Source organism: Pseudomonas morbosilactucae (assembly GCF_023241715.1).
GTDB lineage: Bacteria > Pseudomonadota > Gammaproteobacteria > Pseudomonadales > Pseudomonadaceae > Aquipseudomonas > Aquipseudomonas morbosilactucae.
Window position 1 is genome coordinate 1 of sequence record NZ_JALQCW010000076.1, and the last position, 41,436, is coordinate 41,436.

27 protein-coding genes and 3 pseudogenes are annotated in these 41,436 nt (G+C 63.7%); 13 read left to right on the forward strand and 17 right to left on the reverse strand.

The window, feature by feature from the left end; all coding sequences use genetic code 11:
- Positions 1 to 114 precede the first annotated feature (114 nt).
- On the forward strand, positions 115 to 1,458 hold the full coding sequence (gene pssA / locus M1B34_RS25815) for a CDP-diacylglycerol--serine O-phosphatidyltransferase (protein ID WP_268266611.1): 1,344 nt from the start codon (positions 115 to 117) through the stop codon (positions 1,456 to 1,458).
- Positions 1,459 to 1,501: 43 nt separating this feature from the next.
- On the opposite strand, the gene M1B34_RS25820 is transcribed toward pssA, so the two are convergent.
- The 8 genes from M1B34_RS25820 to M1B34_RS25855 all read right to left on the reverse strand — a co-directional run bounded on the left by M1B34_RS25820 (position 1,502) and on the right by M1B34_RS25855 (position 10,478).
- On the reverse strand, positions 1,502 to 2,725 hold the full coding sequence (locus tag M1B34_RS25820) for an MFS transporter (protein ID WP_268266612.1): 1,224 nt from the start codon (positions 2,723 to 2,725) through the stop codon (positions 1,502 to 1,504).
- Positions 2,726 to 2,965: 240 nt separating this feature from the next.
- Positions 2,966 to 3,790, reverse strand: coding sequence for an iron uptake system protein EfeO (gene efeO, locus M1B34_RS25825; RefSeq protein ID WP_268266613.1), 825 nt, complete (start codon positions 3,788 to 3,790; stop codon positions 2,966 to 2,968).
- A gap of 26 nt (positions 3,791 to 3,816) precedes the next feature.
- The gene (gene efeB / locus M1B34_RS25830; protein WP_268266614.1) at positions 3,817 to 5,127 is read right to left on the reverse strand and encodes an iron uptake transporter deferrochelatase/peroxidase subunit; all 1,311 of its coding nucleotides are present in this window, start codon (positions 5,125 to 5,127) and stop codon (positions 3,817 to 3,819) included.
- Positions 5,128 to 5,145: 18 nt separating this feature from the next.
- Positions 5,146 to 6,345: an iron uptake system protein EfeO gene (gene efeO / locus M1B34_RS25835; RefSeq protein WP_268266615.1), complete on the reverse strand. Its 1,200-nt coding sequence runs from the start codon at positions 6,343 to 6,345 to the stop codon at positions 5,146 to 5,148.
- Positions 6,346 to 6,353: 8 nt separating this feature from the next.
- The gene (efeU, locus tag M1B34_RS25840; RefSeq protein ID WP_268266616.1) at positions 6,354 to 7,202 is read right to left on the reverse strand and encodes an iron uptake transporter permease EfeU; all 849 of its coding nucleotides are present in this window, start codon (positions 7,200 to 7,202) and stop codon (positions 6,354 to 6,356) included.
- 430 nt (positions 7,203 to 7,632) lie between these two features.
- Entirely contained in the window at positions 7,633 to 8,538 is a 906-nt protein-coding gene (locus tag M1B34_RS25845; RefSeq protein WP_268266617.1) for an AraC family transcriptional regulator, read from the reverse strand.
- 180 nt (positions 8,539 to 8,718) lie between these two features.
- Complete coding sequence (locus M1B34_RS25850; RefSeq protein WP_123333380.1) at positions 8,719 to 10,017, reverse strand: glycosyltransferase; 1,299 nt, start codon at positions 10,015 to 10,017, stop codon at positions 8,719 to 8,721.
- A gap of 101 nt (positions 10,018 to 10,118) precedes the next feature.
- Complete coding sequence (locus tag M1B34_RS25855; protein ID WP_123333378.1) at positions 10,119 to 10,478, reverse strand: response regulator; 360 nt, start codon at positions 10,476 to 10,478, stop codon at positions 10,119 to 10,121.
- A gap of 262 nt (positions 10,479 to 10,740) precedes the next feature.
- Between M1B34_RS25855 and M1B34_RS25860 the strand changes: the two genes are divergently transcribed.
- The 5 genes and pseudogenes from M1B34_RS25860 to M1B34_RS25880 all read left to right on the forward strand — a co-directional run bounded on the left by M1B34_RS25860 (position 10,741) and on the right by M1B34_RS25880 (position 17,279).
- On the forward strand, positions 10,741 to 14,232 hold the full coding sequence (locus M1B34_RS25860; RefSeq protein WP_268266618.1) for a response regulator: 3,492 nt from the start codon (positions 10,741 to 10,743) through the stop codon (positions 14,230 to 14,232).
- Positions 14,232 to 15,047 carry a CheR family methyltransferase gene (locus tag M1B34_RS25865; RefSeq protein WP_268261383.1) on the forward strand — a complete coding sequence of 272 codons (816 nt, stop codon included), beginning with the start codon at positions 14,232 to 14,234 and terminating at the stop codon, positions 15,045 to 15,047. Before M1B34_RS25860 ends, M1B34_RS25865 begins: the two co-directional genes overlap by 1 nt.
- Positions 15,044 to 15,649 (forward strand): chemotaxis protein CheB, encoded by a 606-nt coding sequence (locus M1B34_RS25870; RefSeq protein WP_268266619.1) that lies wholly within the window; start codon positions 15,044 to 15,046, stop codon positions 15,647 to 15,649. Before M1B34_RS25865 ends, M1B34_RS25870 begins: the two co-directional genes overlap by 4 nt.
- Positions 15,643 to 16,841 (forward strand): annotated as a pseudogene (locus M1B34_RS25875) (hybrid sensor histidine kinase/response regulator). The gene M1B34_RS25870 and the pseudogene M1B34_RS25875 overlap by 7 nt, the downstream one beginning before the upstream one ends.
- A gap of 60 nt (positions 16,842 to 16,901) precedes the next feature.
- Positions 16,902 to 17,279, forward strand: coding sequence for a response regulator (locus M1B34_RS25880; protein ID WP_123333368.1), 378 nt, complete (start codon positions 16,902 to 16,904; stop codon positions 17,277 to 17,279).
- A gap of 12 nt (positions 17,280 to 17,291) precedes the next feature.
- Here M1B34_RS25880 and M1B34_RS25885 read toward each other — a convergent pair.
- The 8 genes and pseudogenes from M1B34_RS25885 to bamA form a co-directional block, all read right to left on the reverse strand.
- Positions 17,292 to 18,961: pseudogene (locus M1B34_RS25885) on the reverse strand (ATP-binding protein).
- Complete coding sequence (locus M1B34_RS25890; RefSeq protein ID WP_123333364.1) at positions 18,958 to 20,475, reverse strand: ATPase domain-containing protein; 1,518 nt, start codon at positions 20,473 to 20,475, stop codon at positions 18,958 to 18,960. The pseudogene M1B34_RS25885 and the gene M1B34_RS25890 overlap by 4 nt, the downstream one beginning before the upstream one ends.
- 141 nt (positions 20,476 to 20,616) lie before the next feature.
- A complete protein-coding gene (locus M1B34_RS25895; RefSeq protein ID WP_268266620.1) occupies positions 20,617 to 21,672 on the reverse strand; it encodes a tetratricopeptide repeat protein in 1,056 nt (351 codons plus the stop codon).
- 74 nt (positions 21,673 to 21,746) lie between these two features.
- The gene (locus M1B34_RS25900) at positions 21,747 to 22,646 is read right to left on the reverse strand and encodes a bestrophin family protein (protein ID WP_268266621.1); all 900 of its coding nucleotides are present in this window, start codon (positions 22,644 to 22,646) and stop codon (positions 21,747 to 21,749) included.
- A gap of 317 nt (positions 22,647 to 22,963) precedes the next feature.
- Positions 22,964 to 24,385 carry an efflux transporter outer membrane subunit gene (locus M1B34_RS25905; RefSeq protein ID WP_268266622.1) on the reverse strand — a complete coding sequence of 474 codons (1,422 nt, stop codon included), beginning with the start codon at positions 24,383 to 24,385 and terminating at the stop codon, positions 22,964 to 22,966.
- On the reverse strand, positions 24,382 to 27,561 hold the full coding sequence (locus tag M1B34_RS25910) for an efflux RND transporter permease subunit (RefSeq protein WP_268266623.1): 3,180 nt from the start codon (positions 27,559 to 27,561) through the stop codon (positions 24,382 to 24,384). Before M1B34_RS25910 ends, M1B34_RS25905 begins: the two co-directional genes overlap by 4 nt.
- A gap of 15 nt (positions 27,562 to 27,576) precedes the next feature.
- A complete protein-coding gene (mexE, locus tag M1B34_RS25915; RefSeq protein ID WP_123333354.1) occupies positions 27,577 to 28,833 on the reverse strand; it encodes a multidrug efflux RND transporter periplasmic adaptor subunit MexE in 1,257 nt (418 codons plus the stop codon).
- A 249-nt stretch (positions 28,834 to 29,082) separates the two neighbouring features.
- Entirely contained in the window at positions 29,083 to 31,449 is a 2,367-nt protein-coding gene (gene bamA / locus M1B34_RS25920) for an outer membrane protein assembly factor BamA (protein WP_268266624.1), read from the reverse strand.
- A gap of 221 nt (positions 31,450 to 31,670) precedes the next feature.
- On the opposite strand from bamA, the gene M1B34_RS25925 reads away from it, so the two are divergent.
- The 7 genes and pseudogenes from M1B34_RS25925 to M1B34_RS25955 all read left to right on the forward strand — a co-directional run bounded on the left by M1B34_RS25925 (position 31,671) and on the right by M1B34_RS25955 (position 39,087).
- On the forward strand, positions 31,671 to 32,354 hold the full coding sequence (locus M1B34_RS25925; protein WP_123333350.1) for a response regulator transcription factor: 684 nt from the start codon (positions 31,671 to 31,673) through the stop codon (positions 32,352 to 32,354).
- A pseudogene (locus M1B34_RS25930) lies at positions 32,351 to 33,624 on the forward strand (HAMP domain-containing sensor histidine kinase). The gene M1B34_RS25925 and the pseudogene M1B34_RS25930 overlap by 4 nt, the downstream one beginning before the upstream one ends.
- A gap of 97 nt (positions 33,625 to 33,721) precedes the next feature.
- Complete coding sequence (locus M1B34_RS25935; RefSeq protein ID WP_123333346.1) at positions 33,722 to 34,177, forward strand: hypothetical protein; 456 nt, start codon at positions 33,722 to 33,724, stop codon at positions 34,175 to 34,177.
- A 168-nt stretch (positions 34,178 to 34,345) separates the two neighbouring features.
- The gene (locus tag M1B34_RS25940; RefSeq protein WP_123333344.1) at positions 34,346 to 34,864 is read left to right on the forward strand and encodes a sigma-70 family RNA polymerase sigma factor; all 519 of its coding nucleotides are present in this window, start codon (positions 34,346 to 34,348) and stop codon (positions 34,862 to 34,864) included.
- The gene (locus M1B34_RS25945; RefSeq protein ID WP_268266625.1) at positions 34,861 to 35,790 is read left to right on the forward strand and encodes a DUF4880 domain-containing protein; all 930 of its coding nucleotides are present in this window, start codon (positions 34,861 to 34,863) and stop codon (positions 35,788 to 35,790) included. Before M1B34_RS25940 ends, M1B34_RS25945 begins: the two co-directional genes overlap by 4 nt.
- Before the next feature lie 64 nt (positions 35,791 to 35,854).
- Complete coding sequence (locus tag M1B34_RS25950; RefSeq protein WP_268266626.1) at positions 35,855 to 38,236, forward strand: TonB-dependent siderophore receptor; 2,382 nt, start codon at positions 35,855 to 35,857, stop codon at positions 38,234 to 38,236.
- 11 nt (positions 38,237 to 38,247) lie between these two features.
- The gene (locus M1B34_RS25955) at positions 38,248 to 39,087 is read left to right on the forward strand and encodes an alpha/beta hydrolase (protein WP_123333338.1); all 840 of its coding nucleotides are present in this window, start codon (positions 38,248 to 38,250) and stop codon (positions 39,085 to 39,087) included.
- Between the two features lie 13 nt (positions 39,088 to 39,100).
- Here M1B34_RS25955 and M1B34_RS25960 read toward each other — a convergent pair whose 3' ends face one another.
- Positions 39,101 to 41,221 (reverse strand): TonB-dependent receptor family protein, encoded by a 2,121-nt coding sequence (locus M1B34_RS25960; protein WP_268266627.1) that lies wholly within the window; start codon positions 41,219 to 41,221, stop codon positions 39,101 to 39,103.
- Positions 41,222 to 41,436 lie beyond the last annotated feature (215 nt).

Genomic DNA, 41,436 nt, shown 5'->3' on the forward strand with positions numbered 1-41,436 from the left:
GCAAGCCTCAGCTTCAAGCCACAAGATACAAAAAGAGGGGGGTGGGTGGGTTATGAAATGTCGGTCCATGGTGTAAGCTCTTGCGCTCTTTGGATTCGACCCACTGCGAGCCCTATGCCGTCGCTTTTCAAACGCTCTCTGTTGCCCAAACTGCGCAGCTTTCCCCTGGCTGCCGACGCCTTGTCCATCCTCTCCGGTGCCGCCGAGTTCCGCCGCTGCCTGCTGGAGAAGATCCCCCAGGCCACGCAGCGCATCTATATTGTCGCCCTGTACCTGCAGCAGGATGAAGCCGGCCAGGAAATCCTCGATGCCCTGCACGCCGCCAAGGCCGCACGCCCCGAGTTGGACATTGTGGTGGTGGTGGACTGGCTGCGGGCCCAGCGGGGCTTGATTGGCGCCGGCAAGCAGCCGGGCAACTCGGCCTGGTACCAGGAGATGACCCGCACCCACGCAAGCGAAGTGCCGGTGTACGGCGTGCCGGTGCAGACCCGGGAGCTGTTCGGGGTATTGCACCTCAAGGGCTTTGTGATCGATGACTGTGTGATCTACAGCGGCGCCAGCCTGAACAACGTGTACCTGCACAAGTTCGATAAGTACCGGTATGACCGCTATCACCTGCTGCACAACCGGGCCCTGGCCGACTCCATGCAGCATCTGATTCAGCACGGCCTGGTGGAGTCCCGGGCGGTGCATCGCCTGGACCTGCCGAACCTGCCCAGCACCCGCAGCCTGCGCAACGACATCGGTGACTTGCGCAGCCGCTTGAAGCACGCGGCCTATGACACCAGCGCCGGTGGCGTGCTCAAGGGCGAGCTGTCGGTCAGCCCGTTGCTTGGCGTGGGCAAGAACAACCCCCTGAGTCGGGTGATCTGCGAGCTGATTGCCAGCGCCCAGCAGCAACTGACCATCTGCACCCCGTACTTCAACCTGCCGCTGCCGGTGACCCGTGAGGTCAACCGTGCCCTGGCCCGTGGGGTGAAGATCGACATCATCGTCGGCGACAAGACCGCCAACGACTTCTACATTCCGCCCAGCGAGCCGTTCAAGGTGATCGCTGCGCTGCCTTACCTGTACGAGATCAGCCTGCGGCGCTTTGCCAAGCGTCATCAGCGGATGATCGACAGCGGCCAGTTGAACCTGCACCTGTGGCGCGACGGCGACAACACCTACCACCTCAAGGGCATGTGGGTCGATCAGCGCTACACCTTGCTCACCGGCAACAACCTCAACCCGCGGGCGTTCCGCCTGGACCTGGAAAACGCTTTGCTGCTCGACGACCCCAAGGGCGAGTTGCTGGAGCCGCGCCAGCGTGAGCTGACGGAGATCTTCGAGCACACCCGGCGCATCGAGCACTTCCAGAACCTGGAGACCCTGGTGGACTACCCGGAGGCCGTGGGCAAGTTCCTGCGGCGGGTCAGTCGGGTGCGCATCGAGCGTTTGCTCTACCGCATTCTCTGAAACAAAAAACGCGCCTCAGGGCGCCGTTTTTTTTGGCATCAGGTCATCCGTTGACCTTTGGCTGGGGGATGTCCTGAGGGATTGGCCAGGCCGCCACCAGCAACAGCAGCACGGCGGCGATCAGGTAGGGCAGGCGCGGTTCGATGGCGTAGATCAGGGTCCCGGCCAGCGGGCCGATCACCGTGCCCAGGCCTTGGGCGGCGCCGATGGAGCCGGCGGTCGCCCCTTGCTCCGAGGCTTCCACGGCGTTGGCCGCCAGGGCCGAGAAGGACGGGAAGATACCGCCCATGCCCGCCGCGGAGACAAAGAACGCCAGCCACAGGCCCCAGGCCTGGTCCGCGAGGATGCTCCCGGCATAACCGCTGGCGGCCACCAGGGCGCCGACGCGGATCATGCGCAGCGGCGGCCATTCCAGCTTGCGCACCACCAGTTGTGCGCAAATCAGTGCCACACCGACCATGGTCAGGGCGATGCCTGCGGTTTGCGCGGCTTCGGCGGGGCCCATGCCCAGGCGGTCCAGGGCATAGAAGCTGACGGTGATCTGGGCGATGGACACGCACAGCATGGCCACAAAGGCCACGGTCATCGGCCGGCGCAGGCGCGGATCGCCCAGGCGCACCGCTTGCGGCGGTTGCCTCAGGTGCAACTCTTGCTGGGGCAGCTTGAACCACAACACAACAAAGGCCAGCAACGGCAGGATGGCCATGGCGTAGAAGGGCAGGCTCAGGCTGTAGCGCGCCAGCAGCGCGGCGATCGCCGGCCCCAGGACCAGGCCGCAGGCGTTGGCGGCGCCCAGGGTGGCCATGGCCCGGGCCCGGTGTTGCGGTTCGACGTTGTCGGCAATCAGGGCAAAACCGCCCACTGGTACTGCCGCATAGAACACGCCTACCAGGCCGCGCCCGAGCATGATGCCGATAAAGGACAGCGCCACACTGGGCAGCCATTGCAGGGACACATCGATAAACACACAGAGTGCCCAGTAGGCCAGGGTGAAGCCGGCGGTGCCGGCCAGCAGCACTCGGCGTCGACCGAGGCGGTCACTGGCCCGGCCCCAGGGGCGGGCCAGCAGGACCCAGATCATCCCCGACACGGTGACCGCTGCGCCGGCCTGCCAGGTCGAGAGGCCGAGCACCCGGGAAATCGGGCCGATCATCGAGACGAAGGCCATCAGGGCCATGGTGCAGGCCATGTAGGCGGCCATCAGCGGGTAGAGTTTGAAGGGCGAGGCGGTCAGCGGCTGAGTGGTGGTGGCCGTTGAGCTGGGCATATGGATCTTCCATGACAGGCGGGATATCCCGACGTTATAGAGGGAACGAAGGGTGGCCCAGGTTTATTAGCGTCGGTGATAGTAGCTCAGTCGGATGAACTCGGGGCGCAGGGAGTGTGAAGGGGTGTATGAGGGCTTGTGTGAGGCGAGCCGGGGCTCGATAGCGGCCCTGCAGCTCCAGCACAACGCGGTCGTTGGGTCAGGAGCTGCGGGGCCGCTAGCCAGGTGTTGCGCGGCGGGTCAGTTCAGGCCGAGCTTGCCGCGCAGTGTGGAGAGGTCTTCAGCCAGGGTGTTGACTGGGCCCACCAGGGCTTTGCGATCGTTGTCCTTGACCTTGTCGTAGGTCTGGAAGCCGCCGTCGGCGGTCTTGTACTTGGCCAGGATGGTGTTCACCGTGGCGAAGTTCTTGTCCACCTTGGCGACAAAGGCTTTGTCCTGCTTCTCGATCTGCGGACGGAACAGGTCGACGATTTTCTTCGCCCCGTCGATGTTGCCCTGGAAGTCATACAGGTCGGTGTGGCTGTAGCGGTCTTCTTCACCGGAGATCTTGGTGGCGGCGACTTCTTCCAGCAGGGCTGCGGCGCCGCCCACGACTTTTTCCGGCGGGAAGGTCAGGCCGGCCACGCGGGCCTGCAGGTCCTTGACGTCCTTGTCCAGGCCATCGGCCAGGGCGCCCAGGCCTTGGGTGGTGTTTTCCGAGAACAGCGAGTACTCAATGCGGTGGAAGCCGGTGAAATCTTCGGCCTTGACGCCTTTTTCATGGTCGTCGACCCGGGAGTCGATGGAGGCGTCGAGGTCACTGAACAGTTCGGCGATCGGCTCGATCGACTCGTAGTAGACCCGGGTCGGCGCGTAGAGCTTCTTGGCGGTGGCCAGGTCGCCTTTCTTCACTGCGTCGGTGAACTGTTGGGTGTGGCTGGCCAGCTCATCGAGCTGCTCGGTCACGTAGATCTTGTAGTCCGAGATCGGCCCCACCAGCTCCAGGGGGGCGGTGGCGGCGAAGGCCGAAAGGGGAGCCTGGAGCAGGCCAAGGGTCAGCAACACAGCGAGAGGCGACTTTTTCATGGGGCTTTTCCGTGGGGGTTATGGTGTCAGGCAGTGGTTCTGGGGTGTGTGGCATCGAGCAGCGAACGGCCAATGAAATCCTGGCCACCGGTGACCCCCGGCAAGGTAAAGAAGTAACCGCCGCCCACCGGCTTGAGGTATTCCTCCAGCGGCTCACCGTTGAGGCGGGTCTGCACGGTGATAAAGCCTTTTTCCAGGTCGGCCTGGTAGCAGATAAACAGCAGGCCCATGTCCAGTTGGCCGTTCTTGTTGACCCCGTTGGAGTAGTTGAACGGCCGACGCAGGATCAGGTTGGCCTGGGTCGCGGCAGTGCGCGGGTTGGCCAGGCGGATGTGGGCGTCGAGCTTGGTCAGCTTGCCGTGGGGGTCCTTGGCGTAGTCCGGCACCTGGTGTTCCTGGCGGCCGTCCATGGGCGCGCCGGTGGTCTTGACCCGGCCGATGATGCTTTCCTGTTCCTGCAGCGGCGTGCGGTCCCAGCGTTCGACGAAGTTGCGGATGATCCGCACCGCCTGGTAGCTGCCATGGGCGGCCCAGGCCGGCTCGTCGCTGCCGGGCTGGACCCAGACGATCTGCTCCATGGCCTGGCGGTCGTTGGAGTCGGGGTTGGCCGAGCCATCGCGAAAGCCCAGGAAGTTGCGTGCGCTCTGGGCCGGTTGCCCGGGTTGGGTCGGCGCCTGGGGCGGTACGCTGCCTTCCTGCTTCCAGCGCACCAGCAGCAGGTCCGGAAGGTTTTTTACGATGTCGCGCAGGGCGTGGATGTTGCTGTCGGCGGTGTTGGCGCAGAACTGCAGGCTCAGGTCGCCGTGGCAGCAATCGGCTTCAAGGGCGTCATTGGGGAACCCCACCATGCGCGTCAGGCGCTTGGGTTTGGCGGATGCCAGGCCGAAGCGCTCGTCGAACAGCGACTCGCCCACTGACACGGTGATGGTCAGGTTGTCCGGGGTCACCACCGGGCCGAGGATGCCCGAATCCACGGGCGGCAGCTTGGGGTCGACCTGAGGCACCGGGCCGCCGGTCATGAGGAAGGCGATGCGCTCGTTGAGGGTGCGGAACAGGCGCTCCAGGTCGTCGCGGTCGCTGGCCAGCACATCGAAGGACACCAGCATGCCCGAGGCCGGGCGCGGGGTGACGATGCCGCTTTGGTGCTGGCCGTGGAAGTCATTGCGTTCCTGGGTCTTGTCGCTGCTGGGTGCCTCCGTGACCTGGGCCTGGGGGGCGGCCAGGGCCGGGCCGCTCAGGGCTGATCCGGCCAGGGCGACGCCGGCGGCGCCCATGCCCAGCAGCACGCGACGACGTTGTGGATTGAAGCTCGGTGAGGATTGATCTGAGTCGTTCATTTAACGTGGGTCTTCTGCTTAAAGGCCGGACAGGCCAAGGGCGGGATCGATTCCATCCAGTGCATCGGCCAGGGCCTTGGCCTGTTGGGCAATCTGTTGGCGCTGCGGGCTGCTGACGCGGTCGTACGACAGGTAGCCATTGGCATCGCGCAGGCTCTGTAGTTGGGTATCCAGGGCGCCGATGGCGGCGTCGACCTGGGGCAAAAGCTCGGCAGCGGACTTGGCCAGCAATGGGCGCAACAGGTCGATGACCTTGCGCGTGGTGTCCAGGTTGGCGGCAAAGCCGTTGAGGTCGATGTGGCTGTAACGCTCTTCTTCACCGCTCCCGGCACGTACCTCGACGATGCTGCGCAGGCTGCGGGACACCACATTGACCAACTGCTCGGGCGGCAACGACTGGGCCAGCAACTGGGTCTTGAGGGTGGTGACATCCGTCAGCAGGCGCTGGGCCAGCGGCGTCAGGCCGTTCAGGTCGCGTTGCTGGAACAGGGCGTACTCCAGGCGATGGAAACCGCTGAAGGCCGGGTCCTGTTCGCGCTGCTCGAAATAGTCGGCGCGGGCGTTGATGGCGTTGTCCAGCTCGGCCAGGCGCTGGGCAGCAGGCGCCACGTGCTGGTAGGCGACGCGAGCCGGCAGGTAAAGCGCCTGGGCCTGCTGCAGGTCGCCGGCCGCGATGGCCTGTTGCAGGGCGGCCACGGCCTTGATCAGGGCGGTGCTCTGGCTGCTCAGGTAAACCCGGAACTCCGACAGCGGGCCGATAAAGGCCACCATCGACGGCCGCGCCTTGGCTTGGGCGTCGGACTCGGCAGTGGGCGTGACTTTCAAGGTGCCTCGCGGGTTGCTCAACAGGCCGCAGGTGATGGCGTAGTCGCCGGGTTGCAGGTTGGCGTTGATCACCTGGCTCAGCCCGGGGGCGATGTTTTCCCGCTCCTCGACCACCAGCACGCCGTCGAGAATTTCCCACTCCACCGCACGCTGGGAACGGTTGACGATGCGGAAGCTGGCGTGGCCAGCGGGTACGGTCAGGGCATTCGGTTCGCAGCTGTGGGGGTGGATGGTCACGGTGATTTCACCGGTGTGGGCCTGGCGTTTGCTGGCGGCCAGTTGCGAGGCGTAATAGAACAGCCCGCCGGCGGCGATCATCACGATCACCGAACCGGCTAGCGCCCAGCGCAGAGCGCGGGGTGGCGAGGCCTGGGGTGAGGCTTGCTGGGTCATGGGGAGCCTTACTGACTGGAAACGGAAGACGATGGGCCGGAGGCCTGGGCGGCGGGCCGGCTGGGCAGGAAGAACAGCACCAGGGTCACTGCCAGGTACAGCACATAGGCACCGAGGGTGCTGACGGTGGGCGCGTCCTGGTAACCGAACATGCCGGCCAGGACCGAGCCCAGCGGGCCGTCCATGGGCAGGCTGGCGCTGAAGTCGAAAAGCACGGTCTGCAAGTGGTTCCACACCCCTGCTTCATGCAGGGCTTGCACCGAGTTGGCAAGGATGCCGGCGGCCACCACCAGGATGAACAGCCCGGTCCAGCGGAAAAAGGCCCCCAGGTTGAGGCGCATGCTGCCGCTGTAGATCAGGAAACCGACAACGATGGCCAGCACCAAGCCGAGGAGGGCGCCGATGGGGGCGGCCGGGCCTTCGCTCTGCTGGAACACCGCCAGCAGGAAGAACACGGTTTCCAGGCCTTCCCGGGCGACGGCGAAGAACACCATGGCGATCAGCGCCGTGACCTGGTGTTTCGAACCGGTCAGGGCCTGGTCGAGGGACGCCTGCAGGGAGTGCTTGATGGAGCGCGCCACCTTGCGCATCCAGAACACCATGGAGCTGAGAATCGTCACCGCCACCAGACCCACCAGGCCTTCGAACAATTCCTGCTGCTTCTGCGGGAACTCCGCGCTCATCAGCTCCAGGCCGCCCCCCACCAGCAGCGCCAGGGCTGCTGCGAGAAATACACCGATCCACACCGCCGGCATCCATTGGCCGCGGCCGGTCTGTTGCAGGTAACTGGCGATGATGCCAACGATAAGCGCGGCTTCAATGCCCTCGCGCAGCATGATCAGAAAGGGAACGAGCATTCAGCACCGCTAGGCAGATAGATAGGGTGCTAAGTTGTAACATAATGATACTCATTGCCAAATGGATATTATTGACATTCGCTGAACGAAAGCTGAACGGGTTTTATTTACCCCAACACCCACCGCAAACCCGTAGGAGCCGGCTTGCCGGCGATGGGCTTCGAGCCTTGTGCTGGGCTTGAGGACGCGATCGCTGGCAAGCCAGCTCCTACAGGTGATGCGGGGTATGTTTTTTTGTAGGAGCCGGCTTGCCGGCGATTTGGGCTTCGAGTCTTGTGCTGGGTTTGAGGACGCCATCGCTGGCAAGCCAGCTCCTACAGGTGATGCGGGGCATGTTTTTTTGTAGGAGCCGGCTTGCCGGCGATGGGGTTTCGAGTCTTGTGCTGGGTTTGAGGGCGCCATCGCTGGCAAGCCAGCTCCTACAGGAGGGTTAGACGCGGTTTTGTTCCGTGAGGCGCTGGACGGCCAGGCGACGGTAGTGGGAGGGGGTCATGCCTTTGAGTTGCTGGAAGCGGCGATTGAAGTTGGAAATGTTGTTGAAGCCCGACTCGAAGCACACATCCGTCACCGGCTTGTCGCCGTCGGCCAGCAGTTCGCAGGATTTGCTGATTCGCAGGCGATTGACGAATTCGATAAAACAACGCCCCGTGGCCTGCTTGAACACCCGGGAAAAGTAGGTGGGTTTCATGCCCAGGTAATCGGCCACTTCTTCCAGGGGCAGTTCCCGGGCGTAGTGGGCAAAGATGTAGTCCACCGCGCGGTTGGTGCGGTCGACGTTGTGGTCGTCGGACAGTTGCGCGGTGGTCGCCCCGGACAGCAACTGGTAGTCATCGCAGCTCGCCAACAACTCCAGCAGGATGAAAAAGTGCCCAAGGCGGGTCACGCCGCTGGATTCGGCAATGCGCTGCATCAGCGGCATGGCCTGGGCGATGGTGCGCGGGCAGCGGAACTCGATGCCGTATTGGGCGCGTTCCAGCAGCGGCACGAGGTTCTTCAGTTCGGCAAAGACTTGCGCACCGCTGTCGAACAGCTCGTCGGTGAAGTTCACCAGCATGTCGCGCTTGGGCACCACTTCATCCTCGGCCACCTGGCTGATCCAGTTGTGGGGCAGGTTGGGGCCGGTGAGGAACAGGGTCTGGGGGTAGAAGTTGCCGATGTAGTCGCCAATAAACACCTTGCCCGAGCTGGCGACGATCAGGTGCAGTTCGTATTCCTTATGGAAGTGCCAGCGCACCAACGGGCAGGGAAAGCCATGCTGGCGATAGATGATCGACAGGCCGTTGTGGTCGTCCATCAACTCATAGGAAGGGTCGGTGATTTTCGCGGATCGGCTCATGGCGCGGGTCTGTTCTTGTTGTTGGCCCCGCTGATAATGCCTCGTGCCCCGCCCATGCACCAGTAGGAGCTGGCTTGCCAGCGAAGGCGTCTTCGAGGGCGATGCAAGGCTTGTGGGCCTCTTCGCCGGCAAGCCGGTTCCTACATGGCGTTTGCGTGTCTCGCCCCGTAGGAGCGGGGGTTATGGGGCGGGGCGGTTTTTCGCTTCGATCCATTGCGCCATGTATTGGGTGCTCTTGTGATGGTGGTGTCGCAGCATGGCGCCGGTGAAGTTGTCCCGGCGCAACTGCTCCAGGTGCTGGCGGCAGTCTTGCAGGCGCTGGATCAGCGCCGGGCCGTGGACTTGCTGGCGGTAGCGCGCCTCAAGCAACCGCCGGCCATCTGTCTGGGCCTGTTCCCACACCTGTTGGTCCTGATACAGGCGCACTGCCGCGGCCGCCAGGTCGCCGGCCGACTCGGCCACCGCGCCCGGCCAGGGCAGCCCATCCTGGGACATGGATTCACTGCCGATCGGCGTGGTGACGCTGGGGGTGCCGCAGAGCATGGCGTCCAGCAGCTTGCCCTTGATCCCCGCGCCAAAGCGCAGCGGTGCCAGGCAGATGCGCGCTGCAGACATCACCTGCAGGGCGTCTTCGGCCCAGTTCATGATGTGAAAGCCCTGGGCCGGGTTGTGCAGCGCCGCGGCCTTGGGCGGTGTGTAGGCGCCATAGAGATGCAGTTGTGCCCCGGGCAGTTGCTGGCGGATCAGCGGCCACACACTGTTCTTCATCCACAGCACCGCGTCCCAGTTCGGCGCATGGCGGAAATTGCCGATACTCAGGAAGTGGGCGCGTTCGGCAAAAGGGGTAAAGGTCTGTGGCAGCGGGTCCAGCATCAGCGGGCACCAGTGCAGCAAGGCCGCGGGCAACTTGAACTGTTGCTCCAGCAGCTGGATTTCGAACTCGGAGATCATCAGGTTCAGGTCGCAGCGGTAAATCGCCGCTATTTCCCGTTTGGCCAGGTCGGTGTCGGCCATCTGCTGGAATTCATCCGCCAGCGCCGGGGCAAACAGCTCGCTGAAATCGTCGCTGTCGTCGCTGGCCTTCAAACGGTCCTTGAGGCGCTGATGGCGGGCGTGCCGCAAGCATTGCAGGTCCGACGTCTCCAGCACTCGCAGGGCCGTGGGGCAATGCTGCTCGACGCGCCAGCCGAACTGCTCCTCCATCATGAACTGGTCGAACAGCACGATATCCGGGGCCAGTTCGGCGACAAAGTGGTCGAAGCTGCTGTTGTTGAGTTCGATGGGCTGTTCGTCGATGCCCAGGGCCGCGAGGTCCGCCTTGTGCTCGCCCTCATTGGCCGGGCTGCTGAACGTCAGGTCCCAGCCTTGGGCGAGAAAGGTTTCGAGAATTTGCATCATGTGCCCGCCGGCGGCGGAAGAGCGGGGTTCGGGCCAGACGTAACCAATGATCAGGACTTTGGTTGCGGCGGTCGGGCTCATGGCAGGCATTCCTGGAAACGGGCGGAGGGCTGAAAAAAAGGGGCGCCATTAAACCACAGCACCGCGACCTCGGCGCCAGTGGTGTGCCCCTGGATCAATCCCTAGCCGAGGATGCCTCGCACCTTGTCCCGCAGTTGATCGATAGAGAAGGGTTTGCCGATCACCGCCATGCCCGCCGGCACTTCGATGCTTTCGGCGTAGCCGCTGGCGAACAGCACTGGCAGTTGCGGGCGCAGCTCTCGGGCACGCAGGGCCAGTTCCTGGCCATTCATGCCGGGCAGGCCGACGTCGGTCATCAGCAGGTCGATGGTGTTTCCGGGGTTTTCCAGCTGCGCCAGGGCGGCCTCGCTGCCGTCGGCTTCCAGCACCGCGAAGCCCAGCTCTTCGAGCACATCGACAATCAACATACGCACGATGGCGTCGTCTTCGACGACAAGAATGGTGGACGGGCTGGCGGACATAGGAAAGCTCTCGAAAAAAGATGAAATCAATGGGCTGCGCTTGAGCGTAGGACCTTTTGCATGAGTAAGCCGCGGCCCATGACAAGTTCCCGAAGCTGTACAAAAAAACCGCCTTGTACAAGTGGCGGCAAGAATAACCGCTTCCTTGGGCTCGCGGCAGGGTGAAACATCAGGTTGCGCGAGTTTTGTTATAAAAAATGGCCGAACCTGTCGATTGTGGGGCAAACTTCGCTTCTTTTTGACTCCGCGCCAAGGCCTTCAAATGATCCGTCCGTCTTCGGTTGATGAACAGAGTTTCCGCAAGCTGCTGAGCCGCAACATCGGCCTGCCCCTTGGCGTGGGCGTGCTCAGTGCGGTGTTTTTCGTCTCGCTGATCACCTACCTGCTTTCGGTGATCCAGTGGGTGCAACACACTGACCGAGTGATCAACAACCTCAACGAGTCGGCGCGCCTGACCATCGACCTGGAAACCGGCATGCGCGGTTTCCTGATCACTGGCGACGAGCACTTCCTCGACCCCTATGAAGTGGCCAAGCCGCGAATCCTCAACGACTTGCGCGGCTTGCAGGAGCTGGTGGAGGACAACCCGCAACAGGTTGACCGCCTCCGGCGCCTGGAGGCCTTGCAGGTGGAGTGGAATAACTACGCCCAGGAAATGATTGAGCTGCGGCGGCAGAACGGCGACTACCGAGGGGCGATCCAGGCCGGGCGCGGCAAGCGCCTGACCGATGAAATCCGCAAGGAGTACGACGCTGCGGTGGCCATGGAGCAGCAGTTGCGCATCGACCGCAACCAAGGGGTCAGCCGCACCACGGTGTTCAGCGTGAGCCTGTACCTGATCTTTGTGATCGGCCTCAGTGCCTTGCTGGCCTACATCGGGCGGCGCGACCTGCTGGCCCTGTCCACCAGTTACAGCGACACCCTCGACACCCAGCAAAAGAGCGCCCGGCGCCTGGAACAACAGGCCTGGTTGCGCAATGGCCAGACTGAATTGGCCGAGCAGGTGCTGGGGCAGCTGTCGCTGAACCTGTTGGGGCGCAACATCTTGAAGTTCTGCGCCCAATACCTTGGCTCGCCCGTGGCGGCGCTGTACGTCCGCGAAGAGCATGGCGGTCTGCGCCGGGTAGCCGCGTATGGTTTCTCCCGAGAGCAGGAGCAACAGGACCAGACGATTTACAACGGCGAAGGCATTGTCGGCCAGTCGGCCCAGGAGCAACGGCTGATCCGCCTGGATGAGGTGCCGGGGGATTATTTCAAGGTCAGCTCGGGCCTCGGCGATGGTTCGCCTCGCAGCGTGTTGGTGGTGCCCACCACCGATGACGATCGGGTCAATGGGGTGATCGAACTGGGCTTCCTGCGGGCCCTGGACGACCGGGACGTGGAATTGCTGGAGCTGATTGCCGGCAACATCGGCACTTCCATCGAGGCCGCGCGCTATCGGCAGCGCCTGCAAGAGGTGTTGGCGGAAACCCAGCAACTCAACGAAGAGCTGCAAGTGCAGCAGGAAGAACTTAAAACCGCCAACGAAGAGCTGGAAGAGCAATCGCGGATTCTCAAGGAGTCCCAGGCGCACTTGGAAACCCAGCAGGCCGAGTTGGAGCAGACCAACGAACAACTGGCGGAACAGGCCGATGCCTTGGCCGAGCAACGTGACGCCCTGGACACCAAGAACCGCGAGCTCAGCGACGCCCAGGGCCTGCTTGAGGAGCGCGCCGCGGAGCTGCAGCGTTCGAGCAAGTACAAGTCGGAATTCCTCGCCAACATGTCCCACGAGCTGCGCACCCCCCTCAACAGCTCGTTGATCCTGGCCAAGTTGCTGGCCGAGAACCCCCACGACAACCTCAGCGCCGAGCAGGTCAAGTTTGCCGAGTCGATCTACAGCGCCGGCAATGACCTGCTGAACCTGATCAACGACATCCTCGATATTTCCAAGGTCGAGGCCGGCAAGCTGGAAGTGCGCCCGGAAAACACCAGCGTGCCACGCCTGGTGGAGGGCCTGCGGGGGCTGTTCCAGCCGCTGACCAGCAATAAGGGCCTGGGTTTTCAGGTGGAATTGCAGCCGGGGTCGCCGGCCACTTTGTTCACCGACCGCCAGCGCGTCGAGCAGATCCTCAAGAACCTGCTGTCCAACGCGGTGAAGTTCACCGAGCACGGCCAGGTCAGCCTGACCGTGGCGCGCAACCCCGGTGCCGGCATTGCCTTTGTGGTTCGCGACTCTGGCATCGGCATCGCCGCGGACCAGCAGCAGAGCATCTTCGAGGCCTTCCGTCAGGCCGATGGCACCACCAACCGGCGTTACGGCGGCACCGGCCTGGGCCTGTCGATTTCCCGTGACCTGGCGGCCTTATTGGGCGGTTCCATCAGCGTCAGCAGCGAGCCGGGGCAGGGCAGTGTGTTCACCCTGGTGCTGCCGGAGCAGTACAGCGAAGCCGCCGAGCCGCAATCCCAGGCCGCAGCGCCGGTGGCATTGGTGGCACCGGTCGCCGTCAGTGTTGCACCCGCGCCAGTGGACGCCGCGCCGGTGGAGATTCCGCGTTTTGCCGATGACCGCGACAAGGCACCCTTCAGCGGCCGCTGCATCCTGGTGGTGGAAGACGAGCCGAATTTCGCCCATATCCTCTTCGACCTGGCCCATGAACTGGGCTACCACTGCCTGGTGGCCCATGGCGCCGACGAGGGCTACAGCCTGGCCGAACGCTTTGTGCCGGATGCGATCCTGTTGGACATGCGCCTGCCGGACCATTCCGGGCTGACGGTGCTGCAACGCCTCAAGGAACACGCCGGCACCCGGCACATCCCGGTGCACGTGATTTCCGTGGAAGACCGGGTCGAGGCCGCCATGCACATGGGCGCCGTGGGTTATGCGGTCAAGCCCACCACCCGCGAAGAACTCAAGGACGTGTTCGCCCGCCTGGAAGCCAAGCTGACGCAGAAGGTCAAGCGCGTGCTGCTGGTGGAAGACGACGACCTGCAACGCGACAGCATCGCCCGGTTGATCGGCGACGATGACATCGAGATCACCGCCGTCGGCCTGGCCCAGGACGCTCTGGACCTGCTGCGCGAGAACATCTACGACTGCATGGTCATCGACCTCAAGTTGCCGGACATGCTCGGCAACGATCTGCTCAAGCGCATGTCCACCGAAGACATCTGCTCCTTCCCGCCGGTGATCGTCTATACCGGGCGCAACCTGACCCGGGACGAAGAGGCTGAGCTGCGCAAGTACTCGCGCTCGATCATCATCAAGGGCGCGCGCTCGCCGGAGCGGCTGCTGGATGAGGTGACGTTATTTCTGCACAAAGTCGAATCCAAGCTGTCCCATGAACGGCAGAAGATGCTCAAGACCGCTCGCAGCCGCGACAAGGTGTTCGAGGGGCGCAAGATCCTTCTGGTGGATGACGACGTGCGCAACATCTTTGCCCTCACCAGCGCTCTGGAGCACAAGGGCGCGGTGGTGATCATCGGTCGCAACGGGCACGAAGCGATTGCCAAACTCAATGAGGTCGAAGACATCGACCTGGTGCTGATGGACGTGATGATGCCGGAGATGGACGGCTACGAGGCCACGATCGAAATCCGCAAAGACCCGCGCTGGCGCAAGCTGCCGATCATTGCGGTGACGGCCAAGGCCATGAAGGACGATCAGGAGCGCTGCCTGCAGGCCGGCTCCAACGATTACCTGGCCAAGCCGATCGACCTTGACCGCCTGTTTTCCCTTATCCGCGTCTGGTTGCCGAAGATGGAAAGAATCTAGTGGAACGCAATACCGAGATCGAACTGCGGTTGCTGATTGAAGCGATCTACCTCAAGTACAGCTACGATTTTCGTGATTACTCCGGCGCGTCGATCAAGCGCCGGGTCAACCACGCGTTGCGCCAGTTCGAGTGCAAGACCATCTCCGCGTTGCAGGAGCGGGTGCTGCACGACCCGGCGGCGTTCATGCAGTTGCTGCAATTCCTGACCATTCCGGTGAGCGAGATGTTTCGCGACCCCTCGCACTTCCTGGCCATCCGCCAGGAGGTGGTGCCGCTGCTCAAGACCTACCCTTCGATCAAGATCTGGATCGCCGGCTGCAGCACCGGGGAAGAGGTGTACTCCATGGCCATCCTGTTGCGTGAGGAAGGCTTGCTGGAACGCACCATCATCTACGCCACGGACATCAACCCTCACTCCCTGGACAAGGCCAAGCAGGGCATCTTTTCCCTGGAAAACATCCGCGCCTACACCCGCAATTACCAGCAGGCCGGCGGCAAGGCGTCCTTCGCCGACTACTACACGGCGGCCTACGATTACGCGATCTTCGACAAGAGCCTGCGGGACAACGTGACCTTTGCCGACCACAGCCTGGCGACGGACAGTGTCTTCTCAGAAACTCAGTTAATTTCGTGTCGTAACGTATTGATTTATTTCAATAAAAAATTGCAGGATCGAGCCTTTGGCCTGTTCCATGAGTCACTCTGCCACCGGGGTTTCCTGGTGCTGGGCAGCAAGGAAACCCTGGATTTTTCCGCCTACGGCAAGCAGTTCGAGCCCTTGGTCAAACAAGAACGGATCTACCGCAAGTCATGAGCCAGGGCAGCGTCGGGCCCAGTGCCCTGCCTCGAATCGAGGCCATTGTCGTCGGAGCCTCGGCCGGTGGGGTCGAGGCCTTGTTGCGGGTGTTCAGCGAGTTTGCCGCGGGCTTTTGCCTGCCGGTGATCGTGGTCCTGCACTTGCCTGACGAGCGCCGCAGCCAGTTGGCCGAGGTCTTTGCCAGGCGCGTGGCGCTTCCGGTCAAAGAGGCCGAGGACAAGCAAACCATTGTTCCGGGCACCCTGTACTTTGCCGCCCCGGGTTATCACCTGTCGGTCGAGCAGGACCGCAGCCTGTCCCTGAGCCTGGAGGCGCGGGTGCACCATTCGCGCCCAGCCATCGACTACCTGTTCGAGTCCGCTGCCGATGCCTATGGTCCGGGGCTGGCCGCAGTGCTGCTGACCGGGGCCAATCAGGATGGAGCCGCAGGCCTGGCCCAGGTCAAGCGCCTGGGCGGCCTGACCATTGTCCAGGACCCTAAGGAGGCCCAGGTGTCGACCATGCCGCAAGCCGCCCTGGCGCTGCACCGTCCGGACTACATTCTCCCTTTGCACGGCATCAGCCGTCTGCTTGTCGAGCTGGAACGAATCGCATGTTAAGTCACATCCAAGCCAAGCTGCTGATCGTCGACGATCTGCCGGAAAACCTGCTGGCCCTCGAGGCGCTGATCAAGCGCGAGGACCGCCAGGTCTACAAGGCGCTGTCGGCCGACGAAGCGCTGTCGCTGTTGCTGCAACACGAATTCGCCCTGGCGATCCTCGACGTGCAGATGCCGGGCATGAACGGTTTCGAGCTGGCCGAACTGATGCGCGGCACCGAGAAGACCAAGAACATCCCCATCGTCTTTGTCAGCGCCGCCGGGCGCGAGCTGAACTACGCCTTCAAGGGCTATGAAAGCGGCGCCGTGGACTTTCTCTACAAGCCCCTGGATATCCACGCGGTCAAGAGCAAGGTCAATGTGTTCGTCGAGCTCTACCGCCAGAGCAAGGCCATGAAGCAGCAGGTCGAGGCCCTGGAGCGCAGTCGTCGTGAACAGGAGGCGTTGCTCCAGCAGTTGCAGGCCGCCCAGGACGACCTGCAGCAGGCGGTGCGCATGCGCGATGACTTCATGTCCATCGTCGCCCATGAGGTGCGCACGCCCCTCAATGGCCTGATCCTGGAGACCCAGTTGCGCAAGATGCACCTGGCCCGGGAGAACGCCGCCGCGTTTTCCCTGGACAAGATGCACGCCATGGTCGATCGCGACGAGCGTCAGATCAAAAGCCTGATCCGCCTGATCGAGGACATGCTCGACATCTCGCGGATCCGCACCGGCAAGCTGTCGATCCGGCCTTCACATTTCGACCTGACCCAACTGGTACGCGGCTTGCTCGACAACTTCGCGCCCCAGGTCGAGGCCGCCAACTCGTCCCTGAGCTTTCAGGGTGAGCAGCCTGTACACGGGCACTGGGACGAGTTCCGCATTGAACAGGTGATCTCCAACCTGCTGACCAACGCCCTGCGTTATGGCGCCAAGAGTCCGATCGAAGTACGTGTCTACAGCCAGGATGGCCAGGCGCGGGTGGAGGTTCGCGACCACGGGATCGGCATCAGCGAAGACAACCAGAAGCGTATTTTCCAGCAGTTCGAGCGGGTGTCCGCCAGCCATGTGGCGGCGGGTTTGGGCCTGGGGCTGTTTATTTCCGAGCAGATTGTCGCGGCCCACGGCGCAGCATCAGCGTGGACAGCCGGATAGGCGAGGGCGCGTTGTTTTGCGTGTCGTTGCCGCTGGTACAAAACCCTGAAAAATAACGCAACCTCTGCGTGACCGAATGGTCGTATCAGCAGCTATTGACCGAACAAAGGCTTCCCATGAGCGAAGATGCACAAGACGTCGTATTGATCGTCGAAGATGAACCGGTGATTTTGATGCTTCTGGCCGACTACCTGTCAGGCCTGGGCTATCGCGTGTTGCAGGCCGAAAACGGCGAACAGGCCTTCGAGATTCTGGCCAGCAAGCCGCACCTGGACGTGATGATTACCGACTATCGACTGCCTGGCGGCATTACCGGAGTGATGATTGCCGAGCCCGCGGTAAAACTGCGCCCGGACCTCAAGGTGATTTTCATCAGCGGCTACCCCACTGAGATTGTCGAGTGCGGCAGCCCCATCACCCGCACCGCGCCGATCCTGGCCAAGCCCTTCGACCTCAACACCTTGCAGGAACAGATCCAGGAACTGCTGGCCTGAGGCGACGCCGCCTCAGGCCTTGATCATCTCCCTGACCGTATTGGTCAGCAGGTCAAAGGTGAAGGGTTTGGTGATCAACTGCATGCCCGGATCGAGGAACCCGCCGCGCGCCGCTGCGTGCTCTGCGTAGCCGGTGATAAACAACACTTTCAACTCCGGGCGGATCTGCCGCCCGATTTCCGCCAGTTGCCGGCCGTTCATGCCCGGCAGCCCTACATCGCTGATCAACAGGTCGATGCGTTGCGGGGAGTCGAGGATCGGCATCGCGCTGCGCGCATCGCCGGCTTCGAGAAAGGCATAGCCCAGTTCGCTGAGCACTTCGCTGACCAACACCCGCACCGCCGGATCGTCCTCGACAATCAGCACGGTTTCGCCATTGCGCGCCACCGCCTGTTGTTGTGGGTCGCCGGGGTGTTCCGCTTGCATGTCGCCGGCAAAACGCGGCAGGTACAGGCTGACTTCGGTGCCGCGGCCCAGCTCGCTGTCCAGGGTTACGTGGCCGTGGGACTGCTTGGTGAAGCCGTAGATCATCGACAGGCCGAGTCCGGTGCCCTGGCCGATGGGTTTGGTGGTGAAGAAGGGGTCGAAGACCCGGCTGAGGATGGCTTCTGGCATGCCGCAACCGTTATCGCTGACCCGCAGCACCACATAGTCGCCGGGCTCCAGGTTGTCGTGGGCCTGGGTAAAGGCCCGGTCGAGCTGACGGTTGAAGGTTTCCACCCGCAGCCGCCCGCCGTGGGGCATGGCGTCGCGGGCATTGAGCACCAGGTTGAGCAGGGCGCTTTCCAGTTGGTTGGGGTCGGCCTCGGCCACCCACAGCTGGTCGCTGAGCTGCATCTCCAACTGGATGCTTTCACTCAGGCTGCGTTGCAGCAGCTCACCCATGGAGGTGACCAGAGTGTTCATCGCCACGGGCTTGGAGTCCAGGGATTGCCGGCGCGAAAAAGCCAGTAGGCGGTGGGTCAGGCCCGCAGCGCGGTTGGCCGAGGTCACGCCCAGGTCGATCAGGCTGTCCAGGTCCTCGGTGCGGCCACGGGCCAGGCGTCGGCGCAGCAGCTCCAGGCTGCCGATGATGCCGGTGAGCATGTTGTTGAAGTCGTGGGCGATACCGCCGGTGAGTTGGCCGACGGCTTCCATTTTCTGCGACTGGCGCAAGGCTTCTTCGTTGTGACGCAGTTGCGCCGTGCGCTCCTCGACTTGCTGCTCAAGGGTTTCCAGGGTGCGCTGCAGGCGCAGTTCGCTCTGGCTCAGGTCGATCAGCCGGTCCCGGGCATCGTACTGACGTCGTCGGCCGCGCAAGGCGGTGCTGACCAGGCTGATCAGGGTGGCGGGGTGGAAGGGCCGCTCCAGGAAGGTCACGTTGCCCAACGGTGCACCCAGGGCCGAGGAGGGGTTCTGTTCCGGTCCGCCGTGGTGGGTCAGCAGCACGATGGGCAAGTCGGACCAGGTGGGCTGTTGCTCCAGGTACGCCAGCAGTGGCGCCAGGTCGGCCCCGCGCAGCGCCTCGGCGGCAATGATCAGCAACCCGGCACCGCGTTCCAGCTCGTCACACAGGGCCGGCAGGTTCGGGGTAATTACCCCTGGAAGCCGGCTTCCTTGAGCATCATCTGCGCCAGTTGGCTGTCCCGGCCCAGGGGCGTGAGCACCAGGGCCCGTTCGGAGAGCGGTTCGCCGCGGCTCACGGGTGTTTGTCCTCAAGCCGCTTGTCTTCAAGCAACGGCTTGCTTTCGCCGAGGTACGTAGGCACGCCGCGCAACACGCCCTGGAAGGCTTCCAGGGGTTCGCCGATGGTGATGCCGCGGTTGCTTATGCGGTATTCGCGGATGGTCGATTCGTGGCTGCCGGTGCGTTTCTTGATGATGGAAATGGCCCGGCGCACCTTGCCCAGGGCTTCGAAGTAGCGGAGCAGGATCACCGTGTCGGCCAGGTAAGTGATGTCCACCGGCGCCTGCATGTCCCCCACCAGGCCATGCTGGGCCACGGTCATGAAGGTCGCCGCGCCTTTGCGGTTGAGGTACAGCAGCAGCTCGTGCATGTGCAGCACTAGGGCGTTTTCCTCGGGCATCGCTGCCTGATAGCCGTTGATGCTGTCGATGACCACGGTCTTGATCTGGTCTTTGTCGACGCAGCGGCGCACTCGGTGGGACAACTCGCCGGGGGACAGCTCGGCGGCGTCCACCTGTTCGATCATCAGGTTGCCGGTGGCCTTCAAGGCCTCCAGATCGATGCCCATGTTTTTCATGCGCTCGATCAGCAGGCCCAGTTCTTCGTCGAAGATAAACAGCGCGGCTTTCTCGCCACGGGCCACGGCTGCCGCCGCGAAGATCATGGAGATCAGGGATTTGCCGGTACCGGCCGGGCCGAGGATCAGGGTGCTGGAGCCGGTCTCGATACCACCGCCCAGCAGGGCGTCCATCTCGCGGATGCCGCTGGTCAATTGCAGGCGCTCGTAGCGGCCGCGGTGTTCGGCGGCCACCAGGCGTGGGAAGACGTGGATGCCGTCGCCCATGATGGTGAAGTCATGGAAGCCGCCGCGGTATTTCTGCCCGCGGTACTTCACCACCCGGACCCGTCGCCGTTCGGCGCCGTAGTTGGGGGTCAGCTCTTCCAGGCGGATCACGCCGTGGGCCACGCTGTGCACGGTCTTGTCCAGGGATTCGGTGGTCAGGTCGTCCAGCAGCAGGACCGTGGCGTCGTAGCGCACAAAGTAGTGTTTGATGGCGAGGATTTGCCGGCGGTAGCGCAGCGAGCTTTGGGCCAGCAGGCGGATCTCCGACAGGCTGTCGAGCACCACTCGGGTTGGCTTGACCCGTTCGACCACTTCGAAGATCTGCCGGGTGGCTTCACCCAGCTCCAGGTCCGAGGAATACAGCAGGCTTTGCTGGTGCTCGGCGTTAAGCAGGCTTTCCGGCGGGGTCAGTTCGAAAATATGGATGTTGTCGTCCAGTTCCCACCCGTGGGACTGGGCGCCCTGGCGCAATTCGTGCTCGGTCTCCGACAGGGTGATGTACAGCGAACGCTCGCCGGCCTGGGCGCCGGCTCGCAGAAAGTGCAGCGCGATCGTGGTCTTGCCGGTGCCGGGTTCGCCTTCCACCAGGAACACGTGGCTGCGGGAAAGACCGCCGGACAGAATGTCATCCAGACCTTCGATGCCGGTGGCGGCTTTGGCGCTGATCAACTCATTGGCGTTAGACAAAAAATGCCCTCACGTGGCTAGGGTAAGTCGACAGTGCTGGCCTCTGGCCTTGAAACACTGCCTGATCACTTGACCTTGGCGACACACCGACGGTTCCACGGTGGTGAGGGATTTGTCTGTTGCCCGGTTGGCTGAACCGCCTCAGAGGCCTTGTTGCAAGGCCGGGTCATCGGGGTTTTGCTGCTCCAACTGGGCCAGCAGCACTTGGACGTTCTGCAATTGGCCGCTTTCCTTCCAGTAGTTGATCAACAGCACCCGGGCTTTGCGATTGGCTGGCTGGCGCTGGACGATTTCCTCCAGCTGTTTCTGCGCGGCCTGCAACTCTTCCTGGCTGTGCAGGGTGGTGGCCAGGTCATAGCGGTAATCGGCCTGGTTGGGTTCCAGTTCCACGGCGCGGGACAAGCCCAAGAGGGCGAATTCACCCTGGCCATGGTGCAGCAACCACATGCCCAGGGCGTGTTGCAGGTAGGCCGAGTCCTGCTGTGCCTGCAACTGCTTGGCCAGCAGGGCACGGGCGGCTTCGCTCTGGCCCTGTTTATCGAGCACTTCGATTTGCAGCACCACGGCCTGCAGGTTGTCCGGTTGCAGGGCCAGGGCCCGCTCCAGGGTTTGCTGGGCCTTGATCAGGTTGGCGTTGTGCAGGTAGAGGCGCGCCAGTTGGTACTGCGCCTCGACGTCGTCGGCCTGGTCCTTGAGCACCTGGGTGTATTCGTCGATCACCTGTTGCAGCGGGCCGAAGTACAGGCCCTGGTCGTCCGGCGACAGCCCGAGCAGTGCGTTGACCGCGGCAAAGCGCACGCTTTGTTCGCTGTCGCTCAGCAGAGGCCCCAGCAGCAGGCTGCGCTGGCCACTGGGCACCAGGCCGAGCACCGCCTGGATGGCCGCTTCGCGCACTTCTGGTGAGGGGTGCTGCAAATCGTTGTCCGCCAGTTTCAGGGCCTGGGGGCTGGGGTAGTTGGGCAGTTCGGCGAGCAGGCGGATACGCCGGGTGTCGGTCAAGTCCGGCCGCGCCAACTGCTGGTACAGCACCCGAGCCGCCCCCGGCATCCCGTTGCGCGCTTGCTCCAGGGCCTTGTTGTAACCGTGCTTGATGGCCTCGGGCACGACCGGCGGGCTGCTGCGCAAGCTGGCCCAGGCGAGGCCCAGGGCCGCGACGATGAGCAGGCTGAGCAGCAGGTAGCGGCGAGGTTTAGTCATGCGGGCATCCGGGAACTGGCGACTTTTTGGAGGCGCAAGCTTCGGTCAGGAACCGTGCCGAGTCAAACCCGCACTCAGTTGAGTACGTACTCCACCGGTTCGAGAGGCGGTGGCAGGTCGCTGTGCCCCAGCGCTGCGAGGATTTCGCGTTCCAGGGTGCGCAGCAGAGCGTTGCACGGCAGGTCGTTCTCGTCGAAGCCGAAGGGGTCCTCCAGGTCGTCGCCGATCTCGTCGAGGCCGAAAAAGGTGTAGCTGACGATGGCGGTGAACAGGGGCGTCATCCAGCCCAGGGGCTCGGCCATGGCAAACGGCAAGAGGATGCAGAACAGGTAAATGGTGCGGTGCAGCAGCAAGGTGTAAGGGAAGGGCAGCGGCGTGCTCTTGATCCGCTCGCAGGCCGCCTGCACCTGGCTCAGGCTGACCAGGCGGGTTTCCAGCTGGGTGTAGCGCCAGTCGCTGATCAGGCCCTGGGTGGCCAAGGCCGAACAGCGCCCGCCGATGCGTTGCAGCAAGGCGTCGCTGGGGTTGGGGTGTCGAGGGTCGATGGGGTCGGCGGTCCAGGGTTGTTGCGCGCGGCTTTCGTCTTCTTGCCGCAGGCGGGCGATCAGGCTGTGGGCGAAGCCGCAGAGTTCGCGCAGCAGGGCGCTGCGTTCAGCGCCGGCACCGATGACCAGGGTTTCGCGGATCAGTGAGCGCACCTCGATCACCAACTGCCCCAACTGTTTGCGGCCTTCCCACCAGCGGTCGTAGCAGGCGTTGTTGCGAAAACTCATGAAAATCGACAGCGACAGCCCGAGCAAGGTGAAGGGCGTGGCATTGACCTTGGAGAAATACGCCGGGTGCCAGGTTTCCACCAGCACGATCACCGAGGCCAGCAGCGTCACCAGCAGACTGCGCAGGGCAATGCGCCGGGCGATGGAGCCTTTCAGGGAAAACAGAATGCCGATCAGGTTGGGTTTGGGGCGGACAATCATCGGGGAGGGCCAAGGCGAATACGCGGCGAGTGGAGAGTAGGAGTGCGGTGGCAGGCTGTCCAATCGCAATCGTCGACCGCCCCATCGACCGGCTTTATCACCCAGTTCCCCTCGTTCCCACGGCCCCCGTGGGCATGCCTCCTGGAACGCTCCGCGTCCCGCCTTGTGCGCGCAGTGACGCGGAGCGTCATAGGCTGCGTTACCACGCGGAGCGTGGGAGCGATCGGTCGGAGGCGGCAAAAAAAAGCCCCGCGACCGAATGGGGCGCGGGGCAAAAAATTGGTTGGTTGCGGCCAACCAAAGGAGCACGTTGAAGCTTAGTTGCTGGCTACGGTTTGTGGTTGCCAGCCGCCACCCAGGGCTTTGTAAATGGCGACGATGCCGCGGTACAGGTCGACCTCGGCCAGGGCCTGGGCGTCCTCTGCCGCCAGGCGCTCGCGCTGGGCGTCCAGCAGCACCAGGAAGTCCACAGTGCCTTCGCGGTAGCGAATCTGCGCCAAATCTGCCGCTGCGCGGCTCGACTCGCTCTGACGGATCAGCGCGATCAGCCGTTGCTGGCGCTTGCCGTAGTCGCTGAAGGCGTTCTCCGATTCTTCCAGGGCCAGCAGCACTTGCTGTTCATAGTTGGCCAGGGCGCCATCGGCCTGGGCGTCGGCACCCCGCAGACGGGCACGGACGCTGCCCAGGTCGAAGGCCGCCCACGTGATGCTCGGGCCCAGGGCCCAGGCGTTGGCCGCCGACGAGCCGATCTGCGAGCCGCGCCCGGCGGTAAAGCCGAGGAAACCGCTGAGGCTGACCCGAGGGAACAGGTCGGCCTTGGCCACGCCAATGCGCGCGGTAGCCGCCGCCAGTTGCCGTTCGGCGCTGAGAATGTCCGGGCGCCGTTGCAGCAGCTCACCCGGGTCGCCGATCGGCAGGGCCTTGGCAATTGCTGGCAGTTGCGCCGGCGATAGGTCGACGCTGAGGGCGTCCGGGCGCTCACCCAACAAGGTGGCAATGCGATTGCGCTGGCGTACCTGTTCAGCCTGCAACTGCGGCACGCTGGCTTCGACCGAGGCCAGACGCGCGTCGGCGCGGACCACGTCGAGCTGGTCGCCGACCCCGGCATCGCGCAGGCTTTCGGTGATTTTGCGCGACTCCTGCTGGTTGTTCAGGTTGGCCAGGGCGATCTTTTCCCGCAGTTGCGCACCGCGCAGCTGTCCGTAGGCGTCCACCAACTCGGCAATCATCGTCACCTGCAACTGATAAAGATCGGCTTCGGCCGCTTGCTGGTCGGCGTCGGTGGCTTCCAGATTGCGCTGGATGCGGCCGAACAGGTCCAGCTCCCAGGCCATGTCCAGGCCCAGGTCGTAGCGCTCGCTGCTGACCCGGCGGGTGGTCTGGCCAGGGATCTGACCCTTGGCCAGGTCACTGCTGGCGCGGCTGGTGATGGTCGGCATCACATCGTTGCTGGCGTCATCGCGGATCGCTCGGGCAGCCCGCAGGCGGGCAAAGGCCACCCGCAGCTCACGGTTGCCCTGCAACGAACGGCTGACCAACTGGTTCAGGGTCGGATCGTCGAACTGCTGCCACCAGATGCCTTCGAAACGTGCGCGGTCGAAGTTCTTCTGGCCCGCGGCGCCATCGGTGGCGGCCGCGATATGGGCCGCCTCGGTGTTCGGGGCCTGGTAGTCAGGGCCCACGGCGCAGGCGCTGAGGGCCAGCACCAGCAGGCTCGGAAGGAAGACTTTCAGGCTCATGGTTGCGCCTCCAGTTGCAGGGCACGGGCGGCTTTGCGGGCTTCGCTGCGTTCCACATAGTTACGGATCAGGACGTAGAACACTGGCGTCAGCAGCAGGCCGAAGAAGGTGACCCCGAGCATCCCGGAGAACACCGCCACACCCATGGCGTGACGCATTTCCGCACCGGCACCGCTGGAGAACACCAAGGGCACCACACCCATGATGAAGGCGAACGAGGTCATCAGGATCGGCCGCAGACGCAGGCGGCAGGCTTCCAGTACCGCGGCGAGCGGGTCCAGGCCTTCCTCTTGCTTGTCCTTGGCGAACTCGACGATCAGGATCGCGTTCTTACAGGCCAGGCCCACCAGCACGATGAGTCCGATCTGGGTGAAGATGTTGTTGTCGCCGCCAGAGAGAATCACCCCGGTAATGGCCGACAGCAGGGTCATCGGCACGATCAGGATCACCGCCAGTGGCAGGCTCCAGCTTTCGTACTGGGCAGCCAGCACCAGGAACGCCAGCAATACGCAGAGCGGGAACACGAACAGCGCGGTGTTGCCCGAGAGGATCTGCTGGTAGGTCAGGTCGGTCCACTCGTAGGTCATGCCGTTGGGCAGTTCTTCCTTGAGCAGTTTCTCGATGGCTTTCTCGGCCTGGCCGGAACTGTAGCCAGGGGCGGCAGCGCCGTTGATCTCAGCCGTGATAAAGCCGTTGTAGTGCATCACGCGGTCCGGGCCCGAGGTGTCGCTGACCTTGATAAAGGTCGCCAGGGGGATCATCTCGCCTTTGTTGTTGCGCACTTTCAGCTGGCCGATCTGTTCGGCTTCGAGGCGGAACTGTTGCTCGGCCTGGACGTTGACCTGGTAGGTGCGACCAAAGCGGTTGAAGTCGTTGGCATACAGCGAACCCAGGTAGATCTGCAGGGTGTCGAAGATGTCGCTGACGGCCACGCCGTGGGTCTTGGCTTTTTCCCGGTCGATGGCGGCATCGACCTGGGGCACGTTCACGGTGTAGCTGGTGAACAACCCGGCCAGTTCCGGCACGTTGTGGCTTTTATTGATGATGTTCATGGTTTCTTTGTACAGCTCGTCGTAGCCCAGGTTGCCCCGGTCTTCGATCTGCAGGCGGAAACCACCGATGGTGCCCAGGCCTTGTACCGGCGGCGGCGGGAAGATCGCCATGTAGGCTTCCTGGATTCCGGCGAATTGGCCGTTCAGGGCCCCGGCAATGGCGCCGGCGGATTGGCTAGGGTCCTTGCGCTGGTCAAACGGCTTGAGGGTGACAAACACGATGCCGGCGTTCGGGCTGTTGGTGAAACCGTTGATCGACAGGCCCGGGAAGGCCACGGCCGCTTCCACGCCCGGCTGTTTCAGCGCCAGGTCGGACATGCGCTTGATCACGTCTTCGGTGCGGTCCAGGCTCGCGGCGTCCGGCAGTTGAGCGAAGGCCACCAGGTATTGCTTGTCCTGGCCGGGTACGAAGCCGGTCGGGGTGTTGGAGAAGCCGAAGAAGGTCAGCACCATCAGGCCGGCGTAGAGCAGCAGGGCGATGCCGCTGCTGCGGATCACTCGGCCTACGGTGCCGACGTAACCATGGCTGGCGCGATCGAAGAACCGGTTGAACGGACGGAACAGCCAGCCGCCGAACAGCTTGTCCAGGACCTTGGAGAAACGGTCCTTGGGCGCGTCATGGCTTTTCAGCAAGACGGCAGCCAGGGCCGGGGACAGGGTCAGGGAGTTGAAGGCCGAGATCACCGTGGAGATGGCAATGGTCAAGGCGAACTGCTTATAGAACTGTCCCGTCAGGCCGGAGATGAACGCCGCCGGGATAAACACCGCGCACAGCACCAGGGCGGTGGCGATGATCGGGCCGGTCACTTCACGCATGGCGCGTTTGGTGGCTTCCACCGGGTTCAGGCCCAGGCCGATGTTCCGCTCGACGTTCTCCACCACCACAATGGCGTCGTCCACTACGATGCCGATGGCCAGCACCAGGCCGAACAGCGACAAGGCATTGAGCGAGAAGCCGAACAGGTGCATGACCGCAAAGGTGCCGATCAGCGACACCGGTACCGCCACCAATGGAATGATCGAGGCGCGCCAGGTCTGCAGGAACAGGATCACCACCAGCACTACCAGGATCAGCGCTTCGAACAGGGTGTGCACCACCGCCTCGATGGAGCCACGCACGAAGATGGTCGGGTCGTAGACGATGCTGAAGTCCATGCCTTGCGGGAAGTTCTTCTTCAGCTCGGCCATCTTCTCGCGCACATCATTGGAGATCTGGATGGCGTTGGAGCCGGGGCGCTGGAAGATCGGGATTGCCACCGCCGGCTGATTGTTGAGCAGGGAGCGCAGTGCGTACTGGCTGGAGCCCAATTCGACCCGGGCGATGTCTTTGAGGCGCGTGATTTCACCGTCATCGCCAGCGCGGATGATGATGTTTTCGAACTCTTCCTCGGAGACCAGGCGGCCCTGGGTGTTCACCGACAGCTGGAAGCTGGTGGCGCTGGGCGCAGGTGGGGCGCCCAGGGCACCGGCAGCGACCTGGCGGTTCTGTTCACGAATGGCGGTGACCACATCGGTGGCGGTCAGGTTGCGCGACGCGGTCTTGTTCGGATCGAGCCAGACCCGCAGCGAGTAGTCGCCCATACCGAACAGTTGCACGTCACCGACACCGCCCAGGCGCGCCAGCTCATCCTTGATGTTGAGCAGGGCGTAGTTGGACAGGTAGAGCATGTCGTAGCGTTTGTCCGGCGAGGTCAAGTGCACAACCATGGTCAGGTCGGGCGAGGCCTTGTCGACGGTGATGCCGATACGCGTCACTTCTTCGGGCAGCTTGGGTTCGGTACGGGTCACGCGGTTCTGCACCTGCACCTGGGCGTTGTCCAGGTCGGTGCCCAGGGCGAAGGTGATGGTCAGGGTGATCTTGCCGTCAGCGGTGGATTGCGAGGACATGTAGAGCATGTTCTCGACCCCGGTGATTGCCTGTTCCAGGGGCGCAGCGACGGTTTCGCCGATGACCTTGGGGTTGGCCCCCGGGAAGTTGGCGCGCACCACCACGGTCGGCGGTACCACTTCCGGGTATTCGCTGATGGGCAGTTGGAACAGTGAGATGGCCCCGGCGATCAGAATCAGCAGCGAAAGCACCGCTGCGAAGATCGGCCGGGAAATGAAGAACTGGGAGAAATTCATCGGATTAGTCGTCCCTTAACCGCGTGGAGTCGCAGCGCTGGCGAGCTTCACTGCCGGGGCGGGCGCGCTTTTCGCGGGCGCCACTTGCGGCAGGTTGCTGGCTTCCAGTGCTTGTCGTTGTTGCGCCAGAGCGGCGAGGGTTTCCTGGCTGGCCATGGGCACCACTTCCGGGCTGACCGGCGAGCCCGGGCGAACCCGCTGCAGGCCCTTGACGATGATGGTGTCGTCTTTGTTCAGGCCGCTGCGGACAATGCGCAGGCCTTCGATCTTCGGCCCCAGTTCGACGGAGCGGTAGGCTGTCTTGTTGTCAGCGTCCATCACCAGTACGAACTTCTTGCCCAGGTCGGTGCCCACGGCTTCATCGGTGATCAGCACCGCGGAATAGGTGCCGCTGCCCACCAGTTTCAGGCGTGCATAAAGGCCCGGGGTGTAGCTGCCATCGCGGTTGTCGAACACCGCGCGGCCACGGATGGTGCCGGTTTTCGGGTTGACTTGGTTGTCGACGAAGTCCATCTGGCCCAGGTGCGGGTGGCCATCTTCATTGGACAGGCCGAGGTAGACCGGGGTGGTTTGGCCGCGTTGGCCCTGGCGCGCCAGCTGGGTGTACTTGAGGTACACACGCTCGTCGGCGTCGAAGTAGGCGTACACCTTGCCGGTGGACACCAGGCTGGTGAGCGGGGTGACATCGGCGGTCACCAGGTTGCCGGCGGTGATCTGGGCACGGCTGACGCGACCGCTGATGGGCGCGACCACCCGGGTGAAGCTCAGGTTGAGTTTGGCCAGGTCCAGCTGGGCCTGGATCGCGTCCACGCCGGCACGGGCTTCCTGGGCTGCGCTGGTACGGGTGTCGGCCAGCTCGGCGGAGATCGCATTGCTGGTCAACAGGCGCTGGCCGCGCTGGGCTTCGTTGGCGCTGCGGGTGGCGGTCGCGCGGGCTTGTTGCAGTTGGGCTTCGAGGCGACGAACTTCAGCCTGGAATGGGCGCGGGTCGATCTGGAACAGCAAGTCGCCTTTTTTCACCAGAGCGCCTTCGGTGAAGGCCACCTGATCGATCTGACCGGACACCCGTGGGCGGATTTCCACGGTTTCCGGGGCTTCCAGGCGACCGGTGAATTCATCCCACTCGTTGACGGGCTGCTCCAGCACTTTGGCCACGCTGACGCTGGCAGCAGCAGGGGCGGCGGCGTTTTCGGGGGCTTTGCCGCAGGCGCTCATCACGATCACGGCCAGGGCCGCAAGTGGGAAACGCAAGAGTTTGAGTGACTGGTCCATGGTTCATCCGCCAAGGTAATTTGAGATGGTGCGGATGATGAGCGGCGAGGGGGTATGTCACGAATCGAATGAAGCAAAGGTAACTATCATCGCGAATGATATAAGCCCCCCGCGAGCCCTCTGGAACGGGGGTTTCGTTAGGGGGCTATCGATGTAGGGGCAGCTGTAAGTTGTCAGCTTGAAGCTTGAAGCTTGGAGCTTGGAGCTTGGAGCTTGGAGCTTGGAACTTCAAGCTTCGCTCCTTCTCCCTCAAAATGTCTGCCCCATGGAGAATTGGAACACTTGGGTGTCGGCGTCTTCGGGCTTTTTGATGGGGTAGGCGAGGTTGAAGCTCAAGGGGCCCATGGGGCTGTACCAGGTGACGCCAACGCCCACGGAGCTGGCCATCTGGTTGAGATCGACGCCGTCGCAACCCTGGGTGGTGCTCAGGTAGCACTTGTTCGAATAAACACTGCCCACGTCCCAGAACACCGAGGTGCGCAGGGATTTGCTGTCTTTGACAAAGGGCAGCGGGAACAGGTACTCGACGCCGCCGGTGATCAGGATATTGCCCCCCAGGGCATCGGTGTCGCGGTCGGAGTAGTAGGCCTGGCCGGCGCTGGCGTAGGTGCCCGTGGCCGGGGTGTTGCGTGGGCCCAGGGTGCCGCTTTCGAAGCCGCGCACCGAGCCTTCGCCGCCGGCGGTGTAGTTCTCATAGAAAGGCAAACCGTCGGTAGAGCCGTAGCTGTTGCCGTAGCCGAGCTTGGTGTGGAAGCGCAGGGAGGTGGCGTCGCTGACCGGCAGGAAGGTCTGCCCGGAGTAGTCGAGCTTGTAGAAGCTCAAGTCGCTGCCGGGCACGGTGACCATCAGATTGAGGCTCTGGGAGTGCCCGCGGGTCGCCAGTACCCCGCGATTGAGGGTCGATTCCGACCAGCCGAGGTTGGCCTTGAGGTTGTTGAATTCCTTGCCTTCACGCTCGACGAAGTCATAGATCTCGTCGGCGCTGTAGGTGCCGGGCTCGATGCTGTCGTGCTGCACCGTAAGGCCCAGGCTCAGGCGCGAGGTTTCATTGATCGGGTAGCCGAAGGTGGTGCCGGCGCCGTAGCTGTTGATGGCGTAGTAGGACACGCCGTCATCGTAGTAATCGCTGTAGTCGGTGGTGCTGTAGAACAGGTTGTAGCCCAGGCTGACCCCGTCCGGGGTGAAGTAGGGATTGGTGTAGCCCAGGTTGTACTTGCTCTGGTACTCCGAGCGGGTCAGGCCCAGGCTGGCGTAGTTGCCGGTGCCGAGGAAGTTGTTCTGGGTGATCGACCCGCCGAGGATCAGCCCGGCGCTCTGTGCAAAGCCAACGCTGGCAGTGATCGAGCCCGAGGCCTGTTCTTCCACCGCGTAGTTGACGTCGACCTGGTCGTCGATCCCGGCCACCGCCGGGGTCTCCACGTTGACCTCCTTGAAGAAGCCCAGGCGTTCGAGGCGCACCTTGGACTGGTCGATCAGGTAGGTCGAGGCCCAGCCGCCTTCCATCTGGCGCATTTCCCGGCGCAGCACCTGGTCTTCGGTCTTGGTGTTGCCACGAAAGTTGATGCGGTTGACGTAGGCCCGCTTGCCCGGGTCCACCACAAAGGTGATATCCACCGTGTGTTGCTCATCGTTGGGCGTGGGTACGCCGCTGACGTTGGCGAAGGTGTAACCCTCGTTGCCCAGGCGCCGAGTGATCAGGTCCGAGGTGCTGGTCATCAGCTTGCGTGAGAACACCTGGCCCTTCTGCACCAGCAGCAGGGACTTGACCTGCTCCTCGGGAACTTTCAACTCGCCGCTGAGCTTGACCTCACGCACCTGGTACTTTTGCCCTTCGTGGATGTTGACGGTGATGTAGACGTGTTTCTTGTCCGGGGTGATGGACACCTGGGTCGAGACGATGTCCATGTTGATGTAGCCACGGTCCAGGTAATAGGAACGCAAGCGCTCCAGGTCGCCGGAGAGCTTTTCCCGGGCGTACTTGTCGTCGTTCTTGAAGAACGACAGCCAGTTACTGGTCTTCAGGGTGAATGACTCTTGCAGCTCGCTGTCGCTGAACACCGTGTTGCCCACCACGTTGATGTGCTGGATCGCTGCCACGCTGCCTTCATCGATCTTGATCTTCAGGCCCACGCGGTTGCGCGGCTGGGCCACCACTTCGGTGTCCACCGAGGCCGAGTAGCGACCCTGGGCAACGTATTGGCGTTGCAGTTCATTGCGTACGCCTTCGAGGGTGGCGCGCTGGAAAATCTCGCCCTCGGTGAGGCCGGACTGCTTCATGCCTTTCATCAGGTCGTCGGTGCTGATGGCCTTGTTGCCTTCGAACTCGATGCTGGCCACCGAAGGTCGTTCCACCACATTGATGACCAGCACATCGCCGTCACGGCCCAATTGGATGTCCTGGAAAAAACCGGTCTTGAACAGGGCGCGGGTGGACTCCACCAGACGCCGGTCATCGGCTTCGTCGCCGACGTTCAGCGGCAGGGCGGCGAACACGCTGCCGGCGGACACCCGCTGCAGGCCGTTGATCCGAATATCGGTGATTTTGAAGCCTTGGGCGTGGGCCAGGGTGGTATTGAGCAACAGCGCAACCGAGCAGAGCAGGCGCGAAAAATTCATCAAGATCTTTTCCAGGACACATCGACAAGCAGCGCAGGCGCGCTCAGGCAACTCGCCGCAGGCGGTCTTCGCCAGCGGCCAGACAGGTGGACAGCCAGCTTAAGAGTGCGCGGCGTTTGGTGCGGTTAACCCAATGTCAAGTTAGGTAAAGGTTGGCCTGAAGCGATGACGCTGCCCGGTGCGGCGGCGATAATGGCCGCCTGCCCATTCAAGAGTCCGCCATGATCTCCGTATTGCTCGTCGACGATGACCAGGAACTGACCGAAATGCTCAGCCAGTACCTGCAGCGCGAAGGTTTTGCGGCCACTGCGGTGCACACCGGCGAGGAGGGCGAGACCCATGCGCTGTCGGGGCGCTACAGCATTGTGGTGCTCGACGTGATGCTGCCGCGCCTCTCGGGGATCGAGGTGCTGCGGCGTATCCGCGCCAGCAGCCAGGTGCCGGTGGTGCTGCTGACCGCCCGGGGCGACAACATCGACAAGATCACCGGCCTGGAACTGGGGGCCGATGACTATGTGCCCAAGCCCAGTTCGCCGGGTGAATTGGTGGCGCGGTTGCGGGCCATCATGCGGCGGGTGCAGCCAGTGGAACCGCGCACCTCGGAAGTGATCAGGACCGGCCCCCTGGAACTCTGGCCCGGCAAGCGCCAGGCCCTCTGGCAGGGCCGCGAACTGGGGGTGACCAGCACCGAATTCAGCCTGCTCGAAGAACTGGCCCGCTCGGCCGGGCAGGTGGTGAGTAAAAAGGACCTGTCCCTCAACGCCCTGGGCTGCCCCTTGACCCGTTACGACCGGCGCATCGACGTGCACATCAGCAGCATCCGCCAGAAACTCGGGCCGCGCCCCGATGCCAAGGCCTGGATCCAGAGCGTGCGCGGCCTCGGCTACCTGTTGATCGTCGAATGATGAAACCCAGCCGGCTGTTCTGGAAACTGTTCCTGGCCTTTTGGCTGGCCACCAGCCTGACCTTTCTGGTGGGCCTGTGCATTTTGCTGCTGGGCAGCATGCGCCCCGGCGACCCGCACCTGGAGGCGATCCTGGCCAGCGAAGAACAGTTGCTGCGCCAGTTCGGGGTCGAGTCGGGGCGCCAGTTACTGGCGGTGTGGGAGCACCCGCCGGACCAGGCCCTGGGCGTGTATGACGCAACCGGGCAACTGCTGGCTGGCTCGCCCGTGCCCCATCCCGTTTATGAGCGCACGGTACTCAGCCATGAGGGCTTGAGCCTGTCGCTGCGTTCCACCCATCCCGCAGACGATGGCCATGAGGGCGGGCCAGGGCGCCTGGTGCCGTTGATCATCGGCACGGTGATGAGCGCCCTGTTCAGCGGCTACCTGGCTTATTACCTGGCGTGGCCCCTGGCCTATTTGCGCCGGGCCATGAGCGACGTTGCCCAGGGCCGCTTCGGCACCCGGGTCAAGCCGATGATGGGCGGGCGCCGGGATGAAATCGTCGACCTGGCCGAGGACTGCGACCGCATGGCCAACCAGCTGCGGCTGCTGGTGGAGGCTCAGCAGCACCTGCTGCACGACATCTCCCACGAGTTGCGCTCGCCCTTGACCCGCATGCAGGCGGCCATTGGCCTGTTGCGGCAGGACGAGGCACGCCTGGACATGCTCGAACGCATCGAGCGTGAATCCGAGCGCATGGACACCCTGATCGAAGCGCTACTGACCCTGGCCCGCCTGCAAGGCGACCCGAGAGCATCGAGCGCGAGTCACTGGACATCATCGAGTGGCTGGCGGTGATCGTCGAAGACGCACAGTTCGAGGCGCAGATGAAAGGCTGTCGGGTCAGCCTGGAGGCGGGCGCGCCCTTTGTCGCCCAGGTCAACGGTGAACTGCTGTACCGCTGCTTCGAGAACGTGATTCGCAACGCCGTGCGCTACAGCCCGGTCGGCGCCACGGTGCAGGTCAGCGCCGAAATCGATGGCGACAGCCTGACCGTACATATCAGCGACCAGGGGCCGGGGGTGGAAGCGCCACGCTTGCAGAGCATTTTCCAGCCCTTCGAGCGGGGCCTGGGCGATGCCAGCGTGGGCTTTGGCCTGGGCTTGGCGATCGCCTCCCGGGCCGTGGAAATGCATGGCGGCAGCATCCTTGCGCGCAACCGTCAGGGCGGCGGATTGAGCGTGGACATCCGCCTGCCGCGCAGCGGATCTTTACACGATATTACATAGCCTTGACGGCCCTGTACGCCGCCGCTCTTTAGACTTTCCACTCATGCTTGCGCAGCGGTTGCGCGTGTTTTCGGCAGGCCATTGAGTGGAGGTGGCGATGTTTCAGGTGCATAAAAAAGGATTCGTTTCCGGCAGGAAAATGGTCGACGGGCTGGTGCCCTATGACTTCTTTTGCGAAGACAGCCCGGCGATCAACCTGTTCGTGTTTACCGGTTCGGCCGCCCGTGGCCAGGCGGTGGAGGAGCAGACCCTGTGGGGCTTCACCCGGCTGGAACGGTTTGAAGCCATGAACGGCGCGCTGGTGGCCAACCGAAAAAACGCCGGCTGGCTGCAGAGCGTCAACGTGCTCACCGGCCCCAACCAGAACGGCACCCAAAGCGTGAAATTCCAGCGGGTCACCAAGATCATCAAGCACGCCCAGGCCGCGGACCGTGCCGCCAGCAAGGTGGAATACGAGATCCAGACGGACGAAGGCGACACCTACTTCACCCGGCCGACGGCCACAGCCAACAGTGCACAAACTGTGATCTATACGGCGGAGCTACCGGGTTGAGCTATAGGGTTGAGCTAGACGGTAGCGCCAGGCACCTAGCACAGATCCTGGATGAGCGGTCGAGCCCGGCGTTTGAAAAGATTGTAATGGGAACAATTCGCGTTTAAGGTGCGCGCGTCTGCCAGGCTCCTGCCTGGCGTTTTCGTGTTTGTCTGCCTGAGGCGCTCCATGTCGCTCCCTGAAACGGATTCGATCGTTTCCCTCGATGTCTTGTACGGCACCCAGCGTGGCTGGTTGCAGGGCTGGCTATGGCGCTCGTTGGGGTGCTCGCAGCAGGCAGCGGACCTGGTCCAGGACACCTTTGTGCGGTTGCTGGTGCGCGGCCAACCGATCAGCGCCCGTGCTCCGCGGGCACTGCTGGTGCGGATTGCCCGTGGTCTGGTGATCGACCACTGGCGTCGCGACGCCCTGGAGCGCGCCTACCTGGAGGCCTTGGCCCAGTTGCCGGAGGCCAGCCATCCGTCACCCGAGGTGCGGCATGAAGCGCTGCAATGCCTGGAGCGCATCGCTCAATTGCTCGATGGCCTCAAGCCGGCCGTGCGTGAGGCTTTCCTGCTGTACCAGCTCGGTGACTTGAGCCACGCACAGGTGGCTCAGGAACTGGGCCTGTCCAGCCGGACCGTGGAGCGGCATGTGGCAAGCGCGCTGTTGCACTGCTACCGGGTGTGCTTCGAGACGCCCGCGTGAGCGCGGCTGCCGAGCGCCTGCCGGAGGACATCGTGCGCACCGCCATCGAGTGGCAGATGCGCTTGCGCGCCAACGCCCAGAACAGCGAGCTGCACAAACAACTGCACGACTGGCGCCGTCACGACGTACGCCATGAACTGGCGTGGCAACGGTTGCAGCAGATGGGTGGGCTGTTCCAGGCCAGCCATCTGCCCGATGCTGCGCGCACCATTCCGCTGTTGTGCCGTGCCGAAGCCGACCTGAGCCGCCGTCGCACCTTGAAGCTGCTGGGCCTTGGTTTGGCCGCCGGCAGCGCCACGCTGCTGGTTGGCACCGCGTCACCGGCCTGGCGCAGCGACTTTGCCACGGCCACCGGCGAGCGCCGTCGGGTCGACTTGGGGGCGGGGGCTGAGTTGCTGCTCAACACCGGCAGTGCCGTGGATGTGCAGGGGCGCGAGTTGTTGCTGCGTTCGGGCGAACTGCTGGTGGACGGCGCCGACTGGCGGGTGCGCTGCCGTTTTGCCGAGTGCGAGGGCCGGCAGGCCAGGGCGGTGCTGCGCGAGCGTGAGGGCTACAGCGAAATCCATGTCGAGCGCGGCGAGGTGCTGATCTCCACCCCGTTCGGCCAGCGTCGCCTGCTGGCCGGTCAGGGGCTGGGGGTTCACGCCACCCAGATGACCGCGCTGGGCCCGGGGCCGCTGGACCCGTTTGCCTGGGCCCGCGGCCTGTTGCTGGTCAACGACATGCGCCTGGGGGACTTCCTGGCCGAGGCCGGACGTTATCGCCAGGGCTGGCTGGGCTGCGACAACAGCGTGGCGGACCTACGCCTGTCTGGGGTGTTCCGCCTGGATGAACCCGCGGCCATGCTGAGCAACATCACCTACCTGCTGCCAGTCCGCATCGTCGAGCGCACCCGTTGGTGGGTACGCGTCATGCCGCTGGTGTAAATAATTTGTCGGACTTTCGCGGTTCATCCGGTTAGGGATGATCACTCCCTGAATGGAAACCGTCATGTTGCTTGCCAGACTGCCTCTGCGCGCCGTTGTGCCGCTCCCATCCCGTACCTTGCCAGGCGCTGTGTGCCTGGCGCTGGCCTTGCTCGGAGGCACGGCGAGCCTGCCCCTCCAAGCGGTCGCGGCGACCAGTGGGCAAACGGCGCCAAGCATTCCGGCCGGGCCTTTGCCACAGGCCCTGAGCACCTTTGCCGAGCGCGCCGGGATTACCTTGTCCTATTCCCCGGAAGCCGTGCGTGGCCTAAGCAGCCCGGGGCTGGCCGGCGGCGGTTCGCTGGACGACGGCCTGGCAACGTTGCTGGGCGGCAGTGGCCTGGTGGCGCAAAAGACCTCGTCCGGCTACGTGGTGTTGCCGGCCAAGAGCGAGGCCAGCGTCCAGCTGGAAGCCACCAACATCAATGCCAGCGCATCGCAGAGCGCCTTCGCTCCGGTGGAAGGCTACTTCGCCAGTAACGCCAGCAGTGCCACCAAGACCGACAAGCCGATCCTGGAAACCGCCCAGAGCGTCAGCGTGGTGACGGCCGAGCAGATCGCCGACCGCAAGGTCGACCGCATCGAAGATGCCGTGGCCTACAGCGCCGGTGTGCGGGTGGGCAGTTCCGGGTTGGACCCGCGTTTCGACATGATCAGCGTGCGCGGTTTCGAGACCACCATCGCTGCCGACTTTCTCGATGGCTTGCGCCAGCCGGGCAGTGGCTGGCTGTCCCTGTACTCCACCGAGGCCTACAACATGGAGCGCGTCGAAGTGCTCAAGGGGCCGGCCTCGGTGCTCTATGGCCAGGTCAACCCCGGCGGCATGGTCAACCGGGTGAGCAAGCGCCCGAGCCTGCTGGCGAAAAACGAAGTGCAAGTGCAATCCGGCAATTACAACCACCAACAGGCGCAGTTCGACGTCGGCGGCCGCCTGGATGAAGAGGGGGATGTGCTGTTCCGCGCCGTGGGCGTGTACCGCGATGCGGAGAACTACATCCCCCAGTTGAACAACGACACCCGCCTGCTGGCGCCTTCGTTGAGCTGGCAGATCGACCCCGACACCCGCCTGACGGTGCTGGCGCAGTATCAGGAGCGTGAGACCGGGGCTTCGCCGATGCTCTATCAGGAGGGCGACCACCTGACCCACTTCTGGCAGGGCGACGAGTATTTCGACAAGCTCGAACAACGCCAGTGGACCCTCGGCTATGAGTTCGAGCACGCGTTCAACGACACCTTCAGCCTGCAACAGAACCTGCGTTACGGCCAAGTCGACACCACCAATCAGTACCTGCAACCCACCGGCTCCAGCGACGGCCACACCCTGGACCGCACGGCGGTCGGGGTCTATGAGGACATGTCGTCGCTGTCCACCGACACCCGCCTGATCAGCCGTTTCGCCACCGGGCCTCTGCAACACACCTTGATCACCGGCGTGGATTACGCGTGGGTCGACACCTCGTTGCTGTACGCCACCGGCCCCGGCCCCTCCATCGACCGCTATGCACCGAACTATCACCAGCCGGTGAATCGTCCCACCACGGCGCTGGCTGACGAGGACGGCCTGGAGCATCGCAGCGGCCTGTACTTGCAGGACCAGATCGATCTTGGCCAGTGGCGCCTGTCGGCCGGGTTGCGCCGTGATTCGGTCAAGGTGCGTCGCTCCGACCACCTGTTCGGCGCCGACACCCGCACTCGGGATGCGGCCACCACCGGCCAGCTCGGCGTGCTCTACCTGTTCGACAATGGCCTGGCGCCCTATGCCAGCTACGCCACGTCCTTCCTGCCGGAGAGCGGCACCGACGCCAATCACCAACCCTACAAGCCGACCAAGGGCGAGCAGTACGAGGTGGGCCTCAAGTACCAGCCACCGGGTAGCAGCACCCTGTTGACCGCGTCCCTCTACCAACTGACGCAAACCAACGTACGCACCCGGGACCCGATCAATACCCTCTACAGCACCCAGACCGGTGAGCAATCCTCCCGCGGCCTGGAATTGGAGGCAGTGTCCGACCTGAGCGACCGCCTGCGCATGACCGCCAGCTACAGCTTCAACGATGCCGAGGTCACCCGCAGCACGGAAGGCAACGAAGGCAAGGACCCGATCAATGTGCCGCGGCACCTGGCCTCGCTGTGGCTGGACTACCGCCTGCCCATGGGCCTGGGCCTGTCGGCCGGCGCGCGCTACACCGGCAGCAACTACGGGGACAAGGCCAACACCGTGAAGAACGAGGGTTACACCCTGGTCGACAGCGGCGTGCACTACGACTTCGGTGGCGGACTGGACGGCGTACGCCTGGCGTTGAACGCGCGCAACCTGTTCGACAAGCGCTACATCAATTGTCAGGAAGGTTATTGCTACCGGGGTGAAGCGCGCAGCGTCGTCACCAGCCTGAGCTATCGCTGGTGAGGAGGGGGACGATGATGCGCCATTTATTGATGGGCCTGGGCGCCATGCTCCTGGGCAGTTTTGCCGCCGCCCAGGCAGAACCTGTGACCCTGGACGGTACCGAACAGTGGACGATGCACAGCGCCGAGGGCCGCGAGTATCGGATCATGATCAGCCTGCCGGAGGGGGAGGTGCCTTACACCGGCGGCTATCCGGTGATCTATTTGCTGGATGGCAACGCCTACTTCCCGGCCTTCCACGCCGCCAAGCGCGCCCAGGACCGACTGCGTGCCTCAATCATCGTGGCCATCGGTTACCCGAGCGACACGCCGCTGGACTTTGTGCGTCGTGCCTTCGACCTGTCACCGCCGGTGCCCCAGGAACGCAATGAGCCGCCGCAAGGGGGGCAGGACCTGTTTCTTGAGTTCATCGAAAAGCGCCTGATGCCGAAAGTCAGCGAGCGCTTCAAGGTCGATCAGGATCAGCGCAGTCTGGTGGGGCATTCCTTTGGCGGCATGTTCGGGGTCTATGCGCTGTTCACCCGGCCGGCACTGTTCCAGCATGTGGTGGCGGTCAGCCCGAGCCTGTGGTGGCGCGATCGCTACCTGATGGAGCCCGAGCGTGCCTTCAGCCAACGGGCCCGTGCCGGGCAAGTGGACCTGACCCACCGCAGCCTGACCCTGTTGATGGGTGAGCGGGACATGGTCCAGGAAATCCAGGATGCCCGAGCCTTGCAACTCCGCTTGCAGGACCTGTCGCAGTACGGTTTGCGCAGCGACTTCCAGGTCGAGCCGGGGGAGGATCACATGTCGGTGCCGTTTCGGGTGCCGACCCGGGTGCTGGATGAGTTGATCAGCACCCGGCGCTTCTGAATCTGCCCCGGCCTTAGCGCAGGCTCCACGAGACCCCGAGGTACATCGCCAAGCCCTCGCCTGGCGTGGAGCGTGCCGCGTCCAGGCCTTTGTCGTCGTAACCCGGCGTCACCGTGGCGGCGTAGTGCTGGTTGGTCAGGTTGCGCAGGTCGAGCCAGGTCTGCCAGTCGTTCTTCGGCGCGTTGTAACCCAGGGTGGCACCGAACAGCGCGTAAGGATCGGCTTCGTAACTGTTGGCGTAATCCACCGCGACCTTGGACACCAGTTGGGTGTTGAGCGCAGCGAAGAAGCCCAGGGGCCAGTCGTAGCGCAGTTCGCCCTGGTAGTAGTGCATCGGCAGGCCCGGCAGGCGGTTGCCGCCGAAGCGCGGGTCGTCACGGTAATGGAAGTCGCTGAAGGTGTAGGCCTGGCGCAGGCTCAACTGGCCGCCCTGGTCCGGCGCCCACAGGGTGCTCTGCAGGCTGGCCTCCACACCCTGGTGCACGGTGGGGCTGGCGTTCAGTTCGTAGGGCGTGGTGGCGTTGGCGTCCGGTAACACCGAGAGCAGTTCATGACGCACCTGGGCGTAGTACCAGGCCAGGCTCCATTGGCCCAGGGCGCTGTCGCCACGGCCGCCCAGCTCCAGGGTGGTCGCGGTCTGGTTGCGCAGCTCGATCGGGTCACGCTGGGCGCCGGTGGCAACGCCGCTCTGAAAACGCTGGTTGGCACTGTAGATCAGCGACCAGGGGTGGGGCGCTTCCACCGAGCGGCTGAGGTTGCTGAACAGCTGCACCTGGGGCGTCAGCTGGTAACGCAGGCCCACACGCGGGGCGTAGTCCCAGTCGCCGAGGCTGGTCTTGCCGCCGCCTTCGGGGTAGGTCACGGCGCTTTCACGGCGGGTGTAGATGGCCGCCAGGCCGGTGGTCAGCCACAGGTCATCAGCAATCTCCAGGTCATTGCCCAGATGCAGCACGCTGTCGGAACCTTGGTAGGTGAAGTCGCGAATCCGCGTGCCCGGCGCGTAGCCGGTGGTGTTGCCTGTGGGGATGCGCACAAACTCGCTGGCGCCGGCATTGGGCAGGTGCTTGGTCACGCGCAGGCCCAGGTTGCTGCGGCTTTCCAGGCCCCAAAGGGTGTCGCGGCGCTTGTAGTCGAAGGTGCCGCTGACATCGCTGTACGCCACCCTCAGGCGGTTGGGGCCTTCGCGCAGGTCCATGGGGTAATCGTGGTAGACCAGGCCGGTCTGGATGCTTGAATCGTCATCGATGTAATAGGTGGTCTTGTTGCCGATAAAGGTGCTGCCCGGCTGGTCGCGGTTGTAATCCCGCGCCTGGTAGACCGGGTTGGCCGCCCGCGCATCGTGCTCGATGGAACGCTTGGTCACACGGCCGGCCAGCTCGTTGTCGGCCTCGCGGTGACGCAGGTAGAAGCGGGTTTCCAGGTTGGGGTTGAAGCGATAGCCGAAGTTGGCGATTACCCCCTGGCTGGCGCTGGCGGTGTGGTCCTGGTAGCCGTCGGAGCGGGCGTCGGTCACGGCCAGGTAATAGTCGAAATCCCCCAGCACCTGCCCGGAGCTGACCTGGCGCTGGCGGTAGCCGTGGCTGCCGGTGGCATAGCGCACCTGCAATAGCGGCGCGTCGTAACCGGTGTGGCTCACGTAGTCGATGGCGCCGCCCAGGGCCAGCCCCCCTCGATCGAAGCCGTTGGCGCCGCGCAACACCTCCACGTGGTCGAGCCACAGCGGCTCCAGCAATTCATAGGGCGTGCCGCCAGGGCCGGTCAGCGGCAGGCCGTCGAGCATTGCGTACAGCCCCGAGGCATGGGCGCCGGGCGCTCGGTTGATGCCCGAACCGCGGATCGAGATCTTCACCCCTTCGTTGCCTGCGGACTGGGCATAGACCCCCGGTTGATATGCCAGCACATCCTGGTTACTGGCTACGCGCCCCTGCAGCGGCCGGCGCAAATCGACCACATTGGTCCCGCCAGGGACCTGGGCCAAGCGGGCCTTGGCGTCCTCGACTGCCTGATCTTCGCCACCCTGCGCCGGGGCCTCAATCAGCACCTGCCCCAGTTCCATGTTCTGAGCCTCGGCCAGGGTCGGGCAGGCAAGGGCCAGCCCCAGCAGCGCAGTGGGCAGGGATTTGGGCGAAGGCATCGAGAAAACTCCAGGCATAGAGAAAAGAACAGTGAAGAGTGCGACGTAAGAAAGAACGAAGGGAACACATGGCCGATTTTGCTTTTTTTGCCGCAATCACGCCCCCAAAAAACGCTGCCCGACGGCGCTGTAGGAGCCTGGCTTGCCAGCGATGGCGGTCTTCAGGGCGATGCAGGACTTGAGGGCCGATCGCCGGCAAGGCCGGCTCCTAACGA

Coding starts and splice junctions, on each gene's coding strand:
- pssA (WP_268266611.1), top strand. CDS start 115: ATGCCGTCGCTTTTCAAACGCTCTCTGTTGCCCAAACTGCGCAGCTTT.
- M1B34_RS25820 (WP_268266612.1), bottom strand. CDS start 2,725: ATGCCCAGCTCAACGGCCACCACCACTCAGCCGCTGACCGCCTCGCCC.
- efeO (WP_268266613.1), bottom strand. CDS start 3,790: ATGAAAAAGTCGCCTCTCGCTGTGTTGCTGACCCTTGGCCTGCTCCAG.
- efeB (WP_268266614.1), bottom strand. CDS start 5,127: ATGAACGACTCAGATCAATCCTCACCGAGCTTCAATCCACAACGTCGT.
- efeO (WP_268266615.1), bottom strand. CDS start 6,345: ATGACCCAGCAAGCCTCACCCCAGGCCTCGCCACCCCGCGCTCTGCGC.
- efeU (WP_268266616.1), bottom strand. CDS start 7,202: ATGCTCGTTCCCTTTCTGATCATGCTGCGCGAGGGCATTGAAGCCGCG.
- M1B34_RS25845 (WP_268266617.1), bottom strand. CDS start 8,538: ATGAGCCGATCCGCGAAAATCACCGACCCTTCCTATGAGTTGATGGAC.
- M1B34_RS25850 (WP_123333380.1), bottom strand. CDS start 10,017: ATGAGCCCGACCGCCGCAACCAAAGTCCTGATCATTGGTTACGTCTGG.
- M1B34_RS25855 (WP_123333378.1), bottom strand. CDS start 10,478: ATGTCCGCCAGCCCGTCCACCATTCTTGTCGTCGAAGACGACGCCATC.
- M1B34_RS25860 (WP_268266618.1), top strand. CDS start 10,741: ATGATCCGTCCGTCTTCGGTTGATGAACAGAGTTTCCGCAAGCTGCTG.
- M1B34_RS25870 (WP_268266619.1), top strand. CDS start 15,044: ATGAGCCAGGGCAGCGTCGGGCCCAGTGCCCTGCCTCGAATCGAGGCC.
- M1B34_RS25880 (WP_123333368.1), top strand. CDS start 16,902: ATGAGCGAAGATGCACAAGACGTCGTATTGATCGTCGAAGATGAACCG.
- M1B34_RS25895 (WP_268266620.1), bottom strand. CDS start 21,672: ATGACTAAACCTCGCCGCTACCTGCTGCTCAGCCTGCTCATCGTCGCG.
- M1B34_RS25900 (WP_268266621.1), bottom strand. CDS start 22,646: ATGATTGTCCGCCCCAAACCCAACCTGATCGGCATTCTGTTTTCCCTG.
- M1B34_RS25905 (WP_268266622.1), bottom strand. CDS start 24,385: ATGAGCCTGAAAGTCTTCCTTCCGAGCCTGCTGGTGCTGGCCCTCAGC.
- M1B34_RS25910 (WP_268266623.1), bottom strand. CDS start 27,561: ATGAATTTCTCCCAGTTCTTCATTTCCCGGCCGATCTTCGCAGCGGTG.
- mexE (WP_123333354.1), bottom strand. CDS start 28,833: ATGGACCAGTCACTCAAACTCTTGCGTTTCCCACTTGCGGCCCTGGCC.
- bamA (WP_268266624.1), bottom strand. CDS start 31,449: ATGAATTTTTCGCGCCTGCTCTGCTCGGTTGCGCTGTTGCTCAATACC.
- M1B34_RS25925 (WP_123333350.1), top strand. CDS start 31,671: ATGATCTCCGTATTGCTCGTCGACGATGACCAGGAACTGACCGAAATG.
- M1B34_RS25935 (WP_123333346.1), top strand. CDS start 33,722: ATGTTTCAGGTGCATAAAAAAGGATTCGTTTCCGGCAGGAAAATGGTC.
- M1B34_RS25940 (WP_123333344.1), top strand. CDS start 34,346: ATGTCGCTCCCTGAAACGGATTCGATCGTTTCCCTCGATGTCTTGTAC.
- M1B34_RS25950 (WP_268266626.1), top strand. CDS start 35,855: ATGTTGCTTGCCAGACTGCCTCTGCGCGCCGTTGTGCCGCTCCCATCC.
- M1B34_RS25955 (WP_123333338.1), top strand. CDS start 38,248: ATGATGCGCCATTTATTGATGGGCCTGGGCGCCATGCTCCTGGGCAGT.
- M1B34_RS25960 (WP_268266627.1), bottom strand. CDS start 41,221: ATGCCTTCGCCCAAATCCCTGCCCACTGCGCTGCTGGGGCTGGCCCTT.